This is a genomic window from Gallibacter intestinalis (assembly GCF_014982745.1).
Lineage (GTDB): Bacteria > Bacillota > Clostridia > Peptostreptococcales > Anaerovoracaceae > Gallibacter > Gallibacter intestinalis.
Genome location: NZ_JADCKA010000006.1, coordinates 1 through 57,671 on the forward strand (window position 1 = coordinate 1; position 57,671 = coordinate 57,671).

Consider the following 57,671-nt stretch of genomic DNA (forward strand, 5'->3'; position numbering starts at 1 on the left):
CGTTTTGCAACAGCTTGATAGTTATCTCCGCAGGTCTTACTTGGTCTGCATTATCTTTATCGTTCCAGATCTTTTCACCGTTCACTTCTGTAAGCTGGGTATTGGTTACATCGTAGCCTTCTACCTTAGAGCTATATCCTGCTACCGCTTCTTCCTTAACAGTATATTCGTATTCTGCTCCATTTGCATCGTACTTAGGCAGGTCTGTAAAGCTGTACTTCCACTGCTCTGTTGCATTTACAGTCTTCTGATCGTATTCTGCTCCGTTTTGCAACAGCTTGATAGTTATCTCCGCAGGTCTTACTTGGTCTGCATTATCTTTATCGTTCCAGATCTTTTCACCGTTCACTTCTGTAAGCTGGGTATTGGTTACATCGTAGCCTTCTACCTTTGAACTGTATCCTGGTATTGCTTCCTCTTTCACAGTATATTCATACTCATTTCCATCAGTATCATACTGCGCCAGATCTGTGAAGCTGTACTTCCAGTTATCATTTACAGTTATTGTCTTGCTGTCTATCTTTATAGCTTCTTCATTTGAACCTTTGATCTTCTGATAAAGCTCAACTGTTATCTCTGTAGGTCTCTTTCCGTCTGCATTGTTTCCATCATTCCATGTTTTCTGTCCGCTGACATCAAGATTTCCTATATATGTATTTGTTATATTGTAGCCTTCTACGCTTTCCACATAACCATCCGGTACCACTTCTTCCTTAACAGTGTACTTATACTCTGCTCCGTCTGCATCATACTTAGGCAGGTCTGTGAAGCTATACTTCCACTGATCTGCTGCACTTACAGTCTTCTGATCGTATTCTGCTCCGTTTTGCAACAGTTTTACTGTTATTGACTCAGGTCTTGCTGAAGGTTCCTTATCATCACCTTTCCAGATCTTTTCACCGCTTATCTCTGTAAGAAGAGTATTTGTTACATTATAGCCGTCCACACTGAAACTGTATCCTGGTACCGCTTCTTCCTTGACAGTATATTCATACTCATTTCCATCAGTATCATACTGCGGCAGGTCTGTGAAGCTGTACTTCCAGCCGTTATCTGCTGTTACAGTAGCTGTATCATACTCTGTGCCTTCGCCTTCTGTACCTTTTACTTTCTGATACAGCTTGATAGTTATCTCTGCAGGTCTCTTTCCGTCTGCATTGTTTCCATCATTCCATGTTTTCTGTCCGCTGACATCAAGATTTCCGGTATATGTATTTGTTATATTGTAGCCTTCTACGCTTTCCACATAACCATCCGGTACTGTTTCTTCCTTAACAGTGTACTTATACTCTGCTCCGTCTGCATCATACTTAGGCAGGTCTGTGAAGCTGTACTTCCACTGCTCTGTTTTGCTTACAGTCTTCTGATCGTATTCTGCTCCGTTTTGCAACAGTTTTACTGTTATTGACTCAGGTCTTGCTGAAGGTTCCTTATCATCACCTTTCCAGATCTTTTCACCGCTTATCTCTGTAAGAAGAGTATTTGTTACATTAAAGCCGTCCACACTGAAACTGTATCCTGGTACTGCTTCTTCCTTAACGGTGTACTCGTACTCTGCTCCGTTATCATCGTACTTTGGCAGATCTGTGAAGCTGTACTTCCAGTCAGTTGACTTATCTACAGTCTTACTATCGAACTGTTTTCCATTTTGCAGCAGATTTACTGTTATCGTTTCAGGTCTCTTTCCGTCTGCATCATCATTGTCATTCCAGATCTTTTCACCGTTCACTTCTGTAAGCTGAGTATTGGTTACATCATAACCTTCTACCTTAGAGCTATATCCAGCCACCGGTTCTTCTTTAACTGTGTACTCATACTTTGCTCCATCGGCATCATACTTTGGCAGGTCTGTAAAGCTGTACTTCCAACCATTATCTGCTGTTACGGTTAGGCTGTCATACTCTGTTGCTTCGCCTTCTGCATCCTTCACCTTCTGATACAGCTTAACTGTTATCTCAGTAGGTCGTACTTTATCTGCATTGTCTTTATCGTTCCAGAGCTTTTCACCATTTACTTCTGTAAGTTGAGTATTAGTTACATCATAACCTTCTACCTTAGAGCTGTATCCAGCCACCGGTTCTTCTTTAACTGTGTACTCATATTCTGCTCCATTAGTGTCGTACTTAGGCAGATCTGTAAAGCTGTACTTCCAGTTATCATGTACAGTTATTGTTTTACTAGCTATTTCAGCAGCTTCTTCATCTGAGCCTTTTATTTTCTGATACAGCTTAACTGTTATCTCTGAAGGTCTTGTTTGATCCGCATTATTTCCGTCATTCCATGTTTTCTGTCCGCTGATTTCTAATATACCTGTGTATGTATTGGTTATATTGTAGCCATCAACGCTTTCTACATAGCCTTCCGGCACCTTATCTTCTTTAACTGTATAGGTGTATTCTGCTCCATCGGCATCGTACTTAGGCAGGTCTGTGAAGCTATACTTCCACTGATCTGCTGCACTTACAGTTTTCTGATCGTATTCCTCTCCATTTTGCAGTAGCTTGACTGTTATTGACTCAGGTCTGGCAGATAACTCCTTATCATCACCTTTCCATGTCTTTACTCCACTTATCTCTGTAAGAAGTGTATTAGTTATATCATAGCCTTCTAACTCAGAACTGTATCCAGCCACTGGTTCTTCTTTAACTGTATACTCATACTCTGCTCCATCAGCATCATACTGAGGCAGATCTGTAAAGCTATATTTCCAACCATTTTCTGCTGTTACGGTCAGACTATCATACTCTGTTGCTTCGCCTTCTGCATTCTTCACCTTCTGATACAGCTTGACTGTTATCTCTGTAGGTCTCTTGCTATCCGCATTGTTTCCGTCGACCCATGTTTTCTGTCCGCTGATTTCTAATATACCTGTGTATGTATTGGTTATATTATAGCCATCAACGCTTTCTACATAGCCTTCCGGTACCTTATCTTCTTTAACTGTATAGGTGTATTCTGCTCCATCGGCATCGTACTTAGGCAGGTCTGTGAAGCTATACTTCCACTGATCTGCTGCACTTACAGTTTTCTGATCGTATTCCTCTCCATTTTGCAGTAGCTTGACTGTTATTGACTCAGGTCTGGCAGATAACTCCTTATCATCACCTTTCCATGTCTTTACTCCACTTATCTCTGTAAGCTGAGTATTAGTTACATCATAACCTTCTACCTTAGAGCTATATCCAGCCACCGGTTCTTCTTTAACTGTGTACTCATACTCTGCTCCATTAGTGTCGTACTTAGGCAGGTCTTTGAAGCTGTACTTCCAACCATTATCTGCTGTTACGGTTAGGCTGTCATACTCTGTTGCTTCGCCTTCTGCATCCTTCACCTTCTGATACAGCTTAACTGTTATCTCAGTAGGTCGTACTTTATCTGCATTGTCTTTATCGTTCCAGAGCTTTTCACCATTTACTTCTGTAAGCTGAGTATTAGTTACATCATAACCTTCTACCTTAGAGCTATATCCAGCCACCGGTTCTTCTTTAACTGTGTACTCATACTTTGCTCCATCAGCATCGTACTTAGGCAGATCTGTAAAGCTGTACTTCCACTGATCTGCTGCACTTACAGTCTTCTGATCAATCTCATCTCCGTTTTGCAGTAACTTAACTGTTATCTCCGCAGGTCTTACTTGGTCTGCATTATCTTTATCGTTCCAGAGCTTTTCACCATTTACTTCTGTAAGCTGAGTATTAGTTACATCATAACCTTCTACTTTAGAGCTGTATCCAGCCACCGGTTCTTCTTTAACTGTGTACTCATACTCTGATCCATCGGCATCGTACTTAGGCAAGTCTGTGAAGCTGTACTTCCAGTTATCATGTACAGTTATTGTCTTGCTGTCTATCTTTATAGCTTCTTCATTTGAACCTTTGATCTTCTGATAAAGCTCAACTGTTATCTCTGTAGGTCTCTTTCCGTCTGCGTTGTTTCCATCGACCCACGTTTTCTGTCCGCTGACATCAAGGTTTCCTACATATGTATTGGTTATATTGTAGCCTTCTACGCTTTCCACATAACCATCCGGTACTGCTTCTTCCTTAACAGTGTACTTATACTCTGCTCCTTTTGCATCATACTTTGGCAGATCTGTGAAACTATATTTCCATTCAGTAGATTCATCTGCTATTTTCTGATCTATTACTTCTCCGTTTTGTAACAGATTTACTGTAATGTACTCCGGTCGCTCAGAAAGATTGTTTTCATCTTCCTTCCATATTTTCTCACCTTCTACAGATACCACTCGAGTATTAATGATATCAATATCATACATACCACTTGAAGGATCTAAATCTGCACCCGGATATTCAACTATATATCCATCAGGAATATTTTTTTCTTTTACGGTATATTTATATGCATCTCCGTTTTCATCATATTTAGGCAGATCTGTAAACGTATATCCCCATTTGCCTGATAGATCAGCTCTAACTGTTAATGTTTTATACGGAGTTTCACCGTCATTTTGATAAAGGTTTACGGTGATTTCCATCGGTCTTGCCAAGTCGGCATTACTTCCATCATTCCAAGTCTTTTCTCCGCTGAGATCCATCATAAGATTATTTTTAAGATCAGTGCCTGTGATTTGAGCCTCATAATTATCGACCGGCTGTTCCTTTATCTCGTAAACATATTCTTTTCCATCCGGACTATATTTAGGTAAATCACTGAACGTATAATTCCAAACGCCTCCGTCTCCTTCTTGTACTTCAAGTTCTTTATACTTGATTCCTTCTCCACTTTCGCCCTTTATCTTCTGATAAAGCTCAACTGTTACAGAGTCAGGTCTTGTAAGACCGGCATTGTTATTATCGTTCCAAGTCTTTTCTCCGCTAATCGAAGTGGTTTCTGTGTTAACTACTTCTATAACTGTTTTACCTGAATCGGCAAATTGAACCGTATTGTTTTGATCAGGATCCAATACGCTGCCGTCTACCTTAACAGTTGCGATATAATTTCCCGATTCCTCAGAAATAATATAGTTTTCCCCGTGAATCGCTCCTTCTACTTCTTTGAGCTTACCGTATTCATTAGGTCCGAAAGTATAAGTTTTGGTTGTCTTTTGAGGACCGTTTCCGTCATCGAAAGTTCCCTCTACAAATACTCTGTATGTTTCGGTTCCTGATGCTCCGTTTAAACTCTTTGTTATATACAGCGCATCCTCTTTGACAGAGGTGTTTTCGATAAGTACAGAAGCATCGCCTTCACCCATAGTTACTGAGTTATCATTTGCTGTGCTTCCATTTACTGTCACATAATATTCCGCAGTGTATTCTTGGCTTATTTCTTCCTTTATAGTATAGGTCTCGCCGTAAATTACATTTGGCACGGTTACATATTCATTGTTTTTAAGAGAATATGTTTTTTCTGTAGTGCCATCTGAGAATTTACCGCTTACTGTAACATTGAAGCTCTTATCAAACAATCCCCCAAGGATTCCGTTATCGGCATCATCAGTCACCTGTTTTGTTATCGTCAGTTCTCCCGGCTTCTTCTCGGTTTCATTCGTAACAACTCCATTTGTTCCTATTGTGACGGCAGGAACACTTTCAGTCGCTCTCACTTTATATACTGTACCATCAGCAATATATCCTTTTGGTGCTTTTGTTTCTTTGATCCAGTAATCTGTCTCCAATGCAAGCTTATCGAATGACGCTTTGCCGTCACTTCCCGTAATCAGCTTAGCAGGACTTCCGTCTATTTCATAAGGGGTCTTACACTCCTTATCGGTATAAATCGTAAATTCTGCTCCTGCTAATACATCTCCCGATGTATTTTGCTTTGTAACACTGACAGTTCCTGCCGGAAGTTCAACTCCGACTTTAGCAGGCTCAGCATATATAGGTTTTTGTGATTTTTCCGTATTTTGATACCTATATCCGAAAGATGCCCATGCAATTTCACCAGGTTCAGCCTCATCTGTTACATAAGCGTCAAATACTATCTCTAGCTTACTATCTCCAGGTAAAGGCTCTTTTAATTTTATCCTTACCGCCTTGGCATCAGCCGGATCTGCTGTCCAGTCCGCATGAGTCTCTCCAGCCCATTCATCTGCAGTATACCCATCTGACTTATCCTTTGAAGTATAAGTTATCTCATATTTATCGGAACTAAGCTCCTCTCCATTTATTAGAACCTTAACCGTGCCGTCTTCAACAAGTTTTACACCGAATTCACTTCCCCTTTTTGCCACACTGTTTACAGTTCCTGTGTCGCCTTTTTCAGGAAGTTTATCTATTATAACAAGATTGTCATAATCCGAAGTTCCTGAATTATAAAGAGTTGAGGTGTATGTAACTTCTTCCCTCTTTTTAGGGACTTCTACCTTGTGATCTCCGGTAACACTGTTTGCACTCTGATCCTTATACTCTATCTTCTTGTATGACTGGCTCATTTCATTTGCGCCAGGGAATACACTTGCAACAGTTTTGATATATTCGATATTACCGCTTTCATCACGGACAGGTTCTCCCCATCCTGAGATACCGTCATCAAATGTTCTGCCGTTTAAGGATACTTTTGCCTCATTTTCAAAATTCATGTATGCAAGAGGAGCTTCACTGTCATACCTTGTAAAATATGTAAGCGTCAAGGTACCCGGAGTTTCCTCCTTTGATGCAAAGAGTTCATTTGTTCGTGCACTGTCTCTCTTGCTCGGATTGATGGTTATAGTCTGTCCCGGAGCTCCTAATATATCCGATACATTTCCTGTGACCTCTGCAGCTCTCTCCCTCTTGTCACTGCCATAAGTGATAAACATATTAGTACCGCTAGATGCTGTTATTATTTCATACGGTGACGGAATAGTATCCTCAACCTTGACAGCATCAAACAGATAAAGTCCCTTCATATATGTAGGTATATTTATTGTTATCTCCCACTCTACAATATCACCAAACTGAAGCTGATTCATATCAGTACTTTTAACATCGCTCAGTTGATTATTCTTATATTGTGTTATAAACTCGTCATCGCTTAAATTGCCTGGACTATATCTTGCCGCCGCCTTTTTTTGTATACCTCCTGTTACCTGCTCATTCTCGATCGCAACCGAGGACTGGAATGTATCACCACTTATCTGTACGCAGTCACCGTCATTCATTCCATGACCTGTAGAATCTACACTGCCACGATATGCACTATTTAAATTAAATGTCTCTATTCCCGTATCATTCCTAACTTTAAAATAATCTTTATCTATATTAAGCGTTGCAGTATTGACAAAATCATCGTCATCCAACGGTGTACCAGCAAACAAGTAACTTTCCATACTATTTTGTCGAGCGTCATAATATTTATGCATATTCAATAACTCTTCGTCCATAATGACACCATAGTAAAACGCTATGCGCTCACCTGGCTGTAATACAACAGGATCTCCATTCTGCTCTGTTATCTTGAATGTTACTTTATTTGATGCTTCATCCCATTGAGGTGTTATTTTTACATAATGATCCTTTACCTTATTAGAATTTCCATATGGATCAGTGGAAACAACCTCAGCATAAGTTATATCACCATCATCGGTCTTGCTATATTTTTGATAATCTCCAGTGTACCATGAATAATTTTTATACATATCTATAGTTTTATCGCCCACGACCTCAACAGATTTCTCATTCTTATCCCTATAAGTACTATAAATCATGCCAGGATTTTCATAATATGAATAACCACCATAGAATGTATATGCTTCAACGGCGTATGCGCCACCTAAAAATTTTGTTCCCTCAGGGAGCTGATCCGTTAATTCTTCCACCGTAAACGGTTCCGGGCTTGCCGCATCATTATATATGATGATTGAATACTCCTCAGCCGGATACCAATAGTCTATCATATTAAAGTCATCATAACCTATTGTTCTTGAACCCATATTATACCCAAATGAGCTGAATGAAGAACCATAAAGGCTTTTAGCATGTTTAAGCCTAAAATCTGCGCCTGTAGAATAGAAATTGCTTGCACCATGATCTTTTTCACCGCTTATATTAAATTCTCTTTCCGATCTCAGACCTTTCATGAAATAAAGCTGTGGCTGACCTATTGTATAATAAAAGTCTGTTTCAGTTTCATATGTTTCTTCATCCACGCTGACTGCCACTTCATTATGAATCATATTAATGTTGATTTTACCATCATAGTTTTTATCAATGCCCATATTGTGATCTGCCATGGAATCACTAAATCCGCTTCCCACTGTAACAGTATAGCTTATTATTATACTTTCGTTCTCTTTAAGTGTACCTCCTTTGAATTTTATATCTATCCTCTTTGCCATAGGAGATTCGATATCGCTCTTAGTAATATCGAATTTTGTAGTCGCAAGTTCGATATCGCTGTTTTGCACCTCTTGTCCATCAGCATCAAGATGCTGTTCTATAGTCACGGCAACATCCGATTTTTCTGCTAAACCTCCAGTTGCAAGTATGTCTCTTAATACGACATCTGTCATATTGAGTTCTTTTCCATGTCTGTTTTTATACTGGATAGTAAACTTTACCTTATCTCCTACTGCAAGTTGATTATCACCGCCCGGATTGGTAACAGGCTTTTCCCCTTTGTATGCAGTTTTGACCAGCATATCTTTAGGCATCAGATTGACTTTATCATTGTCTGTTGCCACTCTGTCGTTATATATGTAACTTACATAATTCCTGCCGACAACCGCTTTAGAGATATCTTCTTTTACAGTAAATGTCATTTGAGGATCTTTGCTCACTTTAAGACTTTTGACATCACCAAATACCCAGTCGATGCCTATCAGATCTTTCTTTTGTTCCGCTGTGAGCGTTAATGTTTCTCCCGATGCCTTTACTGAAATGTCCGAGGTTTTATCTCCGCTGTATCTCAGTCTGAGAGTATAACTATTCTTATCTGCTATGGTGAAGTTTCCGGTATATACAGATTTGACATCTGCGCTTCCGCTTAACGCTTCAAAATTATCCGATAACGTGAGTCCGCTGACAGGATACCCAACATCCGAAGGTTTAAGTTCAAAGCTGAAATCTTTACCGGAAACGATCGTATCCGCGGTCATAGCTTCCTTCTCCACGAACAGCTCCACCGGCACTGTGCTGTGCTTTACCTGGTGCTGCTGATTTATTTTACCGTCTGCGGATTTCACTGTTAGTGTGTTATATACGGTTGCTCTCCTTTCCGAAAAAGCTCTGTCAAAAGTTACACCTTCAGGGAATGTCAAAGTCACTTCTACTGTTTTTGTAGTCTGCGCCGGTATAGAAACATTTTCCCATACGAGGGCATCAACCGAATGATTCGTATTGCCGCCAAAAGTACCGCTTACAGTAACATTTTTGCCTATCTCCCATGCAAATCCCGAATCTCTGTTAAAATCAGGAAGTGCATCTGTTATCAGCATATTAGCTTTTGCCGCATATCCTGTATTTTTTACAGTAAGCTTATATTTAATAACATCGCCCGGATGTATATCGGAGTAAAGTTTATCTAACGGAGCCTTGCCATTAACACTGGATATATATTTATCAGATATAATATTAGGTTTTGCCGATACTCCGCTTCCAGGTCCTAGCTTATATATCTGAGCTACATTGGTAACATTGGCAGTGTCCAATATTCCATCATGAAGTTCTACTACTGCCTTATAATCGAGAGTCGCTTTCTCACCGGCTTTCATATCGCCAATAGACCATGTACTGGTGTACTGAGCAGATGTACCTGTCCCCTCTTTAATTGCAGGAGCTGATATTGTATCACCGTCTGCACCTGTTGCCTGAGAAGTCCATTTACCTGTTATAGTGCCTTCTGTTTTATTGCTTGCCCAGCCATAAGCATCAAGAGGTATGAGGCCTCCGCTCATAGTATCTACTATTTTCTCACCGTCACTTGCCCATAGAGCACCACCGCTGTTGGTCACTGTAACACGATAAGATACTTCATACCATCCTTCTCCTAAATCTGTTCTTTCTTTTTGTCCGGTTATTTCCTTAATCAAACTGAGGCTATACGGATTAGCCTTATATTTTATGCTCGTAGACGAACTCTTTTTTGTATTTTTCAGTGTTGCCGTATTAGCTATATTAGTACCGTTATTTACCTGACCCTTTGCTACCAGTTTAGCATCAAAAGAATACGATTTGCTTTGATTTGCCGGTACTGTAACAGGAATAGTTATTGTTCTTGTTTCTTTATCATAGCTGGCCCCTTTAGGAAGAGAGCTTTCAACAAGATCCAGATGAACCGGCAGCGTATCCACTATGGTATCGCTTCCTTCGAGCATACCATTATTAGTCACCTTTATAGTATATCTTATTACACTTCCCTCTGTAACAGACTGATTTACTTTATTGCTGGTCTTTGTAACAGAAAGCTGAGCCCGCGGAACAGTATACTTGTTTTCTGTTTCATTGGAAGTTTTGGTAGTATCTTCTGAAGTTGCAGTTGCTTTATTGTTTATCACACCGTCTGAAGTAAGTCCTTCATCGACTTTTACCTTAAAAGTCCTCTGTGCCTTTTGTCCTGCAGGTATGGTCACTTTTTCCCATATTATCTCGTTTCCTGTCTTTTTACCTCCGTCACTGGCAGAGCCGTCAACGTAAGTAGTCTTACTCGGTATACTATCCTTTATATCTACAGTCAAATCTTGCGGATTATTATTCTGTACGGTTATCGTATACAGTATTTCTCCTCCCGGTATAAGCGTTGACTGTACCGAGGAGCCTGTCTTTGATATTGTAAATGCTTTACCAAGTTCAGGTATCATAACAGGAACTTCATCGCTGCTGTTGTGTTCTTCCGCCGGAAGACAAGGTTTAGCGTTGAAATCAACTTTATTTATTATCTTGTTTTTTGTATCGAATTTGTCTAAATCTATATTGATTGCTGCTGCTTTAGCAGTAAATTTGAAGCTCAGATCCGGTGTTTCCTTTGGATCTTTACTATCAAGAGGCCTTTCCGCCAAAGTATCGTTTACGACCTTATATGTAAATGTAAGTGTATTATCACTTGTGCGTTCAATACTTTCCACTGCATTCGAAAATGACGCAGCTGTAACTCCGTCTATTGTAACGCTTTTTTTATCACTTGACAAAACGACCTCTCCGCTGACAAATGTCAACCCTTCCGGAAGAGTCATTGTGTCTGTCATTGTATATTCTTTTGTGAATATACCGGCTTTATCTCTCTGGTTCTGTTTAGATTTTGCCGAAATTGTATATTCTATATCTTTAGATAGCTTTCCATTCGTTGCTATCGGGATCTCATCTACATTAACTGTCTTTTGTACAGGTTCCCATTCAAAATCTGCCACAAAATTTATAGTGCCGCCCTCTTTTATGATATTACCAGGCATATCATCCGGCTTTGTTACTTCAATATCGTCCTCTGTCACTGTAACTTCAGTAGGAGGCGTTACACCGTTTGGATAAAAAAATGTAAACGGCTGCGTGAAAGTATCTCCCGGTTTTGCGGATCCTGTTATGTATCTGTTTCCTTCTTCATCAGTTTCAAGTTTATATTCTCTGCCATAAACAACATACATTCCGTTTTCATCAAAATCAGTAAGTCTTACATCTTTATCTCTGATTTTAACTTTGAATGTTACGGCTTGTGTCTGATCGTTAGCATGTGAGACACTCACACTTAATACAAACGAACCGCTTCTACCGGTTTCAATATCGATCCTATTCTCATCAGTACTTCCAAGATTTTGCGGACTGAATGATATATCTACTGCATGATTGACAGTTCCATCATCAGCTGCGTATGCCGACTGCATAAGTATAGGATTTATCCCTGAAAAAGTTACACAAATTGCCATAAAAAAAGCAAATGTTTTTTTCAATATTTTGCCCATAGTCATTTCCCTTTCCAATCAGTACACCAAATTTGAATATTTGTTTAATACAACTATTTCAAATCTAACCACTATATTCTCTAACTTCTCTGAAAAAATTCATATTATTTGGTGACCTTTACTTAATCTAACTTAAATATAAAACTCTTTTTTATTGATTTTACACCTAATCCCACTACAGAACATGGCTCCATTTACTTTTACATGCATATTCAATTGTACTATAACAACTATTTCTGCTAATCTCCTTTCTTGACAATTACTTTTACTATTCTTTAAACTCATTTTTTTCTATTGGTTTGTATATTACCATTTTTATTAAATATTTTCAATATTTTTAGAATATTTAGCTTCTTATGATAATTTTAAAACTTTTCAGCACAAAAAAAACCAACCTCGAATCGAAGTTGGATATACGATTTTATCTCTTATTATTTAAATATGTTTTACATTATTTGATGTTAAAATGCTTTTTAAGTGCATAGAAGCTCTCATCGCTCAGTCCATGTTCAAGGCGGCAAGCATCCTCATATGCGGTCTGATCCTTTACGCCGATTGACATTAATATCTTTGCGATTGTTTCATGCTTTTCGTATATATTTTTTGCTATCTTCATACCCTTATCTGTTAAGGTTATATGATTTTTACCGTCAACATCAACATATCCGTTTTCTTTAAACTGCTTTATTGCTGCAGAAACCGTCGGCCTTGAATATCCAAAATAATTGCATATGTCCGCAGCCCTTACAAACTCCAGCTTTTCTCCTAGCACCAAGATTGCTTCCAGATAGTTTTCAGCGGATTCTTTTATCTGCATAATTAACTTCTCCCATCTTAAAATCTGATATTACAAGTATATACTTTTTTTGAAAATTTGACACTAATTATTTTAACAAATAAAGCCGGCATCTTGAAAATACCGGCTTAAACTTAGATTGTACTATTTTACTCTTTATCCAATATGAGAAGTTCTGCTTTCCACTGACTTTTCGTGAGCACCACAGCAGCAATCGCTCTCATGCTTATGATTACCGCCAGAGCAGCAACCTCCCGCAGAGCAACCAATGCACTTTACACCTCGTTTTTTTGCTCTAATCATATATGTTATCGCAGCTGCAAGACACGCTACTATTATCAATACAGCAATTACATTTACAATCATGCCTGTTCTACTCCTTTATTGTGAAGAGCATATTCACTGTTAACCTTTGCTTTTGATCTCTTAACTATTATAGTCAGTATAGCCGCAAATGCAAGTACAGCTATGAGTCCCGGTACAAATCCGTTTCCGAGGGAACCTGTAGTGATAAGAGTTCCTATCTGATATACCAAGAATGCAACTGTGTAGCCTGTGCCAAGCTGCAGACCTATACCTGCCCAGAGCCATTTTTTGCTCTGCATTTCAGAATTCATGGCACCTATCGCTGCAAAGCAAGGAGGTGTATACAGATTGAACATCAGGTAAGCAAGAGCCGCTACAGATGTAAGTCCAAAGATTGCTGCCACATCTCCTGCACCGCCTACCAGTGCCAGTTCATCGGTGTCAATGAAGTTTGTAACACCATATACCACTGCCAGTGTACCTACTACATTTTCTTTAGCGATAAAGCCTGTAATCGCTCCTGCTGCCAGCTGCCATACTCCAAATCCCAGAGGTATCAGCAGAACTGCAAATGGTGAAGCGATGCTTGCCAGGATGGATGTATCTTCCATTCCTTCTTCCACAACCTGGAACTGCCAGTTAAATGTCTGCATAATCTGCACTACTGCGTTGCAAACCAGGATTATAGTGGCTGCCTTAATTATGTACGCCTTAGCTCTGTTAAGCATTGAGAAAGTAGCTCTCTTAAGGCTAGGCAGCTTGTATTCAGGCATTTCCATAATGAAGAAGGATTTTCTGTATTTATGTCCTGTAATCTGCTTTACGAGAAGTGCTCCTAAAAGTATCAGGAAAATACCTACAAAATACATCAGAGGGCCTACCCATGATGCGTCTGCAAAGAAAGCTCCTGCAAACAATGCAATTACCGGAAGCTTTGCGCCGCAAGGCATAAATGGAGTGAGCATCGCTGTTGCTCTTCTTTCCCTTTCATCCCTGATGGTTCTGCTGGCCATGATACCAGGAATAGCACATCCTGTACCTATAACAAAAGGAATAACGGATTTTCCCGAAAGTCCTACTCTCTTAAAGATAGGGTCCATTACTATACTTACACGGGCCATATATCCGCAGTCTTCCAGCATAGCGATGAGGAAGTACATTACCATTACCAGAGGCAAGAAGCCGATTACGGCTCCTACACCGCCGACTATACCGTCAGCCAAAAGCGCCGACACTATTGCAGGACTACTTTCCAGAAGGCCTGCCACCCATCCCTGGAACTGTTCGATGTATGCCACAAGCCAATCTGCAATCAGTGGTCCCAGCCATGCCTGTGACACCCAGAATACTCCCCACATTACAAGGGCAAATATCAGTATTCCTGCCACCTTGTTTGTAAGTATTGCATCGATTTTATCAAACTTATTCTTTTCTTTAGTAAGAACCTTTCTGGTTTCTGTCGCTTTTACGATATCATTTACAAAAGCAAAACGCTTTCTGTCCTCTGCTTCCACAGCGTGCTTATCATTAAGATCTATTTCCGCTTGGAGATAAGGAGCCTTCTGTCCTGCGCCATTGAGCTTAGTTGCCGCTTCAATGACATCCTTTAATCCCTTTTTGTCCGAAGAAGTTGATACCGTGTTTATTACCGGACAGCCTAACTTTTCAGAAAGGTTTTTAACGTTGATATTTGTCCCCTGCTTTTCATTGAGATCGCTCTTATTTAAAGCAACTACCACAGGGATGCCCAGTTCCAGAAGCTGTGTCGTAAAGAACAAACTTCTGCTTAGGTTTGTCGCATCAACGATGTTTATAATAACATCTGGATTTTCATCTCTGACATATTTACTGGTGATGCTTTCCTCCGGAGTAAACGGAGACATCGAATAAGCGCCCGGAAGATCCACTAATATCAACTCTTCCGAACTGTTTGCATATTCTTTTTTTACGGGACTTTCTATGCTCCCGATGGTAACACCGGCCCAGTTACCAACTCGTTCATTTCTTCCTGTCAGGGCATTGTACATTGTAGTTTTGCCGCTGTTAGGATTGCCGGCCAAAGCAATTCTCATGTTGTTTTCTCCTCTCTTTTAAATGTTTAATTGCCATGCGGTTAGAAAACGCTAACCTATATTTCTGAAAAAACGGCGATTATCTCGCCGTTAACTTTTTAAACGACCTTAAAATCAATATATCAAATTATATCAATATTGATCCAGCGATACCCTTATCTATATTGTATCTTCCGTCTTTAATTGAAACCACGCATCCTCCCTTTAAGTGAGAGATAACAGTAATCGGTTCCCCGCTGTAACAACCCAGCGAAAACAGGAAGGATTTAAGTTCCTCATCATCTGTTACTATATCTTGTATTATATAAGTTTCGCCTATATTAGCCTCTGTAAGTTGCATTGTTTATCCACTCCTTTTATTGTTAGTCGTGCCTAATTCATTTTTCATTTTACTACAAAAACCATTTTTGTCAACACTTGTTTTCCCATGTTTTACAACAATTTTTTTGTATGTTGACAAATATGTAAGGTGATGCTAACATAATTTCGTATTAGATAATACTAATCAATCCAATCCTTTTGTTTGTTACGAAAAAAAGCAACCATCTTAACGATAGTTGCTTTTTTCATTTGATGGTACTCCTACCCGGAGTCGAACCGAGATTGTCGAGATGAGAACCCGATGTCCTAACCATTAGACTATAGGAGCATATCTATTATGTCCGTAGTCTATTTTAAAACAAATCCCGGTAATTGTAAATACCTTTATACCCTATCTGAGGGACTCCACAATGTCTTTATAAGCTGCTGTAAGAACCGATGCGTCAAGTCCGCAAGCAACAGCATCAAAGCCCTGCTCTAATCTCACTGCAGCTGTTTCTCTATCTCCGCAGAAGATATAGGATTCTTTTCCGTATTTTTTACATGTGTTAAGAATCTTTTCAATGGCATCAAGCAGCACCGGCGAATCAAACTGCAGAGGTACTCCCAGGGAAATTGACAGGTCGCAAGGTCCTATGAATATTCCATCCACGCCTTCAATGGATGCGATTTCCTCTATGTTTTCAAATGCTTCCTTTGTTTCGCACTGAGGTATAACCTTAAGTCTCCTGTTGCACTCTTCCATGTAATTGTTGTTATCGGCAGCCCATTGGTCAGCTCCCCATCCACTTATTCTTGTAGGGCAAAAGCCTCTGTCGCCTATAGGTGCAAATTTTGCATAGGAAACTATTTCCTTTACCTGCTCTGGAGTCTTGATATTTGGAATTATAAGACCTCTTGCCCCTATGTCAGCCATTCTCAAAACATACGGCCTTCTGAAATCCCCGATTCTTACATATGGCAAAATTCCAACATTTTCAGCGCTTCTTATATAATCGACTACGCTATCTTCTGTAAAATAACCATGTTCCGTATCGATGATTACATAGTCCATTCCTGTTCTTCCAAGACATTCGATTACTGCGCTACTCGCAGTTTCAAAAAATGTTCCTATCAATTTTTTATCTGCCATTTTGTATTCTCCCCTTTCAGTAATAATAATATTCATTGGCTGATCCCATTTATCTGTAGGGATTTTAGATAAAAGCTGCTTTTCTCTGCATAAAATTATCCTATCAAATTTTGTATTCTCCAAATATCTGTCGTAAAAACCTCCGCCGTATCCCAGTCTTTTTCCGTCTTTGCTGCAGGCAAGGCAGGGAATTACCGCCATATCAATTTCACTAGGATTCACTAAAGGGCCTTCTTCCTTCGGCTCCATAATTCCAAAGGCACCGGACTGCAATTCTTCAAGACTTTTTATTTCATAAGCCCTCATTAGACCTTTCCCTTCACACCTGGGAACGGCAACCCTTTTGCCGTTTTTAAGCAGTTTACTTATTAGTTCTTGGGTATCTATTTCCTCTGGTGTGCTGACATAGCAAAAAACCGTTTCTGCCTTTTTAAGCTCTGACAGTTTTAAAACCTCTTCGCATATTTTTTTGTCGGAAATTTTAATATATTCTTCCGATAGGTTCTTTCGCTTTTCCAGCATTTTTGCCCTTAAAATTCTTTTTTCTTCTTTTATATTCATGCTTTTATATTTCTTTTTCTACTGCGTCATATATTTTTTCCGAGAGCGCTGTGACTTTTTCTAAAATATTTCTACCGCCTTTTTCAAAGGCCTGTGCCCTATCTTTATCAGTGAGATAAGGAAGGTTTATTTTTACATTAAGCCATGCGCTTTTACATGCAGCAAGAAAACATGCAGCAGCCACTCCTAAATCACTTACAGCCATCTTATTGCTTTTGCCCACGAGCTTTTCTGTTATTTCAAGCCCCTCTAATGAAAGCTCCATTACCTTGTATGGTGCTTCTGTTGCCGCAAGGGATCTTTCGCCCAGTACCTGCTGTTTAATTTTCTTTTCTTCCTCTGTCTCTTTAGGAAGAGCATAGGCTTCCGAAAGCTTTAAAAATACCTCTCTGTCCTCATCTGCTGCTACAGCCAGTTCTTCATACAATTCAAGTGCTCTTTCCCTTGATTTTTCAATGAGTTCCATGTATTCTTCATATTTTTTCTTGCCTAAGGTGAGTTCAATTACCATAAGTGTAAGGGATATACCCTGAGCAGCAGTAAGTCCGCTTACTCCTCCGCCTCCCGGAGCAGGTGCATCTGTCTTTAAAATATCCAAATACTCTTTTATGCTCATATCAGCAATCTTTCCCATATGCCTAACCGTTCCTTTCAATCTCCGTCACATGCAGTTTTCCGCCGCATCTGCATTGGTAGTTTTCTATATTTTTTATAAGTTTTGTTTTTCTCTGTCTTTTAAATTCTGCACCGCAGGAATCACATTTTATAAGGTATCTATACCTTTTATCCAATTCCATTTTAAGCGTCTTGTTCTCTGCTGTATATCCTCTTTTTATATTGTATCCGTAAAGGCTGTTCATCACATGGGCATATTCTTTCCATTTGTTTCCATGATTCATACATCCTTTACATGTATGCAGCACTTCATGGGCAATAACCTCTGCAATTTCTTCATGGTCACAGACAAGTAAAGCACTTCCTATCTCGATAGTGAAGTGCTTTTTTCTTCCATTTTTCTTCATCCTACAGGCTCCCAAACGCGTTTTTGCACGCTCATTTATCACAATATTTTTATCAATATTGTCGCTTACGGGTATTCCTGCTTTTCTTGCCTGGGCAATGACTTTTTTAAGGATGATATCAGCTTCCGTCGCAATCACCGGTGTGTCACCATCGATATGTTTCACATGAAACTCCTTCTTCAGTCCTTGCTATTTCAATGTTTTCAAGAGTTCGATTATTCTTTCCAGCTCTTCTGTACCGTGGCATTCTATCTCAATGGAACTCTTTTTTCCGGCTTCATTTATATTTACCTTTGTACCTACAATTTCCATAAGCTCTCTTTCAATAAGCTTAACATCCGGAGACTTTCCTCTTCTAGCCGCAGGTCTTCCCCTTTTTGATTTCTTTTGTTCCTTTGAAAGATTTTCTATATCTCTTACAGAAAGGCCTTCTTTTACTATGCGTCTTGCAGCTTCTATCTGCTTTTCTTCATCTCCCATATTGATAAGAGCTCTAGCATGACCCGCTGAAAGCTTCCTTTCAGACATCATATCCTTTATCTCATCAGGAAGTTTTAAAAGTCTCAGGGAATTTGAAATATACGGTCTGCTTTTACCTACGCTTTTGGAAACCTCTTCCTGAGTAAGCCCAAAGCTTTTTATCATTCTATCCAAACCTTGAGCTTCTTCAATAGGATTTAAATCCTCTCTTTGCATGTTTTCTATTATTGCAAAGAGCATATTCTGCTCATCGGTAAGTTCCCTTACTATACAAGGGACTTCATTAAGTCCCGCTTTTCTGGCAGCTCTCCATCTTCTTTCTCCGGCTACAATTTCATATCCGTCGCCCATGTTCCTTACCACTATAGGCTGGATAACTCCGTGCTCCTTTATGGAATTTGCCAGTTCTTCTATTTTTTCAGGATCAAATACCTTTCTCGGCTGATTTTCATTTGGTCTTATGCTGTTTATATCCAGTCTGTTCAGGCCGTCTATTTCAACATCCTTTTCAGTATCTTCAAGGGATATATCAGTATTTATAATCAGCGAATCAAGGCCTCTGCCTAATCCTTTTTTCTTTACTGCCATGGTTTATTTTTCTCCTTCAGATTTAAGAAATTCCTCTGCAAACTCCCTGTATGCTTCAGCTCCTGTAGATCTAGGATCATATTCCACTATAGGAAGTCCGTAGCTTGGCGCTTCTGCAAGGCGTACATTTCTTGGTATAACCGTTGTGTATACCTTTCTTCCGAAATATTTCTTCACTTCTTCCACCACCTGAATAGAAAGGTTTGTTCTTCCGTCGAACATACTCAGGATAACTCCTTCTATTTCCAGCTTGCTGTTAAGATTCTTCTTTACGATTTCAATGGTGTTCATCAGTTGTGCCACTCCCTCCAGAGCATAAAATTCACACTGGATAGGAATTAAAACCGAATCAACGGCAGTAAGGGAGTTAACCGTGAGAAGACCCAATGATGGTGGGCAGTCGATAAATATATAATCGTACTTTTTCTTCACCTTATCCATGGCTTTTTTAAGCCTTTTCTCTCTTCCCTTCACATTTACCAATTCCACTTCAGCCCCTGAAAGACTTACGCTTGCAGGAATCAGGTCCAATCCTTCTGTACCTGTTTTTATAATTGCTTTCGGTGTGTTGAAATCCTTTTCTATAAGAAGATCATATGTGGAATATTCCATATTTCTCTTGTCAATGCCAAGTCCGCTGGTAGTATTGCCCTGAGGGTCAATATCCAGAAGAAGAACCTTCTTGCCCTTATTGGCCAGACATGCGGCAAGGTTGATATTTGTAGTAGTTTTACCTACTCCACCTTTCTGGTTGAATATAGCAATAGCTTTACCCATTTTTGCCTCCGATCTTGCTTATTTTTTACATTTCTATTTGATTATACACTAATATATATTTTTTTTAAAGGAAAAAAGAAAAATGGATGTTTCACGTGAAACATCCATCATTTATACGCTTTATTTTAGTGGTTTTTTTAAAGGATCCCCTGCCTTTCTTGGGTATTTTTCAGGGGTCTTGGCAGTTTTTAGAATTGTGATGAGAGTGTGTTCGGATTCTTTTTGTCCCTCTGGAACGGTTATAGATTCTAACTTACCTCCCAGTATATTTATGGCATTTTCCGCTTCCTTTGCCTCATCATAGGCTCCAGGTCCCTTATATGCTACAAAATGTCCTCCAATCTTTACAAATGGTATGCAAAGCTCCGCAAGGGATGTGAGATTTGCCACCGCCCTTGAAACACATAAATCAAAGGCTTCCCTCATGTCTTTTTTCTTTGCCGCATCCTCTGCTCTCCCATGGAAAGTAGTGACATTATTTATGCCAAGCTCATGGGTTAGGCTATCAATTATATTTAATCTCTTTTTAAGGGAATCAAGAAGTACAAATTCTTTTTCCGGATATAGAATTGCCAAAGGTACTCCGGGAAAACCCCCTCCGGTTCCCACATCTATTATTTTATCAGCCTTTTTAAAGGATTCGCTATTCCATAACAGAAGGGAATCAATATAGTGTTTTTCTATAAACTCATCTTCCTCTGTTAGATTTGTGAGATTTACCTTTTCGTTCCAAGAAATGATTCCATGCATATAGCCCATGAGTTTTTCCATGATCTCATCGCTGTATCTCCCAGTCATTTCAAGAAATTTAACCAATTCAGTTTTCATTGTTTCCAGATCTCCTGTTTCTTTCAAGATATATAAGAAGAACATTTATATCCGCCGGTGATACTCCTGAAATTCTCGAAGCCTGTCCCACAGATACAGGCTTAATTGCATCAAGCTTTTGTCGAGCCTCTATACGCAGTCCTTCTATCTCTCCGTACACAATATCCTGAGGGAGCTTTTTATTTTCCAGTTTTTTGAACTTCTCTATCTGGCTTAATTGCTTGTCAATGTATCCGGCATACTTAATCTGCACCTGGAGCTGAGTTGCTGCATGTCCGGTAAGTCGATCCGGATAATTATCTATTGCCTCCAGATTTTCATAAGTAATCTCAGGTCTTTTAAGAAGCTCTGCCAAGGTTGTTTTATTTTTTAGAGGTGTGCTTCCCAGACTTATTAAAAACTCTTCTGCTTCCGTTGGTAATACCTCGGTATTTTCAAGGCGCTCAATCTCTTTTTCAACAGCTTCCTTTTTTTGTAAATATTTGTTATATCTTTCCTGACTAACTAATCCCAGCTGATATCCTTTCTCCGTAAGCCTTGTATCTGCATTGTCCTGTCTTAAAACAAGTCTATATTCGGCTCTGCTGGTCATAATTCTATAAGGTTCATTAGTACCTTTAACCACTAAATCGTCGATTAGAACCCCAATATAAGCCTCGCTTCTGTCTAGGATGAACGGATTTTTTTGATCTATTTTAAGAACTGCGTTAATTCCAGCCATAAGACCCTGTGCTGCCGCCTCTTCATATCCTGAGCTTCCGTTAAACTGTCCTGCACAAAACAGATTTTCAATGGCCCTTGATTCAAGATTCATCTTTAATGTCAAGGGATCTATCGAATCATACTCTATGGCATATGCCGGCCTTGTGATTCTGACATTTTCAAGTCCCGGTATGGTTTTATAAAATTCCAGCTGTACATCCTCCGGTAGAGAAGTACTCATGCCCTGAACATACATTTCATCTGTATCCAGACCTTCCGGTTCTATAAATGTCTGGTGCTTTTTTCTATCAGCAAACCTGTTGACCTTATCTTCGATTGACGGGCAGTATCTTGGACCTATTCCCTCTATTTCACCGCCGAAAAGCGCCGATCTGGAAAAATTCCTTCTTATTATATCGTGGGTATTTTCATTAGTATATGTGAGCCAACATGATATCTGTTCTTTTTCCAAGCTGTCGTTCATAAATGAGAAAGGAACGATATGTTCATCACCCTTTTCCTCTTTCATCTTTGAATAGTCCAGAGATTGTGCAAGAACCCTTGCAGGTGTTCCCGTTTTAAATCTTCTCATAGAAAGACCGTGTTTTTTTAAGTTATCTGCCAAAATAACAGACGGAGCAAGGCCGTTTGGTCCGCTCATAAAGGATGATTCACCTATAAAAATCTTTCCCCTTAAAAAAGTTCCCGTGGCTAAAATCACAGCTTTTGCTCTGTAAATGGCATTTGTCATGGTTATAACTCCGGTGACTTTGCCGTTTTCTACTATTATATCTGTGACTTCTGCCTGTTTCACATCAAGATTTTCAGTGCTTTCCAGAGTTTTTTTCATCTCTGTATGATAAAGCTGTTTATCTGCCTGACACCTTAAAGAATGTACCGCCGGTCCCTTTCTTGTATTGAGCATCTTGCTCTGTATAAAAGCTTTATCTGTATTTATACCCATTTCTCCACCAAGGGCATCTATCTCTCTGACGAGATGTCCCTTACCCGTTCCTCCTATGGAAGGATTACAAGGCATCATGGCAATGGATTCAAGATTTATGGCAAATATAAGAGTTTTTTTTCCCATTCTTGCCGCAGCAAGAGCGGCCTCACATCCTGCGTGACCTGCGCCCACAACTATAACATCATAATTTCCAAGTTCATATCCCATCACTTTTTCCTCAGATTATCGCAATTTTATTTTCCGAGACAAAATCTCTTAAATACTTCATTTATTATATCGTCTGCCACCGAATCTCCTGTTATTTCACCCAAAAGATCGTAAGCACGCTTTACATCAACTTCTATAAAATCAAGAGCTTCTTCCATTTCTGTCATTTTCATAGCATCACCTAAAGCGGCCGAAGCATCTCTTAAAAGTTGTAGATGTCTTGCATTGCTTACTATAAGGCTTTCCTCCTGCCTTATCTGTCCGCCATAAACGAGATTTTCTATCTCATCTTCAAGCTCATCTATACCTCTTTCTTCAGTCATTGAGGTTTCTATTACCTTGCACTGAGGCATCATTTTAATTAGAAATTCCGTATCCGCTTCTCTTGCTAAGTCCGTTTTATTTATGAGAAGTATAGCTTTTCTTTCTCCTATATATGAAGCTATCTCCATATCCTCATCATCAAGAGTTCTTGAAGCATCCACCATAAATATAATAAGGTCTGCATTGTTAAAGCTTGCCTTGCTTTTTTCTATTCCTATTTTTTCTATCTGATCATCGGTTTTTCTTATACCTGCAGTATCCGTAAGAATAACAGGTATATCTCTTACGCTTATTTTTTCTTCTATTGTGTCTCTCGTTGTGCCGGGAATAGAAGTTACTATTGCTCTGTCTTCCTTTAAAAGAGCGTTCATTAAACTGCTTTTACCAACGTTCGGTCTTCCTATTATCGCAACTTTTAGTCCTTCGTTTATAATACGGCCTGTACCCGCTGAAGATATTAGTTTTACTATTTCATCGTTTATCTGCGATAAACTGTTATACATATCAGAATACATTATTTCTTCAATATCTTCATCCGGATAATCGATATTTACAGTTATATCTACAAGAACATCTGTAAGGCTTTTTCTAAGTTCCTTTATCTTAGATGAAAGATGACCTGAAAGTTGATCCATGGCCACATCAAAGGATTTATCGGTCTTTGCTCTTATTAAATCTATAACAGCTTCCGCCTGGGAAAGATCAAGCCTTCCATTAAGAAAAGCTCTTTTTGTAAATTCTCCTCTTTCCGCGGGAACAGCTCCCATTCGCAGCACCAAATCAAGGGTTTTTCTGAGGGAAACAGTACTGCCATGACAATTTATTTCAACTATATCTTCCTTTGTATATGTTTTAGGAGCTTTCATATATACGGCCATTACTTCATCTATAATTTCACCGTTTTCAGGATCCTTTATATGACCGTAAATCATTTTCCTATCTTCTAAATTATCTTTGCCTGTGAAAATACCACACAGGATTTCCTTTGCTTTTTCGCCGCTTATCCTTATTATTCCTATACCGCCTTCTCCGTAGGCTGTTGAAATTGCAGCTATGGTAGATTCCATTTTTACCTCACATATTTCATAAAGATTAATTTTTCTAAGACAAAAGCCCGTGAAAACCACGGGCCTCTATTTATTTAAGTTCTATTACAACTCTTCTGTAAGGCTCTTCGCCTTCGCTTCTTGTCTTAACCTTAGGGCTGTTAACAAGGGCTGCGTGTATAACCATTCTCTCATATGGATTCATTGGTTCTAGCTTTACGCTTCTCTTCGTTCTGACAACTTTATCTGCCAGACGATGAGCAAGACGTTCAAGAGTCTTTTCTCTTTTGGATCTGTAATTTTCAGCATCCAGAACTACTCTTACATAATCTTCGCTTTTTTTATTTACTGCAAGGCTTGTAAGATACTGAATAGCATCAAGAGTCTGACCTCTCTTACCTATAATTGTACCTGCATCTTTGCCTGCAATATCAATAAATACATTATTATCATCAGCGTATGCCTTAAAGCTAAGCTCAAGACCCATTTTTTCTGTGGTTTCCTTAAGGAATGACAGAGCCGGATGCTCTTCTATTTCCTTCATATTATCAGGTCTTATGAGTTTATTTGAAGTAACTTCGGTAGTTTCATTTTCAACTGTTTCTTCTGTAACAGTTTCATTTACTTCTTCTTTAACTTCTATTTTTTCTGTTTTATCGTTTTCGGAAACCTCTATTTTTTCGACCCTCACTTTCGCGAGTTTTGATCCTATACCGAGAAATCCTCTCGAAGGTTCCTCCAAAACCGTTATCTTTACTTCATCCTTTGAACATTTAAGTTCGTCTAAAGCGAGGGCGGTAGCGGTCTCAACGTCTTTTCCCCATTTTTCCGAAAAGTCCATTACTTTTTACCTCCCTTTGATTTTGCTTCCTTTTCCGCAATTATCTTTTTACGAACGGATCTCATGTGAATGTTGAAGAATATCTGCATGAACTGACCAAAGGACCAGTAAAGAGCAAGTCCTGCAGGGAAAGTTCTACCCATAAGGAATATAAGTATAGGGTATGCATATTTCATTATCTTCATCATACCTTTCATCTCATTTGGACCCGATGTATTGTTGCTCATCGATATCGAAAATGCGATGAAAGTGGAAACACCTGCCACTATAGGGAGTATCCAGCTATCCACCTGGCTTAAGTCGTTTATCCACAAAAATGATTCGTGAACAGCAAACAACATATCTGTGTCGCTGACATAAGCTATAGGATTTCTGAGAAGCGCAAAGAGCGCGAATATTATAGGCAGCTGTATCAGCATAGGAAGACAGCCGCTGGCAGGATTAAATCCTTCCTCTTTATAGAGTTCCGCCATTTTTATATTCAAAGTCTCTTTGTCATTGGCGTATTTCTGCTGAAGCTGTTTCATTTTTCTCTGCATATCTGATGAAACAGCCATGGACTTCATCTGCTTTAAGTAAAGCGGATAAAGACATACCTTTACTATTACTGTAATTATGATAAGAGATATACCATAGTTTCCTACTATGTTATATATACCTTCGAGCAGAAAGGCCAGAGGCTTTGCGAATATACCAGTGAATGTGTTCATTAGTTCCTCCAGTTTTAAGGCAGAGGATCATAGCCTCCCGGATTAAACGGGTGACATCTAAGTATCCTCTTTATCCCCAGATAACTACCTTTAAAAAACCCGTATTTTTGTAATGCTTGTATAAAATACTGGGAACAGGTAGGATAAAATCTGCAGCTATCAGGTAAAAACGGAGATATAAATTTTTGATATCCCCTTATTAAAATAATAGCTATCTTTTTCAACTTATCACCTTCTGTTTTTAGCTATTGCGGTTTTCTTAACTGCTGAAAGCAAAGACCTTCTTACATCTTCGCATTTAGTTTCTTTTTTTATAGTATTTCGGGCAATAAATATTACATCAAATCCGGTGAAATTAATATCGCTTAATCTCACACTTTCTTTCATAAGTCTTCTTGCCCTGTTTCTTGTAACCGCATTACCTACTTTTTTACTTGCCAGAAAAGCGACTCGTCCATACGACAGTCCGTTTTCCTTAAAAAAAACCACCACATATTTATGGGCGGTCGATTTTCCTTTTTTATAGACTCTGTCGAAATTTCGTTTTCCGCTTAATACACTTTCTTTAAGCATTTCTCTTAAGCTGTCAGAGATTTTCTGCCCTTAGCTCTTCTGTTTTTAAGAATATTCCTTCCGCTCTTAGTCTTCATTCTCTTTCTGAAGCCATGTTCTTTCTTTCTCTGTCTTTTCTTAGGCTGAAAAGTCATCTTCATGATTATTACCTCCTTTTAATTTTATACTCCCGATCTGAATCTCAATCGGGTACACATGCCTTGTAATTATACTGTTTAAGATTAAAAAAGTCAACAAAAACACGGCTTCATTTACTATTCATGATGCGTAATATAATAAAAATAAAAAAAATATCTGTTAAATTTTTTATCAATACCAATATTTAGTGGTGCTGTTGATATTATTAACAACTTTATCAACAACCTGTGGATAATTTATAAAAATTCCAAACACTTTAATATAAATTTTATGCCTTGTCTGTGGATAACTTTGTTGATATTATATTTTATGTCAGATTGATATTAAGGAGATTACAATTTAATGAGCGATTATAATAAAAAATGGGCTTATGTATTGGAATTACTTGAACCTGAGGTAAATGAAGTTACCTTTGAAACATGGTTTGAGCCTCTTAAATTCAGTTCTATAGATGAAAATGCAGGTATCCTCTATATATTGTGCGATACCGAATTTGCTATATCTACAATTAACAACAGATATATGCACCTTTTAGAGGGATATACAGAAGCCGTATTTAAAAATAAATATAAAATCAAACTTCTTTTAGAAGGAAGTGTACAGGAAAATAAAAAAGAAACACCTAAAAATTCATTTTCCACTACTTCTACTGTAAATGAAGAATTTGATAAAGAACTAATATCAAATCCAAAATATACATTTGATAATTTTGTTGTAGGATCAAATAATGAATATGCCCACGCAGCTGCCTTAGCCGTTGCGGAAAACCCTGCAAAAAATTTCAATCCTCTTTATCTTTACAGTGAATCAGGACTTGGTAAAACCCATCTAATGTATGCCATATGTAATCATGTTATGGAACACTATAAAGACAAAAAAGTTCTTTATGTTACCAGTGAAATGTTCACTAATGAAATAATAAGCGCTATAAAAACCGAAAAAACAAAGGAATTTAGAGATAAATACAGACAGATGGATGTTCTTTTAATAGATGATGTCCAGTTCTTTGAAGGAAAGGAACAGACTCAGGAAGAGCTTTTTAACACCTTTAATTATCTTTACGATAATAATAAGCAGCTTGTATTTTCCAGCGACAGACCTCCAAAGGAGTTAAAAAATCTCGATGAAAGACTCACTTCAAGGTTTGGATGGAAAATAGTAGCGGACATAAAAAAGCCTAACTATGAAACCAGAATGGCTATATTAAGTAAAAAGGCAGAGCAAGAAAATCTTGAAATAGACGATAATATAGAAACCGTTCTTTCTATGATAGCCGAAAGAGTTACAACAAATGTACGAGAGCTTGAAGGAGCATTTACAAATCTCTACACAATGGCTGTTATGTTGGGAAAGAAAATAACACCTGAATTTGCCAGGGAAAATCTGCAGAATATATTTACTGATGATCAAAAAGACATAAATGTTGAAACGATAAAAAGAGTAGTAAGCAAATATTTCAACATATCCGTAAAGGATATAGAAGGAAGAAAAAGATCTAGAAATATTTCTCATCCGAGACAGATTGCAATGTATCTAACGAGGGAATTTACAGATCTTTCACTTCCAAATATAGGGAAAGCCTTTGGTGGAAAGGACCACACTACAGTTCTTCATGCTTATGAAAAAATATCAGAAGAACTAAAAAACGACAATGTAACAAAAACCTATGTCAATGAACTTACATCGAGAATTAAGATATAAACAGTTATGTGGAAAAATAACACTATATTATCCACACTTTATCAACAGGAGTAAAGATTGATATTTCAACATAAATCAATCTTTTCCACAAATTCACAACCCCTACTACTTCTATTACTATAAAATAATATAAAAATACTAGGAAATCCGGAGGAAAAATATAATGAAATTTACCTGTAACCAACAGATTTTAGCAAAAGCTTTAAATACAGTATCAAAGGCTGTGACAGTAAGAACAACAATTCCTATTTTAAAAGGAATACTTATAGAAGCTGAAAACGGAAAAATAAAGCTAAGTGCATCAGATCTTGATATGAGTATTGAAAAAACAATAGATGCAGTAATTGAAGAAGAAGGAAGCCTTGTGGTTTCTGCAAAACTTTTTAGTGATATAGTAAGAAAACTTCCTAATGAAACTCTTATGATTGAAACAATCGACGGTACAAATGTACTTATTAAAACTGCAGGAAGTGAATTTACTATCGTAGGTCAGCCGTCAGATGAATTTCCTGATATAACAGATGTAGGTGATGTTATATCAACACTTTCCTTCGATAAGGAAATATTAAAATATATGATTAAAAGCACATATTTTTCTGCAAGTTCGGATGATTCTAAGGGAGTTATAGTAGGTGTTCTTCTTGAAATGGAAGAAAACAGCTTTAATATGGTAGCTCTTGATGGTTTTAGAATGGCAATATGCAGAGAAAGAATTAAAAATGAAAAAGAAGGTCATATAATAATTCCAGGTAAAACTATATCTGAAATTCTCAAGATTCTTTCAGAATCTGAAGATGATCAGGATGTTGAAATGATAGTAGGAAAGAAAAAGGCAAATATCCTTATGAAGGATACGAGAATTTCTGTAAACCTTATAGATGGTGAATTTATAAAATATAGAGATATACTTCCTAAGGAATCTACTACAAGAATAAATATAAACAGACAGGAACTTCTTACAGGTATAGAAAGAGCTTCTCTTTTAGCAAAAGAAGGAAAAAATAACCTTATTAAATGTACTATTTCAGGAAATCTCCTCACTATAAACTCAAAATCTGAAGAAGGTACAGTAAAGGAAGATATAATTATGGAAAAAACAGGGGAAGATATGCAGATAGGATTTAATTCAAAGTATCTTTCCGAAGCACTTAAGGCAATAGAAGATGAGGATGTAATGCTGGAGCTTAAAACTTCAGTTACTCCTTGCATAATAAAACCTCTTGAAGGAAACGGATATGAATATCTTGTTCTTCCTGTAAGGATTTCATCAAATTAAAATAATATTTAAAAGTTATGTATATTAAAAAAGTATCCCTTGAAAACTATAGAAATTACGAAAAAATTGAAGTAGATTTCGATAAAAATGTAAATCTTATCCTCGGTGAAAATGCCCAGGGAAAGACAAACCTTATAGAATCAATATATATGGCATCCTTCGGAAAGTCATTTCGTACTTCAAAGGATAGGGAAGTTATATGCTTTGATAAGGATTACTGCAGGATAAAAGTCGATTATTTTAAGTATGATGATGAGGGAACTGTTGAAATATATATAGGAAAAGACGGAAAAAAAGGTATTAAGGCAGACGGAATACATGTAAAGAGAGTTTCACAGCTTGTTGAAAATATACTCTGCGTAATATTTTCTCCGGAGGATCTTAAAATAGTGAAGGAAGAGCCTTCAAAAAGAAGAAGTTTTATAGATAGAGAACTTTGCCAGCTTCGTGTAAAATACATGGACAGTCTTTCAAGATATAAAAAGATTCTCCTTCAGAGAAATACATATCTTAAAGAAAAAAATCCCGATAAAAATATAATTAAAGTATGGGATGAACAGCTGTTAAATACAGGAACAGATATAATTAAAGATAGAAAAGAATTTATATCAAAGATAAATATAATAAGCGGTGAAATACACAATAAAATAACAGATGGAAAAGAAAAACTTGTAATATCATATGATCCGGATATTTCTGAGGAAGGTACTGAAGATGAAATTAAAAAAAGATTTTCAAAAATTCTTGAAGAAAGCTTAAATAAGGATATTTACAGCGGAAGCACTTCAAGGGGTCCTCACAAGGATGATATGAAAATAACCGTTGATGGCAAGGATGCAAGAAAATACTGTTCCCAGGGGCAGCAAAGAACAGCGGCACTTTCGTTAAAACTTGCGGAAATTTTCCTTATAAAAGAGGAAAAGGAAGAAAGTCCCGTTCTCCTTTTGGATGATGTGTTAAGTGAGCTTGACAGCGAAAGACAGAAATTTTTAATAAATAGTCTTGATGATGTTCAGGTGTTTATAACAGCCACAGAAATACCCGATGAAGTTATGAAATCGCTGCCTGGAGGAAAGGTATTAAACGTTAAAAAAGGTTCTCTGATATAGGAAAAGAAAAAAACGCCCGTTAAATTGCAAAAATGGGCGTTTTATTGTATAATGAAATGTATTTTATAAACTATTAATTGAGGTGAAAAATATGTCAAAAGAAAATGTGTCCCAGCAGTACGGCGCCGATCAAATTCAGGTGCTGGAGGGACTTGAACCGGTAAGAAAAAGACCGGGAATGTATATAGGTTCTACAGGAGAAAAAGGACTTCATCATCTGGTATATGAAATTGTTGATAACAGTGTGGATGAAGCTCTTGCAGGCTTTTGTAAGAACATACACGTAACAATAAACGAAGATAATTCTATAACCGTTGAAGACGACGGAAGAGGAATGCCTGTGGATATGCATCCTAAGGAAAAAATTCCTGCCGTTGAGGTTATCCATACAGTTCTTCATGCCGGAGGTAAATTCGGCGGTGGCGGATATAAGGTATCCGGTGGTCTTCACGGTGTAGGTGCATCCGTTGTAAATGCCCTTTCCACTAGAATGGAAGTAGAGGTAAAAAGAGACGGTAATATATATGCCCTCGCCTTTGAAAGAGGTAAGACAGTTGAAAAAATGCATGTAATAGGACAGGCAAAGGAAACAGGTTCAAAAACTACATTCTGGCCGGATCCTGACATTTTTGAAGAAACTGTCTTTAATTTTGATACCCTTGAACACAGATTAAGGGAAATGGCTTTCCTTAATAAGGGAATAAGAATAACTCTTACGGATAAAAGGGACGGCGAAGAAGAAAAGGAAGATTTCCATTATGAGGGTGGAATTAAAGAATTTGTTCAGTTTATCAATAAAAATAAAGATGTAATACATCCTGATATAGTTTATTTTGAAGCAAAGGGTAAGGATAAAACAGGAAAAGGCGACATGGAAATGGAAGTTGCCTTCCAGTATACGGATAGATATACAGAACTCATAATGTCCTATGCCAATAACATCAATACAGTTGACGGAGGATATCATCTTTCAGGATTTAAATCAGCTCTTACAAGAGTATTTAATGATTACGCAAAGAAAAACAAATTTCTTAAGGATAATGATGCCCCACTTTCCGGCGATGATGTAAGGGAAGGTCTTACGGCAATAGTTTCAGTTAAACTTACAAATCCTCAGTTTGAAGGACAGACTAAGGGTAAGCTGGGTAACAGTGAAATGAAGGGATTTGTTGAATCCAATACAAACGAATTCTTTACAGCTTTCCTGCAGGAAAATCCTGGACAGGCAAAAATTATTATGAATAAGGCCCTTCAGGCGGCAAGAGCTAGAGAAGCAGCAAGAAAAGCAAGGGATATTACAAGAAAGAACAGCGTTCTTGAAGGATTTTCACTTCCGGGAAAACTTGCTGACTGTCAGGAAAAGGACCCTGTACTTTCTGAAATATTTCTGGTAGAGGGTGACTCCGCCGGCGGTTCTGCTAAAAACGGCAGAGATAGAAAGAGACAGGCTGTGCTTCCTCTTAGAGGTAAGATCCTCAATGTTGAAAAGGCAAGACTTGATAAAATCCTTAATAGTGATGAAATTAAAAATATGATAACTGCTTTCGGATGCAATATCGGAGATGATTTTGATATTGAAAAGCTTAGATATCATAAGATTATCATCATGACAGATGCCGATGTGGACGGAGCCCATATAAGAACTCTGCTTCTTACATTCTTCTACAGATATATGAGACCTCTTATAGAAGGAGGCTATGTTTATGCGGCTCAGCCACCGCTGTTCCAGGTTAAAAAAGGAAATGATGTTTATTACACATATTCCGACAGAGAACAGGAAAAGCTTTTGGCAGAACTGGCTGACAAACCGGGTAAATTAACAATACAGAGATATAAGGGTCTTGGTGAAATGGACTTCCATCAGCTTTGGGAAACAACCATGGATTATGAAAACAGAACTCTTATACAGATAACCCTTGACGATGTTACCGCTGCCGATGAGATATTTACAACTCTCATGGGAGATAAGGTACCGCCAAGAAGAAAGTTTATTGAAGATAACGCTAAATACGTTAAAAATCTTGATATTTAGAAAGGAGGGGCGATACTGTGACAAAGATGATGCATGAAGATAATAAAATGATACAGCACGAGATTCATGACGAAATGAAAAACTCGTATATCGACTATGCCATGAGCGTTATAGTCAGCAGAGCTCTTCCTGATGTAAGAGACGGACTTAAGCCGGTACATAGAAGAATTCTCTATGGTATGAGTCAGCTCGGTGTAACACCGGATAAGCCTCATAAAAAATCCGCCCGTATAGTCGGTGATGTAATGGGTAAATATCACCCACACGGAGACAGCTCAATCTATGATGCCATGGTTAAAATGGCTCAGGATTTCTCCACAAGATATATGTTGGTGGACGGACACGGTAACTTCGGTTCCGTAGACGGTGACGGAGCTGCCGCCATGCGTTATACGGAAGCGAGAATGACTCCTTATGCCCTGCAGATGCTAAGGGATATTGAAAAGGAAACCGTTGATTTTGTACCAAACTTTGACGAAGAGGAAAAGGAGCCTTCCGTACTTCCTGCAAGAATACCTAACCTTCTTGTAAATGGATCAAACGGTATAGCCGTAGGTATGGCAACTTCCATTCCTCCTCATAATCTGGGAGAAACTATCGATGCGGCATGCTACATGATAGATCACGATGATGCCACAATCGACGATATAATTAAAATCGTAAAGGGTCCTGACTTCCCTACCGGAGCTATGATAATGGGTAAAAACGGTATAAGGGAGGCATACAAGACAGGCCACGGCAAGATTACTGTAAGATCAAGAACAGAAATAGAAGAAACATCCAGAGGCAGGATGCAGATTGTGGTAACCGAAATTCCTTATCAGGTAAACAAGGCAAGACTCATCGAAAAGATGGCTTTGCTGGTTAAGGAAAAGAAAATCGAAGGAATTTCCACAATAAGAGATGAGTCCAGCAGACATGGCATGAGAATTGTTATAGAGCTTAAAAAGGATGCAAATCCTCAGATTACATTAAACAGGCTCTATAAGCATACTCAGCTGCAGGATACATTCAGCATGATCATGATTGCCCTGGTGGACGGACAGCCTAAGGTTTTAAGCCTTTACGATATACTGAGCGAATATCTTAAGCATCAGAAGGATGTACTTACAAGAAGAACTCAGTATGATTTGAAAAAGGCGGAAGCAAGAGCTCACATACTGGAAGGTTTGAGAATAGCTCTTGATAACATCGATGAAATAATAAAGATAATAAGATCTTCATACAACGATGCCAAGGAAAAGCTCATGAACAGATTTGAGCTTACAGATATACAGGCTCAGTCGATTTTGGATATGAGACTTGCCAGACTCCAGGGGCTGGAAAGAGAAAAAATCGAAAACGAATACGCCGAACTTATGGAAAAGATTGCATATTACAATTCTCTCTTAGCTGACGAAAAGCTTCTTATGGGAGTAGTAAGAGATGAAATGCAGGAAATTAAAGAAAAGTACGGCGATGAAAGAAGAACTAAGATTGCGGCGGCAGTAAATGAAATAGATGAAGAGGATCTGATTCAGGAAGAAAGCGTAGCAGTTACCTTGACTCACCTGGGATATCTTAAGAGAATACCTGCCGACACATATAAGACTCAGAAGAGAGGCGGCAAGGGAATAGCCGGTCTGACAACCCGTGAAAACGACTTTGTAAAGGATCTCATAATCACTTCAACCCACGATTATCTGATGTTCTTTACAAATCTAGGTAAGGCACACAAGATAAAGGCATACGAAATTCCTGAAGCCACAAGAACTGCCAAGGGAACTCCTGCAGTTAACTTCTTAAATCTCCTTCAGAGAGAAAGAATAAATGCCGTGATTCCTATTAAGGAATTTGATGAAGAAAAGTATCTTATGGCTGTTACAAAGAGCGGTGTAATTAAAAAGACAGCTCTTTCACAGTTTGATACAAACAGAAAGAATGGCATAATAGCTATCAATCTCAAGGATGATGACGAGCTTATAGATATCAAGCAGACATCAGGGGACGACGATGTTATAATAGTTACAAAGCACGGCAAGAGCATCAGATTTAACGAAAAGGATGTTCGCCCTATGGGAAGAGCAGCCGGCGGCGTAAGGGCAATCAAGCTTGATTGGGGTGACGAAGTCGTTTCAATGTGCCTTGTTCACAAGGATGATGAACTTCTTGTGGTTACCGAAAACGGATTCGGAAAGAGAACAGCTGTTAAGGAATACAAGGTTCAGGAACGAGGCGGCAAGGGAATTCTCACCTATGATAAAAAGAAATTCAATAAGACAGGTGAACTGATAGGAGCCGTTACAGTGGAAGAAGACGACGAAGTGCTCCTGATAAACTCCGACGGTATTATCATAAGAATTGCAGCCCAGGATGTGTCACAGCTTGGAAGAGCAACTCAGGGTGTAAAGATTATGAAGGTTGCCGAAGACGCCAATATTATATCCATGGCTAAAGTGATAAAGGATGATAAAGAAGATGAATAAAACCGATCTTGTAAAGATAAAGGTTCCGGGAAAACCGGAGTTCATAAAGGTATGCAGAAGCGCAGCGCTGGCCACGGCAAGCCTTGCGGGTTTTGATGTGGATACTGTCGATGAAATAGGCATGGCTGTATTTGAAGCATGTAAGGTTGTTACATGTCACGGATACGATTGCTGGTGCAGCGAATACGAAATGGACATAAGAACGGAAGATGACGGTCTTACAATAGAGATATTATCTTCCGGAAGTCATACAGTTGAAAAGGATTGCGAAATATGCCTGGATTGTCCTAATGAGGGAGATTTAGGAATATCGATAATCAACAACATCATGGACAGCGTAAGCATAGAGAATACAGACGACGGCGGTAAAAAGATAACTTTGGTGAAAAAGAATGCGCGATAAGGAACTGTTTCTAGCATACAGTAAAAACAAAGACATTGAGACAAGAAACAGAATTGTTGAAAAATATCTGTATATGGTCGATATACTCATAAAGAAATATCTGGGAAAGGGCGTTGAATACGATGACTTATATCAGGTGGGCGCCCTTGCCCTGATTTCCGCTGTGGAAAGGTTTGACCCTGAAAAGGGCTTTGAATTTAGCAGTTTTGCTACACCTACTATTCTCGGAGAAATAAAAAAATATTTCAGAGATAAGGGCTGGAGCGTCAAGGTTCCAAGACACATGAAGGAAATTTCCTCTGCCATGGGACCGGTTAAGGAGGATTTGACATCAAAGCTGGGCAGAAAACCTACGGTAGCAGAAATAGCGGAGGCCATGGGAGAAAGCGAAGACACTATTCTTAGGGCCATAGAAAGCAGTGCCGCATACGGCGCACTTTCTCTTAATCAGACCTTTGATGACGGAGGCGAGGAAGGTGCTGCAGCTATGTTTGAAAAGTTTACTGCTAAGGACGAAAAGGGCTACAGAGATGTGGAAGACTATGAGATAATCGAAAAAGTCCTAAGTGAAATGACTGGTACAAACAGATATATTTTCAAAAAGAGATTTGTTGAGGAAAAGTCTCAAAATGAAATAGCTAAGGATTTGGGAGTATCCCAAATGACCATATCAAGAGCGGAAAAAAAGATACTTGAACGATTTGCCAGAGAACTGGCAGGATAGAAAGGAGAAAAAATGGGCAGAGTATTTTCAGGAGTACAGCCGACAGGTAATATACATTTAGGAAATTATCTGGGTGCATTAAAGCAGTTCGTTGAGCTTCAGGATGACAATGAATGTATCTACTGTATAGTAGATTTACATGCAATTACGGTGGAGCAGGATCCTGAAGAATTAAAAGAGCATATCCTGGATGTGGCAGCATTGTACATTGCAATAGGTATAGACCCTAAAAAGAGCATCGTTTTTGTTCAGTCCACAGTACCGGGTCACACTGAGCTTTCTTGGCTTTTGACATGCTCCTCATATACAGGCGAGCTTTCCAGAATGACCCAGTTTAAAGATAAAGGTAAAGGAAAGGAATCTGCTCCTACAGGACTTTTCATGTATCCTGTGCTTATGGCAGCAGACATTCTTCTTTACGATACTGATATTGTGCCTGTAGGCATAGACCAAAAACAGCATATCGAGCTTACAAGGGATCTTTGCAACAGAGTAAACAACAAATACGGAGAAACATTTGTGTTGCCTGAAGGCAGATACCTTAAGGAAGGCGCAAAGATAATGGCTTTAGATGACCCTACTAAAAAAATGAGCAAGAGTGCTGAAAATGAGCTTTCTAGAATTTCACTTCTGGATGACGAAGCAAAGATTAAGAAGGCGATAATGAGAGCCACAACGGATTCCGACGGAACAATAAAGTTTGATCAGGAAAACAAACCGGGCATCAGCAATCTGATGAACATTTATACGGCATTTTCTGATCTTTCCATAGAGGATATCGAAAAGAAATACGAAGGCAAAGGCTACGGAGATTTCAAAAAGGATTTAGTTGAGATACTGGTTAACGGTCTTGCTCCTATAAAGCAGAAATTTGAAGAAATCAGATACTCCGACGAGCTTATCGAGATACTCAAGGACGGAGCTAATAGAGCCAACGCCATAGCTGAAAAGGTTGTTGAAAGAACAAAGAAGAATATGGGCGTAGGTCTGCCGAGATAAAAAAATTGATTAGAAATAAGGCATAGGTGAAGTATATAATAGGTATTCATCTATGCCTTTAATATACTAGGAGAAAGAAATGGCAAAAATAGAAGCTGTTATTCTTTCTGTGGGAGTAACTGAAGGAAGCTCTGTAATGGGCCTTTCTGAAGAAGAATTTAACACTCTTTCTCAGGAGGAAAAGGATGAGGCTAATAAAAAGGCCGCAACGGTATTTTTCCATTGCGGCGCAGATTATGTCATAAATAATTTAAGTGAGCTACCTGATCTTATCGAAAAGATTCAGAAATAAAGAATCAGGCTTTACTGGTTGCGGAGTTCTTCTACTCCGCTTTTTATTATATCGTGAACCTTATCGTTAAGATGCTTTTCGCTGTCCTTTGGAAGGTCATCGGTTGGTATGGCAGGATGGAACATCACCTTTACCGTTCCCGGCGAAATAATGCCCCTTTCCTCAAAGATTTTGTATGAACCTTCTATGCTTACGGGAATAATAGGAACCTTCGGTTTTGTGGCAAGCTTCATTGAGCCCGGTTTAAAATCAATCATCGGGCCGCCCTTGCTTCTGGTTCCTTCCGGGAAAATAACAAGGGAATATCCTTTTTTGAGAAGTCCGATGCCCTTTGTTATGGCTTTAAGAGATTCCTTAGGGTTATCTCTGTCCATCATTACACTTCTTATTCTATCCATCCATTTGCCGTACAGCGGAATTTTAGCGAGCTCCTTTTTGGCAACAAATCCGAATTGAACTGTGTCTATGGCTGCGCAAAGAGCCAGGATGTCCGCATAGCCCTGATGGTTTGACATAAATACCACAGGTCCTTTTTCCGGAAGGTTTTCCTTTCCGTATACTTTAATGTCCATGCCGAGGCTTTTTGAGAGCTTATCGCCCCAGGTGCTTATGGCATAGCATATATTTTCCATTTCTCTTTCCTGGTCGCCTTTTGCTCTGGCATCATCTATCTCACGCTTAAAACCGTTGAGATATCTGAGATTTGAGTATACCTTTACGGCACCGGGAATATTTCTGAATATCTTCATTTTGTACCTCTTATATATATCGGAATAATGATTTATTATACCATAATCAGGTTGAGAACTTCCATATAAAAGTGTATAATGGCAGAAGTCGGAAATTACATAAAATTACACTTATATACATAAAATGAAACGGCGGTGAAAGTAATAAATGTTTAATTACAAACTTTTTTGTCTCGAAGGAGGCGTAATAGGATTTATAGCGGTAACGGCCTTGGTGGTCAACGGAAACTCGGATTTCTTCGACGCATTTTACGGGGGTGCGGTGCAGAGCCTGAGATCGCCTGGTTTAAATACCGTAGTGGAGCTTATCACTTACATAGGCAACTGGCAGGCGATAACCGTGATTTGTTTGCTATTACTGGCCTTTGCAAAGACAAGGAAAACATACGGTATACCGGTTACGGTGGTTGCAATTTTGTCCCATGTCCTTAACAGAATTGCAAAGATGCTTATAGAAAGACCTAGACCGGATGCGGCAAATATGCTTATAGAGCAGGGAGGATTTTCATATCCGAGCGGCCATACTGCAACAGCCATAGCGGTGTTTATACTTTTGGCATACTTAGTGTGCAAGAACATGGACAACAAAAAGAAAGCAGCTCTTTGTGCGGTTTTGCTTTCGGCACTGGGAATCTTGATAAGTCTAAGCAGGATATATTTGGGAGTTCATTACGCTTCCGATGTACTGGGAGGATTCTTTGTGGGACTTGCTAGCTTCGGTGCGGTAGGTATGTACTTTTATCCTTATAAAAAGGAAAAAGAAAAATGGAGAGCTAAGATGAGAGCAAAGGAACAGGCAAAGATCGATGCTCTGGAAGATGTGGAAGTTGAGGTTGTGGACAGAGAAGATATGCTAGAGGATTTGCAGGCTCAATATGATGAAGACAAAAAATCTTAATCAAATATAAATCCTCATATTGTACAGACTACTGAAGTATTTGGGAGGAAATGATATGAAAGAACCCGTTTTAGTAATAATGGCTGCAGGTATGGGCTCAAGATACGGCGGCCTTAAACAGATAGATCCCGTAACAGACCAGGGAGAGATAATACTGGATTTTTCTCTGTACGATGCCATGATGGCAGGCTTTAAGAAGGCAATATTCGTGATAAAAGAGGAAAATCTTGAGGATTTCAGAAAACTGGTGGATGACAGAGCTGGAAAGCATATGGAAATACAGTATGCTTTTCAGAAGCTTGATGATATGCCTGAAGGATATGAGGTGCCGGAAGGCAGAGTTAAGCCTTGGGGAACAGGTCATGCCATAATGTCTGCCCGCGCTTATGTTGATGGGCCATTCGCCGTAATAAATGCAGACGACTATTACGGACCAAGTGCTTTCCAGGCAATATATGATTTTCTTTCTAATGTAACTGAGAAGGGCCAGTTTACTATGGTGTCCTATCTTCTTAAAAACACCATTACGGAAAACGGTCATGTGGCAAGGGGTATCTGCAGTGTAGACGAAAAGGGATACCTTGCAGACATCGTGGAAAGAACGAAGATTATGCGTGTTGACGGGAAAATATCATATACTGAAGACGAGGAAAGCTGGACGCCTCTTGAGGAGGACACTCCTGTATCAATGAATTTCTGGGGTTACACCGGTGAAATGATGGAGGAGCTGGTAAAGAGATTTCCTGAATTTTTAGATGATGCCCTTGCAAATAATCCAGAAAAGGCAGAGTATCTGATTCCGAAGGTAACCGATGATTTAATCAAGGAAGGCAAGGCCACATGTAGAGTGCTGACATCCGTTGATAGATGGTACGGAGTCACATATAGAGAGGATAAGGAAAATGTAATGAATGCCCTTCAGTCTCTGAAGGATAAAGGCCTTTATCCGGATGTCCTCTGGAAATAAAAAAACTGTTGATTTTACCACAATTTCGTGTATAATAGACAAGTACGAAAAATTAACTTTCTCTGCATCGGCAATGGGGCCGATGCCATTCAAGTCCACAGGGAGGTGAAAAAATGAAGAAATACGAAGTTATGTTCATCATCGATCCGACTCTCGAAGACGCTCAGAAGGATGCGACAGTTGAAACTGTAAAAGGTATCATCGCTTCCGAAGGCGAAGTTGAGAACGTAGATGTATGGGGAATGAGAAAACTCGCATATCCTATCCAGAAGAAGAACGAAGGATACTATGTAGTTATCGATTTCAGCGCAGACACTGAGCTTCCAAAGGAACTCGACAGAAGACTGAGAATTTCCGACAATGTGATCAGACACATGATCATCAGCAAGGAAGAGAAATAGGAGGTCTCACATGAACAGCGTAGTGCTTATAGGAAGATTGACAAGAGATCCTGAAGTGAGATATACCGAATCCCAGTTGGCCGTTGCAAGATTTTCAATAGCCATTAATAGGGTTCCTGGTAGAGACGGTCAGGACAGAGGCGCTGATTTCCCGAATATCGTAGTCTTTGGCAAACAGGCTGAAAACTGCGAAAGATTCCTTACAAAGGGAAGACAGGTGGCTATTCAGGGTCACATTCAGACGGGAAGCTACGAAAAAGACGGCAGAAAAGTTTATACCACAGATGTGGTTGCCGACAGAGTTGAATTTTTGGAATGGGGAGACAGATCCCAGTCATCATCTCAGGGAAGTTCAGCAGGTATACCTGAAGGCTTCCAGGCTATAGACGATGACGATATCCCGTTCTAAAGGAAAGGAGAATGTCATGATGGACAAGAAAAGAGGCGGCTACAGAAAGAAGAAAGTATGTCAGTTCTGTGCCGACAAAAACAAGACAATAGATTACAAAGATGTTGAAACACTCAAAAAGTATGTAACTGAAAGAGGAAAGATTCTTCCTAAGAGAGTTACAGGTACTTGTGCCGTACATCAGAGAGAAGTAACAAAGGCTATTAAGAGAGCTAGAATAGTTGCACTTCTCCCTTATCAGGCAGACTAATTGATATCGAATTTCCCGATCTTTCAGGAGGTCGGGATTTTTTCTTACTTTTTCTCTGTTCATTTGGATGATTTTATTCTATTTGGTATGGAAACCGTCGCTATTGTGATATAATTATATGATAACGCGTTAAGGAGAAATTATGTATCTGGAAATAGCATTATTAGTAATTCTCATATTGCCGCTGCCGATAATGGCCGGCGTAATAAAAGACGGGGGAAGACCTTTTAAAACTGTTGCCTACGGTGCGGTGGCTGCCGCTGCCGGGGTGCTTGCAATTTTTGTGGCAGCATACTTCGCAGGACATAACATCAGCGAATATCTGGACAAGGCAATTGCAAATGCCGTAGACATGGTGCAGCAAAGCCCACAGGCTATGGACACATTAGGTCTTGGCGACCTTTCAGCAAAGGAAGCTGAGCAGACACTTACTCAGATGTACTCTTCGGTTATATCCTTTATGCCAAGCGCATTTTTGATTCTTGCCGCAGCTGTGTCCTATATTGAGTACAACATATTAGTTAGAATAAAATTCAGAGGAAAAGATCGTATAAAACCCTTTGCATATATGCGAGACTTCTCTTTAAGACCAAACGATGTCATAGGCTGGTTTTTGATATATCTGGTTTCATACCTTTTAAAAGCTATGGATATCGGGGCCGCAGCAAGTCTTGTATTAAATATAAATGCTCTGGTACAGGCGATAGTTTCCCTGCAGGGCATATCCCTTATTTTCGTTTTCTTCTATGTGAGAAGAATAAACAGAATAGTGCCGTTTATAGCATCTGCAATACTTTGGATGATGCCTTTAGGAAGAACTGTTCTGTTTGTACTGGGAGTCATGGATCTTTTAATGAACATGCGAGGAAGAATGAATAAAGAGACGGAGAAAAGATCGTGAAGGAATTTGAGCGTTATATACCGGTGCCTGCCTGCACCGTGGATGAAGAAGGAAAAATATCGGAGGTAAACTGTCATATCGGAAAGGTTTTTGTATATGACGGGATTGAAGGAGCAGATGTATTTACTCTAACGGGAGTAAAATACGAAACCTTTCAGGAGGCAGCAGAAAAAGGCGAAAAGATAAAGCTGTCCAGAAATGACAGAGTATTTGATATGGCTCCGGTCATGACAGAGGACGGCTTATACATCTATTTTATGGATGTTACGGGATTTACCGAGCTGGAAGAAACCTATGAAAGGGAAAAAATCTGCATGGCGGTGGTAAACATCGACAACTACGATGAAATCAATTTAGGTACTGCCGCAGAAAAGCAGATGTCCATGGCAACTACCATAGACGGCATCATAAGACAGTGGGCGGCAGCTATGACAGCATCGGTAATAAAGCAAAATTCTGCCTGCTACAATATAGTTATGAGCATGGAAATGTGCAGACAGCAGATGGATGAAAGATTTCCTATTTTGGATAGGATTCGTGAAATAGAATCCAGCGTTGAATTTCCGATAACTCTTTCCATAGGAGTCGGAATAAACGGAGCAACTCCAGAGGAAAACTTTGAGCTGGCACAGCAGGCTCTTGACCTTGCCAAAGGCCGTGGCGGTGACCAGGCAGTGGTTAGGGATGGAGAAGAAATTTACTATTTCGGCGGAAAGGCTCAGACCGTTGAAAAAGCGAATAAAGGTAAATCAAGAGTAATAGGCTATGCCTTAAAGAGACTGATAGAATCCTCCAGCAGGGTGTTTATAATGGGACATAAAAATCCGGATATGGATGCCTTCGGCTCTGCCATGGGTATAAGCAGAATGGCAATGCCACTTAACAGAGAGACTTATATAGTTTTGGAAAACTACGGTGAGGCCCTTGATCTCCTTTACAGAGAAGCAAAGGCTTCGGAAAACTATAATCTCATAGGCAGAAAAAAAGCGATTGAGCTGATAAATGACAAAGCCCTTGTAATAGTGGTGGACACCCACAAGCCAAGCATCGTCGAATGTCCGGAGCTTTTGGAAAGCAAGGCTAAGACTGTTGTAATCGACCACCACAGAAAGAGCGAAGAAGCGCTGGAAAATCCGACCCTTATATATATGGAGCCCTATGCTTCATCGACGGCGGAGCTTGTAACTGAAATCCTTCAGTACACAATAGAGCGAAAGGAACTTACAAAGCTTGAAGCAGAGGGTCTTCTTGCGGGAATATTTGTGGATACAAATAATTTTTCCGTAAAGGCGGGAGTGAGAACCTTTGAAGCGGCAGCTTGGCTCAGACGTGCAGGAGCAGACCTTTACAATGTTAAGAGGTTGTTCCAGGTGGAAAAGAAAATCTGTATGAGCAAGGCCTATGGTATATACAACGCTGAATTTACAGAGGATGGAGCTGCATTTTCAAAATGTATAACCGAGGATCAGGATACACAGATGATATGTTCCCAGATTGCCGACGAGCTTATCACAATCAGAGGCATAAGGATGTCCTTTGTTGTAGGAAAAGACCATAACGGCAGAACCGTAGTCAGTGCACGCTCGGTGGGAGAAGTAAATGTACAGGTAATAATGGAGGCCTTTGGGGGCGGGGGTCACTTAAATGCCGCAGGCACCCAGACGGATGAGCCTCCTCAGGAAGTTATAGAAAAGATAAAGGAAATGGTGAGGGAAGAACAATGAAGGTAATATTACTGGCAGATGTAAAAGGAAAAGGTAAAGCCGGAGATGTGGTAAAGGTAAATGACGGATATGCGAGAAATATGCTGTTTCCTAAGGGTCTCGCAAAGGAAGCTACAGCAGGAAACCTTAAAAACCTTGAGCATCAGAAGGCTATAGCTGCTGAACAGGAAGCTGAAAGAAAGGCTGAAGCCGAAGCAACAGCAAAGAAGCTGGCTGATTTGACCGTTAAAATTGAAACTAAAGCTGGAGACAACGGCAAGCTGTTCGGTTCCATAACTTCTGCAGATATAGCAGATGCATGCAAGGAACAGGCCGGCATAGAAATAGACAAGAAAAAGATAGTTTTAGACGCTCCTGTAAAACAGGCAGGAAATGTAGAAGTACAGGTTAAGCTGTATCCTGAAGTTACAGCTAAGCTTAAGGTGGAAATTATCGCAAAATAAACGGAGAAAATTATGGAAAGAATACCTCCACACAATTTAGAAGCTGAAAAATCCGTTATTGGTGCGGCAATGCTGGACAAGGAAGTTGTATTTGATGTCCTTGAGGTGGTAAGAGCCGAAGACTTTTACAGCAAGGCAAACAGAGAAATATTCACAGTAATAACTGATTTGCAGAGAAGCAGTACTCCTGTGGATGTGCTTACGGTAACAGATGAGCTGAAAAAGAGAAAAATGCTGGAAGCGGTAGGCGGCAGAGTTTATGTGGCACAGCTTTCTGCTGATGTACCTTCTGTTTCCAATGCTGTGGAATACGCCAAAATAGTTGCTGAAAAGGCAGTGCTTAGAAGGCTTATCGGAACTGCTGATGAAATAGCAAAAAAAGGCTATGAAGAAAGCGAAAACACTTTAGATATTCTGGAATATGCAGAAAAGGGAATATTTGAAATTGCCAAGAGCAAGCAGCATAGCGAGATGGCAAAAATCAGCGAAATCATCCTGACAAACTTTGAGGAGATTTCCGTAAGAAGCCAGAGCCAGGGAGGTATAACAGGCGTTCCTAGCGGTTTGATAGATTTGGACCGTAAGCTCAGCGGATTTCAGAAATCGGATATGGTGGTACTGGCGGCAAGACCTTCCATGGGTAAAACAGCCTTTGCCCTTAATGTCGCTTTAAATGCGGCCCTTAAGGCGGATGCAAAAGTCCTTATATTCAGCTTGGAAATGGCCAAGGAACAGCTCAGCCAGAGACTGCTTTCCATGGAAGCCAGAGTTGAATCTCAAAAAATGAGCACGGGAGATGTGGACATGTCCGACTGGGATAAGATGTCTGCGGCATTGGACAGCTTTAATAAAATGAGCATCTACATCGATGATACTCCCGGCATAAAGCTTATGGAGATAAAAAACAAGTGCAGAAGGATGAAGGCTGAAACAGGCCTTGATATGATAATCCTAGACTACTTGCAGCTGATGGAAGGTGAAAAGCGTTCCGATAACAGACAGCAGGAAATAACGAGCCTTTCCAGAGGAATGAAGCTCTTGGCAAGGGAAATGGAATGTCCTGTTATCGTGCTTTCGCAGCTTTCCAGAGCTCCAGATCAGAGGGAAAACCACAGACCGGTGCTTTCCGATTTGAGAGAATCGGGAGCCATAGAGCAGGACGCCGACGTTGTACTTTTCCTCTACAGGGATGAAGTATATAACGAAGAAACTGAAAAACCGGGAATCTGTGAGGTTATAGTGGCAAAGCACAGAAACGGTCCTATCGGTACGGTGGAAGTCGGCTGGCAGGGTAAGTACACCAGATTTGTAAATCTGCAGAGATAAAGCAAAAGAGGAGCCTGATGAAAAGGGATAAGATATATAACGAGTATATGTTCGACACCAAGGTCGAAAACATATTTATAAATGAATATATGAAGGACGCCCCGGCAGATTTTCTTAAAGTCTATCTGATGGCTCTTATGTTTACAGATTTGGGAAAGGAGATGGACGAGGAAAAACTTAAAAAAAGCCTCGGCATCGCCGCTGACGATGATGTTGTGGAAAGAGCCTGGAAATACTGGGAAAGACTCGGTGTTGTAAGAAGAGAAAAGGGAGAAATAGTCTTTGTAAGCCTAAAGGAAAGCCTTTACGGAAAAAAGAAATCCGAAAAGCAGAAGGCGCCGTCAGATGTGGTGGAAGCTTCCTTGCATATTTTGGATGATTCCGGACTTAAAGCCATGTTTACATCAATCGAAAAGATTATGAACAGACCTCTTAACGGCAGAGAAACTGAAAGCATTCTCGGCTGGATAGACGTTACCGGAGCAACTCCGGAAATCATTTCCTATGCCTACAAGTATTGCGTTGAAACCATGAAAAAGGAAAATGTAAACTATGTGGGCAAGGTGGTGGAAAGCTGGACTAATAAAGGCTTTCGCAGCAGAGCTCAGGCAGAGGAATATCTTGAGGAAATGGATAATCGCCATTACATGTATAAAAGAGTTCTTAGAGCCATGGGCTTTTCGAGAAATGCTACGGAAAACGAAAAGGCAATCATGGATACATGGTTTGATGACTTTGACTTTTCCATGGATATGATACTGGAGGCCTGTGCCAAGACTAGCGGTATTTCAAACCCGAACATGAACTATGTCAATACTGTTCTTATGAACTGGAATAAAGAAAAGACAGGAAAGGACGAAACTGGCGAGGTTACTCAAAAGCATGTGGGTGAGTATTACGACTTCATAAGAGAAAAAGCAGAAAGAGAAGCAAAGGAAAGAAAGGAAGAAGTATACACCGCTATACCGGAAATAAAGAAGTTGGATGATCAGATGAAAAACAACTATATTTCTTTGACAAAGACAGCCCTTGGAGGCGGAGCAGACAAGAACGAAGCCATGAACAGGCTGAAGGCTGAAAACGATAAAATCAGAGAAAGAATAAAGATGCTTCTTACGGAAAATCGTGTGCCGGTGGATTATATGGAAGTTAGATATAAATGTCCTCTCTGCAAGGATACAGGCATGACTGATGAAGGTATCCGCTGTCAATGCTATATTGAAAGGGAAAAGGAAGCTGCCCAGTGGCAGAAATAATAGAACAAACTTGGAAAAATAATAACAGCCTCGAGAAATAAGGCAATATGGACTCGAGGCTGTATTTTATTTTACATATTTAATTGAGTTTCCAATTTGAACTCTGTTGCTGCAGTTTTACCATACGACTGAACAATCCGTTTTGTGACATAAGTTCATTAGGAGATCCCTGCTCTGCAACTTTTCCATCGGCTAAAACAATTATTTTATCAGCGGCTTCAATCGTACGCATTCTATGAGCGATAACAAGCACGGTTTTTCCAACTAAAAGTCTTGAGAGCGCCTCTTGCACTTTAGTTTCGTTCTCTACATCAAGACTGGCGGTGGCCTCATCAAGAAGAACGATAGGGGCGTCTTTAAGTAAGGCTCTGGCAATGGAAATTCTCTGTCTTTCTCCTCCAGATAGTTTACTACCGTTTTCTCCTATGAGAGTGTTATAGCCTTGAGCAAGCCTATTGACAAATTCGTCACAGTTTGCGGCTTTAGCCGCTGCTATAACTTCATCATCGGTAGCATTGCGTCTGCCAAGGCGAATATTTTCCATGACTGTATCATCAAAAAGTACAACGTCTTGAAATACCATGGAGTAATCTCTAAGTAGGACTTCCGGATCTATGGTAGAAATATCTATGCCACCTACTTTTATGGTTCCGCTGTTAATATCCCACAGTCTTGCAGCAAGCCGTGCACAAGTACTTTTTCCTGAACCTGAAGGTCCGACGAGAGCTGTAACTTCGCCCTCTTTTGCTGTAAAGCTTACATCTTTGAGAACATCAGCCGTATCATAAGCGAAGCATACATCTTTAAATTCGATATCGTGTCCTTGCGGTTTAAAGTTTTGAGAACCTTCGGCTGTAGGCATTTCATAAATTTCGTTAATCCTGTCTGCGGAAATTTGGGAAACAAAAACTTCTGCAATCAGAGCCAGACTTTGATCGAACGGAGCGTAAACCCTTGTTATTATCAAAAGGAATAAGAAAAGAAGCATAAAGTCAATTTTACCTGATACAATTAGCCATGCACCAAGGAGAATTGTGGTGGCAACACCTAAACGCATAATGACGCTAGCGCCATTGACAAATAGCCCTGTGGTCAGCTCGCCACGAATCTGAATTTTTTCATGGTTATCTATTTTTTTATCCAAAGCAGCCAAGTACAAATCTTCTTGATTTGTGGCTCGTATTTCTCGTATGTTTTCAAGAGCTTCTTGAATGCCGTCTGAAACATTGAGAGCAGCTTTTTTTACTGCTTGGGAATGTCGCTCAGCAATACTTCGTGTACCGAATAAAAGAACAAAGGCTACAGGGACACCCCATAAGCTTGCAATAGTTAGTCTCCAGTCGTAGAAAGTAAGGCAGACTGCAATAATGCCAGTAGAAATATATGAACCGTACAAATATCCCAAAACATGCGACCATACATGCTCCATGCGGTTTACGTCACTCATGAGAGTTTCAGTAAGATCAGCTAAATCTCTTTTGCCAAAGTAGCCTAAAGGCAGTTTGCGAAGTCTTTCAGCAAGTCGTAGTCTCGTTTGTTCTACTTCGCCGTATACTAATCCATATGTAACTTTGTATTGCTGCAGATGAGTTATGTAGGAAAGTATTAGAAAAATTACCACTAGAGCGATGATGAGCACAGCATTTGGCAAAGAACTTCCGCTTGTAAATGTAGACATAAATTCTGCCATAAGTAGATACAATATACCTATACCGCCCATGACCACAAGGTTTACTATAACTGTCCAAAGAGCGCCTCTTTTTGTGTTTATTATTCCCTGATCGGTCAGAGCATATTTTCGCTGAAATTTTTTTCCAAACATTATAGAGCCTCCTTTCTGCTGGTGATTTTCCACTGGATAGCTTGGTTATAGTCATTCCACATCTTAAAGTAAAGTCCTTTTGATTCAATAAGCTGTTTATGTGTTCCATGCTCTACAATATTTCCTTCTTTTAGAACAATAATATTATCAGCATTAACTACGGTAGAAAGTCTGTGAGCAATCATTATAACAGTGCGACCACGGGTAAGCTCCGCAAATGCTTTTTGAATAAGGACTTCATTTTCCGGATCGGCAAACGCGGTAGCTTCGTCCAAAATAACTATCGGAGCATCCTTTAATATAGCTCTTGCAAGTATAACACGCTGTTGCTCGCCACCTGAAAGATATGTTCCTTCAGAACCGATTAGCGTATCTACGCCGTTAGGGAGCTTTTTTATTATGTCGTCACACTGAGCGGCCGAAAGGGCGTTTAAAACATCTTGTCTGCTTGCTTCAGGCTTTGAGATATGAACATTTTCGAAGATTGTAGCCTTGAACAAATGGTTATTTTGAAATACAAAAGCCACCTGATCCATAAGGATATGAGGATCAATTTGAGTAACATCAACACCGCCGACTTTAACTACGCCGGATGTTACATCCCAAAAGCGTGGTATGAGACTGGCCGCTGTAGATTTACCACCACCGGAAGGTCCCACAAGGGCAATCGTTTGACCGGCTTCTACTGTAAAGGAAACATTTGAAAGTGCTGGCGTCTCGGAACCATCATAAGTAAAAGATACATCGACAAATTCAACTTTGTTGTCAATTGGAACTTTTGGATTGTCAGGTGTTTTGAGGATTGGTGCTTGCATGATAGTATTTATTCTACCAAGGGCGGTATTTGCCAACATTATTCCGGAAGCAGCAAACATTATTTTTGCCAAAGCTGTGGAAATAATAGCAGAAAATACTGCATAAAAAGCGAAATTGATTATAAATTCTGCAAAGGTGCCAGATGAAATAGCATCTGGAGCTAAAAATAATGCTACAGGAACGAGGAAAACGAATGCACCTTCGGTAAAAGTAAGATTGATGGATTGAGGTTTTCTACATATATCAGCTTGATAATGTTCAGCTTTGACACTGTAGTCTTCAATGGCGTCTTTAAAAGCTTTAAAAGAATAGACGGTTTGTTGAAATATTTTTACTACAGGAATACCTCTGACATATTCGGTGCCGGCTTTGCTTATGCGATCCAAAGCAGCCTGATATTCTGCCATTATCTTGGCATTCTTACCTCCCATCATGGAAAACATAGCAATTACAGATATTACTGCGGCAAGAACACAAGCTGCACCCATACGCCAGTCAAATATAAACATAATTATAAGCATTGATATAAACAGAACTATAGTGCCTATAATATCAGCAAGATTATGAGCTAAAAGTGTTTCTGTTTCAGCGGCAGCAGCATCAAGCCTGCCTCTTATGAGTCCCGATGCGTTGGAATCAAAGTATCCGAGAGGAGCTTTTGTAACATGCTTGACACCTTGCTTTCGTATATTTGATGCGGTGCGGAATGCTGCAAGGTGAGTGCACATCAGGCCTAAAAAGTAGATGAGTATGCCGCCAACTGCAAAGGCGAAAGCAAGCCAGCCATATATAGTTACATTCTGAGCATTTGTCCAGTTGGGAGCGACATCTATAAGTTGTTTGCTCACCAACCATATGCAAATATATGGAACCATGCTGCAAAGCATCGATATGGCAGATAATATGAGTCCTATAAAAGTAAGGATTTTGTAACTACCTGCGTAATTAAGAAGAACTCTGAGATTGTTATTTTTATCTTTTTCTTTTTCCATAAATATAACCTCCTTTAATAGCGAGTTAGTTATAACTAACCTTGACGGTTAGAATATAAAGGGGAAAATCCCCTTTATAGGATATAGATTTTTAGATATCTAAATCGTAAGGCGTCATTAATTTTAGCCATCCTGCTGTATAAAATGCCCTAAGTTGCTGCACATAGTGCCTTGCCTGTTCATAAGTCATATCGTGAATAACAACTTCGAAAACTCCGTTGAACATGCCGCTGGCGAGAATATGACATAACTGTCTATCTATATCCTCGACATTTTGACCTAGATCTTTAAGAACTTGTATGTAGTCCATGGTGGCGTCTACTTCTGCTTCTACCATATTATGGACAAAATGTTCATAACTTGTTCCTTCTGAACGGGTGAGAAGAAGCTTTACTTCCACAGGATTTTGACAAATATATTTAACCATCCAGTCTAAATATGACCCGGAATCTTGTCCCATATGGGAAGGCTGTTCTTCTTTAGGAAGATGTGCAAAATCGTCTTGGCATTCCATAAAACGACCCATTAAGGCAGCGGCATGGGGTTCGACTATTGAAGCAAATAATGCTTCCTTACTGGAAAAATAACCGTAAAATGCTCCTGTAGTAACTCCTGCCTGTTTTACAATCTGCCGTAGAGAAGCTCCGAGAAAACCTTTGTCGGAAAACTCTTTTAGCGCCGCTAGCTGTATTCTTTTCAAAGTCTCCGGTGAGTTAGCTTGCATATTGATTCTCCTGATACATTATTATATAACACTGTAATATAACAATGTTATATTACATCTAAAAAACAAGTCTGTCAATAGCTGTCAATTAAATGACAGTCAGATGACAGACTATCTTGATTATTTATGCCACAGGGTTGTGACTCTGCAGAGCACCTTAGAATCATCCTCTGCATCTGAAAATACGCTGGTTACTTCAATATTCTTTGCATCGATTGTGCGTTTATAATAGCGACTCTTTACAAGGTCTCCCTTGACGGCTTCCTTTATATACTCTGCGCGCAATTCCGATATGGTATATGAATCAAACAATTCGTCATCCACATCATCAAAGGCCCAGTCCAGATAGGCGATATTGTTGGTGTGGAAATTTGAATCTATATCCCTTCTTGTTACACGAAATTCTCTGGTATCTGAAAGCTCGTACAGCTCAAGGGGTGGCTGAGTGTAATCTTCTTCAGGGATTGCAATTTCCAATTCAGAAGGAACATAAGCGTCAAAGAAATCAGAATGAAATCTTTTAGGGCGTCTTTTTTCAGTGTCAAAAAGGAACCATCTGCTCATGGCCCGGAAAATTTCGTTACCATCCATATCCGTGGCTCTGAAGCTTCTGTCTGCCTGAAGGCGCTTGTATGGCCTTGTCCATGTGGCAAGATCCATATCCTCACCTTCCTTTGGCAGCTTGCCAAATATTATATGCCAGCCTGTGAGTACCCAACCACAGTGATTTTCAGTAAAGAAATCCAAAGTGTAGCCTGCTTCGTCGCTGTGACATACTGCTGTGTCCTGACACATTTCAACAGCCCTCTGGGGCTTTAGTCTAAGCGTTGTATTTATTTCGTTATACTGGATGCGATACTTCTTAAAAAGTCGTCCGTCTTCGTTGATTTTTCCGTACATAAGCACCTCCGTTCACATACGAGACATTATATTCGTCAAAAGTTGAAAAGTCAATTTGCCGTTGATATAATAAATTATTAAGGTAATCGAAAGGAAGTGTGAAAATGACTAGAATATTACTTGTCGAAGACGACATAAATATAATAGAAAATTTAAAGGAACTTTTAAAAGCGGAAGGCTTTGAAGTGATAACGGCCATGCGCCAGTCACAGGCTTTGGATCTTTTAGCCGAACAGAAATTTGATTTGATTCTTTTGGATATATCCCTGCCGGACGGAAGCGGATATGCCATCTGCTCTGCAGCAAAGGCGTCAACCCTTGATAATAAAAACAAGGATGTGCCTATCATCTTTATAACGGCCTATGATGATGAAGCCAGTGCTGTAACGGGGCTTGATATGGGCGCAGAAGACTATATTACAAAGCCTTTCAGGCCGAGAGAGCTGGTTTCAAGAATCAAAAATATTCTCAGACGTAACGATAAGACAAGATCCGTTATAGAAATCGGAGACCTAAGAGTGGATTCAATGAAGGGAACAGTCCATAAAGGCGATGAGGAAATTTTTCTGTCTGTACTGGAATACAGACTGCTTCTCGTATTCTTAAACAATAAAGGCGTTGTACTTTCGAGAAATAAGCTGCTGGAGGAAATCTGGGATATTGCCGGAGAATTCGTCAATGACAATACCCTTACCGTATATATAAAAAGGCTTAGAGAAAAAATCGAAGATGACCCTCAGAAGCCACAGATAATAAAGACAGTAAGAGGACTTGGATATAAAGTAGGTGACTAAGTGCATTTTTTAAGAAATAGAGACGCTAAACAGCTTTTGGCGCTGCACATTGTAATAACAATAGTCATGACCGTAATCGGCTTTCGCGTGGGAGCGGGGGCAGGTACGGTGACTCTTATTGCCTGCATAACTTTGACAATCGCTTCCCTTGTGGCCGACAAAAAAAGATACGCTAAAATAAATATGCTGTCGGAGAATATAGATATGATACTCCACAGTGATACAATGGTTGCCTTGGAGGACATCCACGAGGGCGACTTGGCGGTTTTGGAAAGTGAAATTAAAAAGATGACGGTAAAAATCAGAGAAGGGGCTTATCTGCTGCAAAAGGAAAAAATCTATTTGACGGATTCCATAGCGGATATATCCCATCAGCTGAGAACACCTCTCACTACAATAAATCTTTTGATGTCCTTTCTGCAGAGTGCAGAACTTTCTTATGAGGATAGGATGAAGTATGTAAACGAGATAAACAGCCATCTCAGAAGGCTTGACTGGCTGATATCATCCCTTCTTAAAATATCAAAACTGGATGCGGGCACCGTTGTGATGAAAAAGGAAAAGACCTCGGTTTCGGAGCTGGTGGCAAAGGCATCGGAATCTATAATGATTCCTTTGGAAATCAGAGATCAGCTGTTTGATTATACAGCCATGGGAAACGAATGCTTTACAGGGGATATAAACTGGAGCGTTGAAGCGATTTCCAATATCGTAAAAAACTGTATGGAGCATACACCTGAGGGCGGACATATTTCGGTTAATGTAACGGAGAATATCCTGTTTACAAAAATCGTTATTGAAGATAACGGTAACGGCATAGATAGCGAGGATTTACCTCATATATTTGAAAGATTTTACAGAGGCAGAGATAGCTCCGAATCCAGCGTTGGCATAGGACTGGCTTTGTCAAAGATGATAATTCAGGAACAGAACGGTACCATTAAAGCGGAAAACCGCAAGGAAGGCGGAAGCCGTTTCACCATAAAGTTCTACAAAGGAGATACCGATGGAAATACTGAGAGCCGAAAACCTCAATAAGGTCTATGGAGAAGGTGAAAGCAGGACCGACGCCTTAAAGGATGTCAGCTTTTCCGTAAAACAGGGAGACTTCCTGGCGATTATGGGTCCGTCCGGATCCGGCAAATCCACCCTTTTGCACATTTTAGGGGGTGTGGAAAAACCGACATCAGGCAAGGTATTTATAAACGGAATGGATATTTACAAACTGACAGACGATGAACTGGCGATTTTCAGAAGAAGACAAATAGGCATCGTCTATCAGTTCTACAATCTGATTCCGGTACTTGATGTGGAGGAAAACATCACTTTACCGGCAGTTTTGGACGGAAGAACCATGAACAGCCAGAGGCTTACTGAAACGATTCACATGCTGGGTTTGGAAGGAAAGGAAAAAGCGATGCCCGGTCAGCTTTCCGGCGGCCAGCAGCAAAGAGTTTCCATAGGAAGGGCTCTTATTAACGCTCCGGCAATACTTCTAGCCGATGAGCCTACGGGAAATCTCGACAGTAAAAATTCACAGAACATAGTTGAGCTTTTCAAGTATTCAAATAGAAAATACAAGCAGACTACAATAATAATAACCCACGATGAAGAGATAGCTCTTCAGGCGGACAGGGTTATTACCATAGATGACGGCAGAATCCTGCGAGACGAGGAGACCCGATGAAGGGAGTTTTTTTTGAAGCGACAAAAAGGTCATTGGGCCGCAACAGACTGCGCACGGCAGCTACATTGATAGGTGCCGTAATTTCCGTGGCTATGATTACCGGCGTTTTATGTATGTCTTCAAGTTTTCATTCCTTTCTCGTAAAAACCGTAAAGGAAAGCTATGGCAACTGGAGCGTGTCTGTCAGAAATATAGATGATGAAATGGCAAAAGAAGCGGAGAAAGCTGGAATTGATTTTGGCGTAACACAGGCTGTGGGGTATTCATATATCAACAGCGCCAATCCTCAGAAGCCGTTTCTTTTTTTGGAAAACATGGATGAAGCCATGGGGGAAATAGGAAATACCCGCATTACAGAGGGACGGCTTCCTAAAAACAGCAAAGAGATAGTTTTACCCGAGCATCTTACTGCAAATGCAGGTATAAGCTATGAAATAGGCGATAAAATCACTTTAGAAATAGGAGAAAGAATAGATATTCATGAAGGTGGAGATCTGGATCAGTGGGATGCCTATGAGCCTAAATCAGAGGCCTTTATAAGCAGAGATACGAGGACCTTCACAGTTGTGGGCATATGTGAACGACCGGCTGTAGAGCCTTATATGGCAGCCGGATACACTGCCATAACCTGCGATAACAAACCGGTGATGCGCTGTACATTTACATATTTCAGCGATGAGGATTACGGCAACATCATGCCTCTTTTAAGGGAATATTACGGGGAAGATTCCGATGATGTTACATATAACGAAGAGCTTCTCAATGTAACCGGTGAGAAGTTTGATATACGCAGCACGGGTATCCCAGTTGTCATGACCTTAATATTGCTTGCGGTTATCATCTTAGGTAGTTATATGCTGATGTATAATACATTTTCCATATCGGTTATGGAAAAGCGCAGACAATATGAGATATTCGCTTCAGTGGGAGCCACAAGGAGCCAGCTTAAGAGGATAACTTTGTATGAGGGAATCTTTTACGGCGCTGTCAGCATTCCGTTAGGAATCATCCTAGGTATGGCGGGAGCATTCCTTTTGACTGTTTTAGCAGGAAATCAGATGGCGGGAATCATATCATCTGATATAAGTGGATCTGTGGATTTTGATATAAATTTCGGTACGATATTCCTGGCGTTTATCATATCTCTTATAGCGGTATACATAGCCATAAGTGTGCCTGCTGCAAAGGCGGGAATGACAAAACCTATAGAGGAAAGAGAACGGGAAAAACAGGAGGGAAAGAAAGAAAGAGCTGAAAGAAAGAGGCTGACCGCTTTGCTTCTTAAAACCGGCGGACCTGAAATGGTATTGGCGGAAAGAAACTTCCGAAGACACCATAGACATTACAGATACACAATAGTTTCCGTCGTTATGAGCGTTGTTTTATTCGTGACAGCAGGGGCAGTGGTAATTTACATGCAAAACGGTATAGCTGCAAGACTTGGAACAAGTTCAGGCTTTGATATTTCCTATGAAGGAGAACAGAGAGAGGATGCTGAAGCGGCGTATATGATACTTTCCAATACCGACGGTGTAACGGAAAGCACTTATCTAATGAAAGGAACCATGGATGTATATCTGGGCCGCTCACCGGTTCAGTATGCCTTTTATATGATAGATGACAATGCCTTTGCGTCATATCTGCATAAATCCGGGATAGACCCAAGTGGTTTTTTTGATGGAGCCTCACCTAAGGCAATAGCCACTTCCACCATAAACAGGTATGACCGTATTACCGGTAGCATCAGGGAAAAGACCATATTTAATGAAAGTGAAAGACCGTCAGTGCTGAAAGGCTTTTTAGGAGGAAGACAGACAACGGTTGAAATAGGTGTGTATGTAGATGAAATTCCCGACGGGCTAATAGATTCTGTAGGAGTTCCTGTGGTGCTCATGAGTAAGTCTGCAGGACAGTATATACTTAATAACTCGGCGGAAAATGCATTTACAGGTGAAGCTCTGTTCAGATCCGATGACCCGGCACAGACTTATGCTGCGATGCGCAGTCTGTGCAGAGATAACGGCCTTGCTGAAGATGGGCTTATGAATATTCAGGAAGCTAGAGACGAGGCTGGAAGTGTTCTTGCGTTAATTAACCTTGTATCCTTCGGTTTTATAATCCTTATTTCAATAATAGCCATGGCTAATCTGTTTAATACAGTGGCTTCAAATATAGAGATACGAAAGGCAGAGTTTGCCACCCTTTCATCATCGGGAATGACACCGGGCTCCATCAGAAAGATGATATATCTGGAGAGTCTGATGCTAGGCATAAGAATGCTTTTATACACAATACCTCTTTCCTTTATCGGCTTGATGTTTGCTTATAATTTTACCAATTACGGCAGTAGCATCACAGGGTATGTTACACCGTGGTCCAGCGTGTTTATCAGTGCTGTTCTCATGGGGCTGATAATCGCCGTTATAATGAAATATTCCTGCTACAAGGTGGGAAAAATAGATGCAGCAACGGTATTAAAGAGTCAGAAGTTTTACAAATGACATGGTGAAATATTTTATTAACTATCTAAACTGTAACATTTGTACGATTTATCTAACGAATGTGGTATAATAAATGCCGAATTTGTTCAAAGGAAATGTGATATGGCTGAAAAAAATGTAATAGATATTGAAGCGGCAAGAAGTCGGCGCAATAAAAAGAAAAAAAAGAAAAAAGAAAAAAAGCCTCTGTCACCGAGAAGAAAACAGCAGATTAAAAGAAGATTGACGGTCTTTCTTGTGGTAGCAGCGTTTTTACTGCTTACTGTCGGGTTTTCATTTTATAAGATAGTTTCACTAAAAGTTGAAGAAAGTAAGCTTCAGCAGGAGCAGGAGAAGCTTAAAGAGGAAAGGGATGCGCTGCAGCAGGAAATGAAAGATGTCAAAAGTCCTGAATACATAGAAAAGCAAGCAAGAGAACAGCTGCATCTGCTGCTTCCCGGAGAGATACTTTATATGCTACCGGGAGAAGATGACAACACCGACGGTTCAGATGACAGCGGAGAATAGAATATGAAGATAAAAGAAGTAATAGTAGTCGAGGGCAGAGATGATACCACGGCAGTAACCAGAGCTGTGGAATGCGACACCATTGAGACCCACGGCTTCGGCATAAAAAAAGAAACCTGGGAGCTTATTAAAAAAGCATATGAGGAAAGAGGAATAATAATATTCACTGATCCGGACCATTCCGGAGAGGAGATAAGAAAGAAGCTTTCGGAAAGATTTCCAAATGCAAAGCACGCTTACCTCACAAAGAAAGAAGCCTTGGGAGGCAACGATGTAGGTATAGAAAACGCTTCCGATAAAGTCATATGTGAAGCTCTCAATAAAGCCAAGGCAAAGCTTGTGGAAAGCACCGATATCTTTACTCAAAGGGATATGGTGG

General features: G+C 39.7%; 48 protein-coding genes and 1 tRNA gene (1 of these 49 running past the window's edge). 25 read left to right on the top strand and 24 right to left on the bottom strand.

The window, feature by feature from the left end; genetic code table 11:
• From INF20_RS04485 to rpmH, 19 genes are all read right to left on the bottom strand, one after another.
• The coding region (locus INF20_RS04485; RefSeq protein ID WP_226385184.1) for a Cna B-type domain-containing protein at nucleotides 1–11,833 on the bottom strand (11,833 nt) is incomplete at its 3' end.
• Between the two features lie 451 nt (nucleotides 11,834–12,284).
• Nucleotides 12,285–12,650: a metal-dependent transcriptional regulator gene (locus tag INF20_RS04490; protein WP_226385185.1), complete on the bottom strand. Its 366-nt coding sequence runs from the start codon at nucleotides 12,648–12,650 to the stop codon at nucleotides 12,285–12,287.
• A 135-nt stretch (nucleotides 12,651–12,785) separates the two neighbouring features.
• Nucleotides 12,786–12,995: a FeoB-associated Cys-rich membrane protein gene (locus INF20_RS04495; RefSeq protein ID WP_226385186.1), complete on the bottom strand. Its 210-nt coding sequence runs from the start codon at nucleotides 12,993–12,995 to the stop codon at nucleotides 12,786–12,788.
• Nucleotides 12,992–15,007 (bottom strand): ferrous iron transport protein B, encoded by a 2,016-nt coding sequence (gene feoB, locus INF20_RS04500; RefSeq protein ID WP_226385187.1) that lies wholly within the window; start codon nucleotides 15,005–15,007, stop codon nucleotides 12,992–12,994. The genes INF20_RS04495 and feoB overlap by 4 nt, the downstream gene beginning before the upstream one ends.
• 127 nt (nucleotides 15,008–15,134) lie before the next feature.
• Nucleotides 15,135–15,347 carry a FeoA family protein gene (locus INF20_RS04505; protein WP_226385188.1) on the bottom strand — a complete coding sequence of 71 codons (213 nt, stop codon included), beginning with the start codon at nucleotides 15,345–15,347 and terminating at the stop codon, nucleotides 15,135–15,137.
• A 234-nt stretch (nucleotides 15,348–15,581) separates the two neighbouring features.
• Nucleotides 15,582–15,656, bottom strand: a tRNA-Glu gene (locus INF20_RS04510).
• Between the two features lie 63 nt (nucleotides 15,657–15,719).
• Nucleotides 15,720–17,021, bottom strand: a complete 1,302-nt coding sequence (locus tag INF20_RS04515; protein WP_226385189.1) for a 5-formyltetrahydrofolate cyclo-ligase — start codon at nucleotides 17,019–17,021, stop codon at nucleotides 15,720–15,722.
• Nucleotides 17,022–17,025: 4 nt separating this feature from the next.
• Complete coding sequence (locus INF20_RS04520; protein ID WP_226385190.1) at nucleotides 17,026–17,655, bottom strand: cyclodeaminase/cyclohydrolase family protein; 630 nt, start codon at nucleotides 17,653–17,655, stop codon at nucleotides 17,026–17,028.
• Between the two features lie 4 nt (nucleotides 17,656–17,659).
• Nucleotides 17,660–18,208 (bottom strand): SprT-like domain-containing protein, encoded by a 549-nt coding sequence (locus tag INF20_RS04525; RefSeq protein WP_226385191.1) that lies wholly within the window; start codon nucleotides 18,206–18,208, stop codon nucleotides 17,660–17,662.
• Nucleotides 18,209–18,232: 24 nt separating this feature from the next.
• A complete protein-coding gene (locus tag INF20_RS04530; RefSeq protein ID WP_226385192.1) occupies nucleotides 18,233–19,111 on the bottom strand; it encodes a ParB/RepB/Spo0J family partition protein in 879 nt (292 codons plus the stop codon).
• 3 nt (nucleotides 19,112–19,114) lie between these two features.
• Nucleotides 19,115–19,888, bottom strand: a complete 774-nt coding sequence (locus INF20_RS04535; protein ID WP_226385193.1) for a ParA family protein — start codon at nucleotides 19,886–19,888, stop codon at nucleotides 19,115–19,117.
• A 120-nt stretch (nucleotides 19,889–20,008) separates the two neighbouring features.
• Nucleotides 20,009–20,716, bottom strand: coding sequence for a 16S rRNA (guanine(527)-N(7))-methyltransferase RsmG (gene rsmG, locus INF20_RS04540; RefSeq protein ID WP_226385194.1), 708 nt, complete (start codon nucleotides 20,714–20,716; stop codon nucleotides 20,009–20,011).
• Entirely contained in the window at nucleotides 20,706–22,592 is a 1,887-nt protein-coding gene (gene mnmG / locus INF20_RS04545) for a tRNA uridine-5-carboxymethylaminomethyl(34) synthesis enzyme MnmG (protein ID WP_226385195.1), read from the bottom strand. Before mnmG ends, rsmG begins: the two co-directional genes overlap by 11 nt.
• A 26-nt stretch (nucleotides 22,593–22,618) precedes the next feature.
• Nucleotides 22,619–23,983: a tRNA uridine-5-carboxymethylaminomethyl(34) synthesis GTPase MnmE gene (mnmE, locus tag INF20_RS04550; protein ID WP_226385196.1), complete on the bottom strand. Its 1,365-nt coding sequence runs from the start codon at nucleotides 23,981–23,983 to the stop codon at nucleotides 22,619–22,621.
• Nucleotides 23,984–24,053: 70 nt separating this feature from the next.
• A complete protein-coding gene (gene jag / locus INF20_RS04555; protein ID WP_226385197.1) occupies nucleotides 24,054–24,803 on the bottom strand; it encodes an RNA-binding cell elongation regulator Jag/EloR in 750 nt (249 codons plus the stop codon).
• Nucleotides 24,803–25,513, bottom strand: a complete 711-nt coding sequence (locus INF20_RS04560) for a YidC/Oxa1 family membrane protein insertase (RefSeq protein WP_226385198.1) — start codon at nucleotides 25,511–25,513, stop codon at nucleotides 24,803–24,805. The genes jag and INF20_RS04560 overlap by 1 nt, the downstream gene beginning before the upstream one ends.
• Before the next feature lie 14 nt (nucleotides 25,514–25,527).
• Complete coding sequence (gene yidD / locus INF20_RS04565) at nucleotides 25,528–25,737, bottom strand: membrane protein insertion efficiency factor YidD (protein ID WP_226385199.1); 210 nt, start codon at nucleotides 25,735–25,737, stop codon at nucleotides 25,528–25,530.
• 4 nt (nucleotides 25,738–25,741) lie between these two features.
• Nucleotides 25,742–26,086, bottom strand: coding sequence for a ribonuclease P protein component (gene rnpA, locus INF20_RS04570; RefSeq protein ID WP_226385200.1), 345 nt, complete (start codon nucleotides 26,084–26,086; stop codon nucleotides 25,742–25,744).
• A 5-nt stretch (nucleotides 26,087–26,091) separates the two neighbouring features.
• Nucleotides 26,092–26,226: a 50S ribosomal protein L34 gene (rpmH, locus tag INF20_RS04575; RefSeq protein WP_226385201.1), complete on the bottom strand. Its 135-nt coding sequence runs from the start codon at nucleotides 26,224–26,226 to the stop codon at nucleotides 26,092–26,094.
• A gap of 340 nt (nucleotides 26,227–26,566) precedes the next feature.
• On the opposite strand from rpmH, the gene dnaA reads away from it, so the two are divergent.
• The 9 genes from dnaA to INF20_RS04620 all read left to right on the top strand — a co-directional run bounded on the left by dnaA (nucleotide 26,567) and on the right by INF20_RS04620 (nucleotide 37,225).
• On the top strand, nucleotides 26,567–27,925 hold the full coding sequence (dnaA, locus tag INF20_RS04580) for a chromosomal replication initiator protein DnaA (protein ID WP_226385202.1): 1,359 nt from the start codon (nucleotides 26,567–26,569) through the stop codon (nucleotides 27,923–27,925).
• A gap of 163 nt (nucleotides 27,926–28,088) precedes the next feature.
• Nucleotides 28,089–29,201, top strand: a complete 1,113-nt coding sequence (gene dnaN / locus INF20_RS04585) for a DNA polymerase III subunit beta (protein WP_226385203.1) — start codon at nucleotides 28,089–28,091, stop codon at nucleotides 29,199–29,201.
• 17 nt (nucleotides 29,202–29,218) lie between these two features.
• Complete coding sequence (recF, locus tag INF20_RS04590) at nucleotides 29,219–30,310, top strand: DNA replication/repair protein RecF (protein WP_226385204.1); 1,092 nt, start codon at nucleotides 29,219–29,221, stop codon at nucleotides 30,308–30,310.
• Between the two features lie 91 nt (nucleotides 30,311–30,401).
• Entirely contained in the window at nucleotides 30,402–32,342 is a 1,941-nt protein-coding gene (gyrB, locus tag INF20_RS04595; RefSeq protein WP_226385205.1) for a DNA topoisomerase (ATP-hydrolyzing) subunit B, read from the top strand.
• Between the two features lie 29 nt (nucleotides 32,343–32,371).
• Nucleotides 32,372–34,807: a DNA gyrase subunit A gene (gyrA, locus tag INF20_RS04600; RefSeq protein ID WP_226385264.1), complete on the top strand. Its 2,436-nt coding sequence runs from the start codon at nucleotides 32,372–32,374 to the stop codon at nucleotides 34,805–34,807.
• On the top strand, nucleotides 34,800–35,210 hold the full coding sequence (locus INF20_RS04605) for an ATP-binding protein (protein ID WP_226385206.1): 411 nt from the start codon (nucleotides 34,800–34,802) through the stop codon (nucleotides 35,208–35,210). The genes gyrA and INF20_RS04605 overlap by 8 nt, the downstream gene beginning before the upstream one ends.
• Nucleotides 35,200–35,934, top strand: coding sequence for a SigB/SigF/SigG family RNA polymerase sigma factor (locus INF20_RS04610; protein ID WP_226385207.1), 735 nt, complete (start codon nucleotides 35,200–35,202; stop codon nucleotides 35,932–35,934). Before INF20_RS04605 ends, INF20_RS04610 begins: the two co-directional genes overlap by 11 nt.
• 12 nt (nucleotides 35,935–35,946) lie before the next feature.
• Nucleotides 35,947–36,933 carry a tryptophan--tRNA ligase gene (gene trpS, locus INF20_RS04615; RefSeq protein WP_226385208.1) on the top strand — a complete coding sequence of 329 codons (987 nt, stop codon included), beginning with the start codon at nucleotides 35,947–35,949 and terminating at the stop codon, nucleotides 36,931–36,933.
• Nucleotides 36,934–37,012: 79 nt separating this feature from the next.
• Nucleotides 37,013–37,225, top strand: coding sequence for a hypothetical protein (locus tag INF20_RS04620; RefSeq protein ID WP_226385209.1), 213 nt, complete (start codon nucleotides 37,013–37,015; stop codon nucleotides 37,223–37,225).
• Between the two features lie 11 nt (nucleotides 37,226–37,236).
• On the opposite strand, the gene INF20_RS04625 is transcribed toward INF20_RS04620, so the two are convergent.
• Nucleotides 37,237–37,974, bottom strand: a complete 738-nt coding sequence (locus tag INF20_RS04625; RefSeq protein ID WP_226385210.1) for a lysophospholipid acyltransferase family protein — start codon at nucleotides 37,972–37,974, stop codon at nucleotides 37,237–37,239.
• Between the two features lie 148 nt (nucleotides 37,975–38,122).
• Between INF20_RS04625 and INF20_RS04630 the strand changes: the two genes are divergently transcribed.
• The 10 genes from INF20_RS04630 (at nucleotide 38,123) to INF20_RS04675 (ending at nucleotide 46,549) form a co-directional block, all read left to right on the top strand.
• Complete coding sequence (locus tag INF20_RS04630; protein ID WP_226385211.1) at nucleotides 38,123–38,872, top strand: phosphatase PAP2 family protein; 750 nt, start codon at nucleotides 38,123–38,125, stop codon at nucleotides 38,870–38,872.
• A gap of 55 nt (nucleotides 38,873–38,927) precedes the next feature.
• Entirely contained in the window at nucleotides 38,928–39,839 is a 912-nt protein-coding gene (locus INF20_RS04635) for a nucleotidyltransferase family protein (protein WP_226385212.1), read from the top strand.
• Nucleotides 39,840–39,952: 113 nt separating this feature from the next.
• A complete protein-coding gene (gene rpsF / locus INF20_RS04640) occupies nucleotides 39,953–40,240 on the top strand; it encodes a 30S ribosomal protein S6 (protein WP_226385213.1) in 288 nt (95 codons plus the stop codon).
• A 10-nt stretch (nucleotides 40,241–40,250) separates the two neighbouring features.
• Complete coding sequence (locus INF20_RS04645) at nucleotides 40,251–40,649, top strand: single-stranded DNA-binding protein (RefSeq protein ID WP_226385214.1); 399 nt, start codon at nucleotides 40,251–40,253, stop codon at nucleotides 40,647–40,649.
• A 19-nt stretch (nucleotides 40,650–40,668) separates the two neighbouring features.
• On the top strand, nucleotides 40,669–40,899 hold the full coding sequence (rpsR, locus tag INF20_RS04650; protein WP_449757709.1) for a 30S ribosomal protein S18: 231 nt from the start codon (nucleotides 40,669–40,671) through the stop codon (nucleotides 40,897–40,899).
• Nucleotides 40,900–41,041: 142 nt separating this feature from the next.
• Nucleotides 41,042–41,800 carry a DUF2232 domain-containing protein gene (locus INF20_RS04655; RefSeq protein ID WP_226385216.1) on the top strand — a complete coding sequence of 253 codons (759 nt, stop codon included), beginning with the start codon at nucleotides 41,042–41,044 and terminating at the stop codon, nucleotides 41,798–41,800.
• Nucleotides 41,797–43,524, top strand: coding sequence for a DHH family phosphoesterase (locus INF20_RS07990; protein ID WP_226385217.1), 1,728 nt, complete (start codon nucleotides 41,797–41,799; stop codon nucleotides 43,522–43,524). Before INF20_RS04655 ends, INF20_RS07990 begins: the two co-directional genes overlap by 4 nt.
• Nucleotides 43,521–43,967 carry a 50S ribosomal protein L9 gene (gene rplI, locus INF20_RS04665; protein WP_226385218.1) on the top strand — a complete coding sequence of 149 codons (447 nt, stop codon included), beginning with the start codon at nucleotides 43,521–43,523 and terminating at the stop codon, nucleotides 43,965–43,967. The genes INF20_RS07990 and rplI overlap by 4 nt, the downstream gene beginning before the upstream one ends.
• 12 nt (nucleotides 43,968–43,979) lie before the next feature.
• On the top strand, nucleotides 43,980–45,293 hold the full coding sequence (gene dnaB, locus INF20_RS04670; RefSeq protein ID WP_226385219.1) for a replicative DNA helicase: 1,314 nt from the start codon (nucleotides 43,980–43,982) through the stop codon (nucleotides 45,291–45,293).
• Nucleotides 45,294–45,310: 17 nt separating this feature from the next.
• Nucleotides 45,311–46,549 carry a DnaD domain protein gene (locus tag INF20_RS04675; protein WP_226385220.1) on the top strand — a complete coding sequence of 413 codons (1,239 nt, stop codon included), beginning with the start codon at nucleotides 45,311–45,313 and terminating at the stop codon, nucleotides 46,547–46,549.
• Between the two features lie 79 nt (nucleotides 46,550–46,628).
• Here the strand turns inward: INF20_RS04675 and INF20_RS04680 are convergent, their stop codons facing one another.
• From INF20_RS04680 to INF20_RS04695, 4 genes are all read right to left on the bottom strand, one after another.
• Nucleotides 46,629–48,371: an ABC transporter ATP-binding protein gene (locus INF20_RS04680; RefSeq protein WP_226385221.1), complete on the bottom strand. Its 1,743-nt coding sequence runs from the start codon at nucleotides 48,369–48,371 to the stop codon at nucleotides 46,629–46,631.
• Nucleotides 48,371–50,179, bottom strand: a complete 1,809-nt coding sequence (locus tag INF20_RS04685) for an ABC transporter ATP-binding protein (RefSeq protein WP_226385222.1) — start codon at nucleotides 50,177–50,179, stop codon at nucleotides 48,371–48,373. Before INF20_RS04685 ends, INF20_RS04680 begins: the two co-directional genes overlap by 1 nt.
• A gap of 91 nt (nucleotides 50,180–50,270) precedes the next feature.
• Complete coding sequence (locus INF20_RS04690; RefSeq protein WP_226385223.1) at nucleotides 50,271–50,903, bottom strand: TetR/AcrR family transcriptional regulator; 633 nt, start codon at nucleotides 50,901–50,903, stop codon at nucleotides 50,271–50,273.
• Between the two features lie 120 nt (nucleotides 50,904–51,023).
• On the bottom strand, nucleotides 51,024–51,803 hold the full coding sequence (locus tag INF20_RS04695; RefSeq protein WP_226385224.1) for an acyl-[acyl-carrier-protein] thioesterase: 780 nt from the start codon (nucleotides 51,801–51,803) through the stop codon (nucleotides 51,024–51,026).
• Between the two features lie 104 nt (nucleotides 51,804–51,907).
• Between INF20_RS04695 and INF20_RS04700 the strand changes: the two genes are divergently transcribed.
• The 6 genes from INF20_RS04700 to rnmV form a co-directional block, all read left to right on the top strand.
• Nucleotides 51,908–52,597, top strand: coding sequence for a response regulator transcription factor (locus INF20_RS04700; protein WP_226385225.1), 690 nt, complete (start codon nucleotides 51,908–51,910; stop codon nucleotides 52,595–52,597).
• On the top strand, nucleotides 52,598–53,635 hold the full coding sequence (locus INF20_RS04705; protein ID WP_226385226.1) for a sensor histidine kinase: 1,038 nt from the start codon (nucleotides 52,598–52,600) through the stop codon (nucleotides 53,633–53,635).
• Nucleotides 53,604–54,284 (top strand): ABC transporter ATP-binding protein, encoded by a 681-nt coding sequence (locus tag INF20_RS04710; RefSeq protein ID WP_226385227.1) that lies wholly within the window; start codon nucleotides 53,604–53,606, stop codon nucleotides 54,282–54,284. The genes INF20_RS04705 and INF20_RS04710 overlap by 32 nt, the downstream gene beginning before the upstream one ends.
• On the top strand, nucleotides 54,281–56,785 hold the full coding sequence (locus INF20_RS04715) for an ABC transporter permease (RefSeq protein WP_226385228.1): 2,505 nt from the start codon (nucleotides 54,281–54,283) through the stop codon (nucleotides 56,783–56,785). The genes INF20_RS04710 and INF20_RS04715 overlap by 4 nt, the downstream gene beginning before the upstream one ends.
• Nucleotides 56,786–56,887: 102 nt before the next feature.
• Nucleotides 56,888–57,292: an FtsB family cell division protein gene (locus INF20_RS04720; RefSeq protein ID WP_226385229.1), complete on the top strand. Its 405-nt coding sequence runs from the start codon at nucleotides 56,888–56,890 to the stop codon at nucleotides 57,290–57,292.
• 3 nt (nucleotides 57,293–57,295) lie between these two features.
• A protein-coding gene (gene rnmV, locus INF20_RS04725) for a ribonuclease M5 (protein WP_226385230.1) crosses the window boundary here: on the top strand, nucleotides 57,296–57,671 show its 5' portion. It continues 173 nt past the right edge of the window; the window shows 376 of its 549 coding nt (coding positions 1–376); the start codon lies at nucleotides 57,296–57,298; the stop codon falls past the right edge of the window.

Bases quoted from the DNA above. Each gene is read 5' to 3' on its own strand.
- INF20_RS04490 (WP_226385185.1), bottom strand. From the start codon at position 12,650: ATGCAGATAAAAGAATCCGCTGAAAACTATCTGGAAGCAATCTTGGTG.
- INF20_RS04495 (WP_226385186.1), bottom strand. From the start codon at position 12,995: ATGATTGTAAATGTAATTGCTGTATTGATAATAGTAGCGTGTCTTGCA.
- feoB (WP_226385187.1), bottom strand. From the start codon at position 15,007: ATGAGAATTGCTTTGGCCGGCAATCCTAACAGCGGCAAAACTACAATG.
- INF20_RS04505 (WP_226385188.1), bottom strand. From the start codon at position 15,347: ATGCAACTTACAGAGGCTAATATAGGCGAAACTTATATAATACAAGAT.
- INF20_RS04515 (WP_226385189.1), bottom strand. From the start codon at position 17,021: ATGAATATAAAAGAAGAAAAAAGAATTTTAAGGGCAAAAATGCTGGAA.
- INF20_RS04520 (WP_226385190.1), bottom strand. From the start codon at position 17,655: ATGGGAAAGATTGCTGATATGAGCATAAAAGAGTATTTGGATATTTTA.
- INF20_RS04530 (WP_226385192.1), bottom strand. From the start codon at position 19,111: ATGGCAGTAAAGAAAAAAGGATTAGGCAGAGGCCTTGATTCGCTGATT.
- INF20_RS04535 (WP_226385193.1), bottom strand. From the start codon at position 19,888: ATGGGTAAAGCTATTGCTATATTCAACCAGAAAGGTGGAGTAGGTAAA.
- rsmG (WP_226385194.1), bottom strand. From the start codon at position 20,716: ATGAAAACTGAATTGGTTAAATTTCTTGAAATGACTGGGAGATACAGC.
- mnmG (WP_226385195.1), bottom strand. From the start codon at position 22,592: ATGGGATATGAACTTGGAAATTATGATGTTATAGTTGTGGGCGCAGGT.
- mnmE (WP_226385196.1), bottom strand. From the start codon at position 23,983: ATGGAATCTACCATAGCTGCAATTTCAACAGCCTACGGAGAAGGCGGT.
- jag (WP_226385197.1), bottom strand. From the start codon at position 24,803: ATGGACTTTTCGGAAAAATGGGGAAAAGACGTTGAGACCGCTACCGCC.
- INF20_RS04560 (WP_226385198.1), bottom strand. From the start codon at position 25,513: ATGAACACATTCACTGGTATATTCGCAAAGCCTCTGGCCTTTCTGCTC.
- rnpA (WP_226385200.1), bottom strand. From the start codon at position 26,086: ATGCTTAAAGAAAGTGTATTAAGCGGAAAACGAAATTTCGACAGAGTC.
- rpmH (WP_226385201.1), bottom strand. From the start codon at position 26,226: ATGAAGATGACTTTTCAGCCTAAGAAAAGACAGAGAAAGAAAGAACAT.
- dnaA (WP_226385202.1), top strand. From the start codon at position 26,567: ATGAGCGATTATAATAAAAAATGGGCTTATGTATTGGAATTACTTGAA.
- dnaN (WP_226385203.1), top strand. From the start codon at position 28,089: ATGAAATTTACCTGTAACCAACAGATTTTAGCAAAAGCTTTAAATACA.
- recF (WP_226385204.1), top strand. From the start codon at position 29,219: ATGTATATTAAAAAAGTATCCCTTGAAAACTATAGAAATTACGAAAAA.
- gyrB (WP_226385205.1), top strand. From the start codon at position 30,402: ATGTCAAAAGAAAATGTGTCCCAGCAGTACGGCGCCGATCAAATTCAG.
- gyrA (WP_226385264.1), top strand. From the start codon at position 32,372: ATGCATGAAGATAATAAAATGATACAGCACGAGATTCATGACGAAATG.
- INF20_RS04605 (WP_226385206.1), top strand. From the start codon at position 34,800: ATGAATAAAACCGATCTTGTAAAGATAAAGGTTCCGGGAAAACCGGAG.
- INF20_RS04610 (WP_226385207.1), top strand. From the start codon at position 35,200: ATGCGCGATAAGGAACTGTTTCTAGCATACAGTAAAAACAAAGACATT.
- trpS (WP_226385208.1), top strand. From the start codon at position 35,947: ATGGGCAGAGTATTTTCAGGAGTACAGCCGACAGGTAATATACATTTA.
- INF20_RS04620 (WP_226385209.1), top strand. From the start codon at position 37,013: ATGGCAAAAATAGAAGCTGTTATTCTTTCTGTGGGAGTAACTGAAGGA.
- INF20_RS04625 (WP_226385210.1), bottom strand. From the start codon at position 37,974: ATGAAGATATTCAGAAATATTCCCGGTGCCGTAAAGGTATACTCAAAT.
- INF20_RS04630 (WP_226385211.1), top strand. From the start codon at position 38,123: ATGTTTAATTACAAACTTTTTTGTCTCGAAGGAGGCGTAATAGGATTT.
- INF20_RS04635 (WP_226385212.1), top strand. From the start codon at position 38,928: ATGAAAGAACCCGTTTTAGTAATAATGGCTGCAGGTATGGGCTCAAGA.
- rpsF (WP_226385213.1), top strand. From the start codon at position 39,953: ATGAAGAAATACGAAGTTATGTTCATCATCGATCCGACTCTCGAAGAC.
- INF20_RS04645 (WP_226385214.1), top strand. From the start codon at position 40,251: ATGAACAGCGTAGTGCTTATAGGAAGATTGACAAGAGATCCTGAAGTG.
- rpsR (WP_449757709.1), top strand. From the start codon at position 40,669: ATGGACAAGAAAAGAGGCGGCTACAGAAAGAAGAAAGTATGTCAGTTC.
- INF20_RS04655 (WP_226385216.1), top strand. From the start codon at position 41,042: ATGTATCTGGAAATAGCATTATTAGTAATTCTCATATTGCCGCTGCCG.
- rplI (WP_226385218.1), top strand. From the start codon at position 43,521: ATGAAGGTAATATTACTGGCAGATGTAAAAGGAAAAGGTAAAGCCGGA.
- dnaB (WP_226385219.1), top strand. From the start codon at position 43,980: ATGGAAAGAATACCTCCACACAATTTAGAAGCTGAAAAATCCGTTATT.
- INF20_RS04675 (WP_226385220.1), top strand. From the start codon at position 45,311: ATGAAAAGGGATAAGATATATAACGAGTATATGTTCGACACCAAGGTC.
- INF20_RS04680 (WP_226385221.1), bottom strand. From the start codon at position 48,371: ATGTTTGGAAAAAAATTTCAGCGAAAATATGCTCTGACCGATCAGGGA.
- INF20_RS04685 (WP_226385222.1), bottom strand. From the start codon at position 50,179: ATGGAAAAAGAAAAAGATAAAAATAACAATCTCAGAGTTCTTCTTAAT.
- INF20_RS04690 (WP_226385223.1), bottom strand. From the start codon at position 50,903: ATGCAAGCTAACTCACCGGAGACTTTGAAAAGAATACAGCTAGCGGCG.
- INF20_RS04695 (WP_226385224.1), bottom strand. From the start codon at position 51,803: ATGTACGGAAAAATCAACGAAGACGGACGACTTTTTAAGAAGTATCGC.
- INF20_RS04700 (WP_226385225.1), top strand. From the start codon at position 51,908: ATGACTAGAATATTACTTGTCGAAGACGACATAAATATAATAGAAAAT.
- INF20_RS04710 (WP_226385227.1), top strand. From the start codon at position 53,604: ATGGAAATACTGAGAGCCGAAAACCTCAATAAGGTCTATGGAGAAGGT.
- INF20_RS04715 (WP_226385228.1), top strand. From the start codon at position 54,281: ATGAAGGGAGTTTTTTTTGAAGCGACAAAAAGGTCATTGGGCCGCAAC.
- INF20_RS04720 (WP_226385229.1), top strand. From the start codon at position 56,888: ATGGCTGAAAAAAATGTAATAGATATTGAAGCGGCAAGAAGTCGGCGC.